The following is a 54,189-nucleotide window of genomic DNA, read 5'->3' on the forward strand; positions in this document are numbered from 1 at the left end:
CGTGGCCATCCCGCGGCCGCCGGCTTCGCCGCGGTTCGTCTTGGTCAGCGCGATGTGGCCCATGATCAGCCCGGCGATCGCCGTGATGCCCGAGCAGAAGCCGAGGATCGAGCACACCAGCGCGCCGATCGCCAGCGCGTTGTCCTGCCGCGGCGGCGGACCCGGCACGTACGGCGGCTGGACGTACGGCGCCGGGCCGCCGTACGGCTGCCCGTAGGCCGGCGGGTACGGCTGGTAGGCCGGTTGTCCCGGCGCCGCGTACGGCGTGCCGGGGATGTGCGCGGCCGGCGTCTCGAACGCCCCGGGCGGCAGCTCGGGGGCCACCGGCTCGGGCGCCGGCGGTTCGGGGACCGTGCTGTCGGCCGCCGGCGGGTCGTAGTTCTCCGGCGCGTACGGCGCCGGCTCCGCGGTGGGTGGCGGGTCGTAGGACACGGCCGGACGGTCGTTGTCCCCGGACGGGTCGGTCATGTCGGGTCCCCTCGATGCGTGCTGGGCCCCAACTTACCGATCCGGCCAAAAGCAGGCGGTCGGCGCAGTGCCGGTCAGCGGAAGAGCTCGTGCGCGAAGCCGAACCCGAAGAGGAGGATCACCGCGAGGACGTTCAGCCCGATCCCGACGTACCCCACGATGACCGCCGCCAGCGCGACGCCCTGGCCTTCCGCCTCGCCGCGCTTGGCCTTGGCGAGGGCGATGTGGCCCATCACGACGCCCGCGATCGTGACGAGGACGCAGAGGAAGATGCCGAGGATCGAGCAGATCAGCGCGCCGATCGCGAGGCCCGGCCCTTCCGGCGGCGGCCCTTGCATGCCGCCCGGGTGCTGCGGCGGGTACTGCGGGAAACCGCCGCTCGGGTACTGCTGGCCGTAACCGGGCTGCTGGTAGCCGCCCGACTGCGGCTGCTGGCCGTACGGGTTGTTCGGATCCTGCGGATACGTCATGTGCCCTCCCCTGTCGCCCAGCACTGTACGACGCGAAGCGTGAGCGCCCTCATAGCAGGGTTGGGGGATTCGGGTCATACTCACCGGTAACCCAGCGCCGGGAGCCGGCGTCGCTACCGGAAAGGGAGCCGTGATGGCCCGTCTCGCCCAGACCGCCGGCCTGACCGACGTGCAGTCGGAGATCCTCGCGACCGTCCGCTCGTTCGTGGACAAGGAGGTCATCCCGCACGCGCAGGAGCTCGAACACTCCGACACCTACCCGGCGGACATCGTCGAGGGCATGAAGGAGATGGGCCTGTTCGGGATCACGATCCCGGAGGAGTACGGCGGGCTCGGCGAGTCGCTGCTGACCTACGCGCTGGTCGTCGAGGAGATCGCGCGCGGCTGGATGAGCGTGTCCGGCGTGATCAACACCCACTTCATCGTGGCGCACATGATCACCCGCCACGGCACCGAAGCGCAGAAGCAGCACTTCCTGCCGCGGATGGCCACCGGCGAGGTCCGCGGCTCGTTCTCGATGTCGGAGCCGGACCTGGGTTCGGACGTCGCGGCGATCAAGACGAAGGCCCGTCGCGACGGCGACGGCTACGTCATCGACGGCTCGAAGATGTGGCTGACCAACGGCGGCTCGTCCAACCTGATCGCGCTGCTGGTGCGCACGGACGAAGGGGCCGAGAAGGCCCACCAGAACCTGACGACGTTCCTCGTCGAGAAGCCCGAGGGCTTCGGCGAGGTCGCGCCCGGCCTGACCATCCCGGGCAAGATCGACAAGATGGGCTACAAGGGCGTCGACACGACCGAAGCGGTCTTCGACGGCTATCGCATCGGGTCCGACATGGTCCTCGGCGAGGCGCCGGGCAAGGGCTTCGCGTACATGATGGACGGTGTCGAGGTCGGCCGCGTCAACGTCGCGGCGCGGGCGTGCGGCATCGCGATCCGGGCGTTCGAGCTGGCGGTGGAGTACGCCCAGCAGCGCAAGACGTTCGGCAAGGCGATCGCCGAACACCAGGCGGTGGCGTTCAAGCTGGCCGAGATGGCGACCAAGGTCGAGGCGGCGCACCTGATGATGGTGAACGCGGCCCGGTTGAAGGACTCGGGCGAGCGCAACGACGTCGAGGCGGGGATGGCGAAGCTGATCGCGTCGGAGTACTGCGCGGAGGTCACGCAGGACGCGTTCCGCATCCACGGCGGCTACGGGTACTCGAAGGAGTACGAGATCGAACGGCTGATGCGCGAGGCGCCGTTCCTGCTGATCGGCGAGGGCACGAGCGAGATCCAGAAGACGATCATCTCCCGTGGGTTGCTGCGCGAGTACAAGTCCCGTTCCTGACCGGCTTCCGGGGCCGATTGTCGATACGGCGACAATCGGCTCCGGCCTTTCGGGGTAAGCGGCTCGCACGGTCCGGGCGTTCTTGACAAGATGGACGCCCAGACCCACGAGTGCGCAGGTGATGATGGTGAGTAGTCCCTTCGGCGGGAGCCGGGCGCCCGGCAACCTGCCTCGGCTGCCGACCCCGCCGACCGGCTGGCCGATCGGGTCGTACGCGACCTACGGCGAGGCGCAGCAGGCCGTCGATTTCCTCGCGGACAGCGAGTTCTCCGTCAGCGACGTCACGATCGTCGGGGTGGACCTGATGCTCGTCGAACGGGTCATCGGCAAGCTGTCCTGGGGCCGCGTGCTCGGCACCGGCGCCGTCTCGGGCGCCTGGTTCGGCTTGTTCGCCGGGCTGCTGCTCGGCCTGTTCGTCAACCAGGGCTTCGCGCTGCAGCTGCTGACCGGGCTCGTGCTCGGCGTCCTGTCCGGGCTGATGTTCGCCGCCATCGGGTACAGCATGTCGCGCGGGCGGCGGGACTTCTCCTCGGCGAGCCAGCTCGTCGCCGGCCGGTACGACGTCCTGTGCCAGCCGCGCACCGCCGAACAGGGCCGGGAGCTGCTCGCCAAGCTGGCGCTCAAACCACCTCCGGCGACGACCTGAAAAAAGCCGCCATTATCAGGGGAAAATCACAGTTCGAGCTGCAGTGGGCTGAATCGTTACCGATACTGCTTGCGGGGTGTGATCGCCCGGCATAAGTTGTCCGACACCAGTCGGGCGGCCTCGCCCAACCAGCGCGGCGGCCCGAGCACTAGCACGTCGGGGTGCTGGCGCGGTTCGCCTCATCGCGTCGCGGTGCCCACCGGGCACCGCGGTATCCGGCGTGCACGCGGGTGAGGAGGCCTTATGGGGAAGAGGATCGGCGCGGGCAAACGGGGACGCTCGCCCGGCCGTACCGCGGTCCTGCTGGGGGCAGGGGCCTTGGTGACCGGCATGCTGGCCGGTTGCGGATCGGGCGGCGGACTGAAGATCAACGTCTACTACGCGCCCGAGGACAGCTTCCAGAAAGTCGTCGACAACTGCAACGCGGCGGCCAACGGGAAGTACGAAATCGTCTACAACAAGCTGCAGCGCGGCGCGGACGACCAGCGCCTGCAGATGGCGCGGCGGCTCGCCGCGGGCGACACCGCGATGGACGTCCTCGGCCTCGACGTGACCTGGGTTTCGGAGTTCGCCGAAGCCGGCTGGGTCGAGGAGTGGAAGGACCAGAACAAGGCGGCCGCCAGCGAAGGTGTCCTGCAAGGACCGCTGGAGACCGCGACCTACAACGGGAAGCTCTACGCGGCCACGAAGAACACCAACGTCCAGCTGCTCTGGTACGACGACCGGATCACGCCCACGCCGCCCAAGACGTGGGAAGAGATGATCGCCAAGGCCAAGGAGCTGAAGGCGCAGGGCAAGCCCTACAGCATCGTGTTCACCGGCGCGCAGTACGAAGGCCTCGTCGTCTTCTACAACACGCTGGTGCAGTCGATGGGCGGGCACATCCTGTCCGACGACGGCAAGAGCGTCGTCCTGGACGACGGCGCGGTGCAGGCGCTCGCGCTGCTGAAGCAGATCGCGTCGTCGGGCATCACCGACCCGTCGCTGACCAACTCGAAGGAGGACGACGTCCGCCAGACGTTCCAGCGCGGTGACGCCGCGTTCGAGCTCAACTGGCCGTTCGTCTACGCCTCCTACGCCAAGGAAAAGCCGCAGGACGTCTCGCACTTCAAGTGGGCCGTCTACCCGGAGGCGAAGGCGGGCACGCCCGCCAAGACCACGATCGGCGGGTACGACCTCGGCGTCAGCTCGCTGTCGCAGCACAAGCCGGAGGCGTTCGAAGCGGCCCTGTGCCTGCGCAACGCGGAGAACCAGAAGTTCTCGGCGATCAACGACGGCGTCCCGCCGACCATCGAATCGGTGTACCACAACGACACACCGCTCGACCCGTCGAAGCCGGCGAGCGCCGACAACCCGAACATGGCGCTGAAGTACCCGATGCGCGACTCGATCATCGACGCCATCAAGGACTCCGCGGTGCGGCCGCTGACCCCGGCGTACCAGAACATGTCGACCGTGATGTCGAAAGTCCTTTCCCCGCCGGGTGACATCGACCCGCAGGCCACCGCTTCGAAGCTGCGCGAGCAGCTCAACGACGCTCTCCAGTCGAAGGGAGTGATCCCGTGACCGTCCAGGACCCGACCACGGCGGGAGCCACCGCGGCACCGGAACCCGTGTCGCACAAGAAGAAGGGCAAACCCGCCCTCTCCGAAGGGAAGAAGGCCGAGCGCCGGCTCGGGCTGTGGCTGTGCGCGCCCGCGTTCGTCGTGATGATCGCGGTCACCGGCTACCCGATCGTCTACTCGATCTGGCTGTCGCTGCAGCGGTACGACCTGCGGTTCCCCGCGCAGCAGCAGTTCGTCGGCTTCGACAACTACGGGGCCGTGCTGTCCAATTCGTACTGGTGGACGGCGTTCGGCACGACGATGTTCCTGACCGTCGTGTCGGTGGCCATCGAGTTCGTGCTCGGCATGGCGCTGGCGCTGATCATGCACCGGACGCTCGTCGGCCGCGGCCTCGTCCGCACGGTCGCCCTGATCCCGTACGGCATCGTCACGGTCGTCGCGGCGTTCTCGTGGTACTACGCGTGGACGCCGAAGACCGGCTACCTGGCCAACTGGCTGGCCGCGGACGCGGCGCCGCTGACCGACCGGTGGCCGTCGATGTTCATCATCATCGGCGCCGAGGTGTGGAAGACCACGCCGTTCATGGCGCTGCTGCTGATGGCCGGCCTCGCGCTGGTGCCGGACGACCTGCTCAAGGCCGCGGCGATGGACGGCGCGAGCGCGTGGCAGCGGTTCACGAAGGTGATGCTGCCGGTGATGAAGCCGGCGATCCTGGTGGCGCTGCTGTTCCGCACGCTCGACGCGTTCCGGATCTTCGACAACATCTACGTGCTCACCGGCGGCGCGCAGGACACCGGCTCGGTGTCCATGCAGACCTACGACAACCTGGTCAAGGGCCTCAACCTCGGGATCGGGTCGACGATGGCGGTGCTGATCTTCATCACCGTGGCGATCATCGCCTTCATCTTCATCAAGGTGTTCGGGACGGCCGCACCGGGTTCGGACGACGGGGGTAAGCGCTGATGGTGATGGGAACCGTCACGACGGGCCGCAAAGTCAGGTGGGGCCTGGTCGACATCCTCGTGCTGGTGTTCGCGCTGGTGCCGGTGCTCTGGGTCGTTTCGCTGTCGTTCAAGACCAAGGACACGCTGACGGACGGGTCGTTCATCCCGCAGTCGTGGACCTGGCAGAACTACGCGGACATCTTCCAGACGTCGGAGTTCCTGCTGGCGCTGGTGAACTCGATCGGCATCGCGATCATCTCGACCGTGATCGCGGTGGTGCTGGGCACGATGGCCGCGTACGCGATCGCGCGGCTGGAGTTCCCCGGCAAGCAGCTGCTCGTCGGGCTCTCGCTGCTGATCGCGATGTTCCCGCAGGTGTCGCTGGTGACGCCGCTGTTCAACATCGAGCGGAATCTCGGCCTGTTCGACACCTGGCCGGGCCTGATCCTGCCCTACATCACGTTCGCCCTGCCGCTGTCGATCTACACGCTGTCGGCGTTCTTCCGCGAAATCCCGTGGGAGCTGGAAAAGGCGGCGAAGATGGACGGCGCGACGCCGGCCCAGGCGTTCCGGCGGGTGATCGCGCCGCTGGCCGCGCCGGGCGTGTTCACCACTGCGATCCTGGTGTTCATCTTCTGCTGGAACGACTTCCTGTTCGCCATCTCGCTGACGTCCACCACGGCGTCACGCACGGTGCCGGCGGCGCTGTCGTTCTTCACCGGGTCTTCGCAGTTCGAAGACCCGACCGGGCAGGTGAGCGCGGCCGCGGTCGTGATCACCATCCCGATCATTGTGTTCGTGTTGTTCTTCCAGCGTCGCATCGTGGCGGGGCTGACCTCCGGTGCGGTGAAGGGGTAGTCATGGCTGAAATCGTCCTCGACAAGGTGTCGAAGAAGTACCCCGACGGCGCGCTCGCGGTGTCCGAAGTGGACATCACCATCGCCGACGGCGAGTTCATCATCCTGGTCGGCCCGTCCGGCTGCGGGAAGTCGACGACGCTGAACATGGTGGCCGGCCTGGAGGACATCTCCTCCGGCGAGCTGCGCATCGACGGCAAGCGCGTCAACGAGAAGGCCCCGAAGGACCGGGACATCGCGATGGTGTTCCAGTCCTACGCGCTCTACCCGCACATGAGCGTCCGGGAGAACATGGCCTTCCCGCTGCGGCTGGCGAAGGTCGACGACAAGACCGTCCGGGCGAAGGTCGAAGAGGCGGCGCAGATCCTCGACCTGACCCAGCACCTGGACCGCAAGCCGGCCAACCTCTCCGGTGGCCAGCGGCAGCGCGTCGCGATGGGCCGGGCGATCGTCCGCAGCCCCAAGGCGTTCCTGATGGACGAACCACTGTCCAACCTGGACGCCAAGCTGCGCGGCCAGATGCGCACGTCGGTGTCGAAGATCCAGAAGCAGCTCGGCACGACGACGCTGTACGTCACGCACGACCAGACCGAGGCCATGACGCTGGGCGACCGGGTCGTGGTGCTGCGCGGCGGGTACGTGCAGCAGATCGGCGCGCCGCAGTTCCTCTACGACAACCCGGCGAACCTGTTCGTGGCCGGGTTCATCGGCTCGCCGTCGATGAACTTCGTCCCGGCGACGCTGGAGAACAACGAGCTGCACAGTGCCCTGGGCACGACGCCGCTGACGGACCGCGTCCGGCAGCTGGTGGAGAAGGCCGGTGCGCCGCGTGAGCTGATCGTCGGCATCCGGCCGGAGCACTTCGAGGACGCGGCGCTGGTCGAGGCCGGCCAGAAGGCGCAGGGCGCCACGTTCACCGCGCACATCGACGTGCTGGAGTCGATGGGCTCGGAGAAGTTCGCCCACTTCACGCTGGAGGGCGACGTCGCGACGTCCGAGGAGCTGGCGGAGCTGGCCGCGGACAGCGGTTCGTCCGACGTCCCGGGCGCGGAGTCGCAGATCGTGGCCCGGCTGTCGGCGGAGTCGTCCGCGGCGGAGAACGCGGACCTCGAAGTCTGGTACGACGCGGACAAGATCAAGCTGTTCGACCCCGCGAACGGCAAGAACCTCACCTACGAGGACTGACCGCTGGTTCGTGAAGGCCTCCTTTCCGGGTTTTGCCCGGTGAGGAGGCCTTCACGGCGTTCAGGGGTGCCGGGTGGGGCGGTAGACGAGCTCCTGGGTACGGCCGTCGAGCGTGCGGGTGTCGAGGAGCTCGAGGTCGAAGTCCTCGACGCCCGCGAAGATCGGGCCGTCGCCGGTCCTGCCGGTGAGCACCGGGAAGATCGTCACCTGGACGCGGTCGACGAGCCCGGCGGCCAGCAGCGCCCGGTTCAGCGACAGGCTGCCGTGCGAGCGCAACGGCACGGCGGACTCCTCCTTGAGCCGCGCGACGACGTCCACCGCGTCGCCGCTCACGACGGTCGCGTCGGGCCAGTCCAGCGGGCCGCGCAGCGTGCTCGAGATGACCGTGGCCGGCAGGCTCCGCATCCGACGCACCCACGGGTCGAACGCCTCGTCGTCGCCGGCGAGCATTTCCACGTTCGACCGGAAGGTGGTGGCGCCGAAGACCATCCGCGGGTCGTCGCGGTACTGCGCGAGGCGGTGCGCGAGCAGCTCGGGGCCCTGCTTGCCCCAGTAGCCGCCCCAGTCGCCGTGGTCGCTGCCGAAGCCGTCGAGGCTGGCGAAGACGTCGAAGGTGTAGGTCGCGGTCATGGCGGGACTCCGTTTCGGTTCGGGTGCTCTCACCCTGGCTACGAACCGGCCGGGCGCGATCCGACAACCGTCGCGGAAAAAGTTCCTAAGCCGTCGGGAGCAGCGGCAGGATCGCGTTCGCCGCGGTGCGGGCCTGGGCGCACGTGCCGTCGCCCGCGGTGCCCGCCGTCTCCACGACGCTGAGCTCCGCCAGTTCGCGGCGGCCCGGCAGGCCCGGCGCCGGCTGCGTCGTGTCCACCAGGCAGAACGCGCCCGCCAGCCGGACGACGGCCGGCCGCCCGCCGAGCGTCTCGGGCGGTGCCGACGGTTCGTCCGTCCGCACCGTCAGCTTGAGGCTCACCTTGCCGCGGATGCAGCTGTGCCCGGACAGGCCCGTCGCCGGCCGGCTGCCCGCCCCCGCGACCGCGTCGAGGCCGGGTTTGTCGAGCAGCACGCACGGCGCCACCAGGCCCCACGAGCGGTCCGGGAACTTCAGCCGCCCGACCTTGTTCGAGGTGATCGCGGTCAGCGCCGAGCCGACGGCCGCGTCCGCGACGCCGCAGCGCGCGGCCCGGTCGTCGCCGGCGTCGGTGACCGACAGGTCGAGCCGGTTGCCGTCGGCGAAGGTGATCGCGCGGGTGCACGTGCTGTGGTCGTTGAACATCGACTGCTGGACCGCGACGCCGTCCGGGACCGGCCCGGGGTAGGCGTAGGGCCGGATGTTCGGGTCGGAGTCGAAGGCCAGCGGCCCCACGAGGATCGTCCGCCCGCCGGCGTCGGCCCGGCAGGTCTCGAACGTCGGGGCCGCGACGGCGCCGGGCGCCACGGTGGGCACGTCGAGCAGGCTGCAGTAGTCGACGGTCGCGTAGTCCCCGAGCGCGGCGGACGCGGTCAGCGGAGTCGGCCCGGAAGTCTTCTCCGGCGTGGCTTGGGTCTGCGCGCACCCGGCGGTGAGCAGGGCGCAGACCATCGCGACGACCAAAGTTTTCGGACGGGGGTACACGGTGAGCCAGTATCGCCGCATCGGGCGGAAAAACCAGCCCTGACGGGGACATCTCTCAGTATCTTCCCAGCATCGGACGCAGAACGCGCAGGTCACCCGAGTTCGGCCCGGTTTTCGGGGTTTCGCGCGGCCGTCCGAACGTTTTTCGCTTTTACCGTCCCCTAAGGGAGCGATCCTTCGCGCGAGCGATGCGGAAGCGGGTACTCCGGTGGTGAAGTGGAGATATCGGAACTTCGAGGAAAGGGAAAAACGATGAGCGCACCGGTCACCCGACGGCTGTCCCGTCCCCGCTACGGCCGCATGATCGGCGGGGTGTGCGCGGGTCTCGCCCAGCGGTGGGGCATGAAGACGAGCACCGTGCGGCTGCTGGCCGTGCTGTCGTGCCTGCTGCCCGGGCCGCAGTTCGTGGCGTACCTGATCCTGTGGGCGATCATCCCGTCCGAGTAAAGCCGTTGGTGCGCAACGGAAAGATCGCTACGCTGCGCCGATGGCCTGGGATGACCACTGGAGCCTGATGCTCCGCGACCTCTCCGGGGACTCGTTCAGCGAGGCCTACGAGCAGCTGTCGGACACGCTCGTGCCCGCGTCCGGCTGGAACCCGGACGCGGCCGAGGCGCTGCCCGCGCTGCTGTCCTACCTCGAGCACCCGGACTCGCCGGAGCGGGCCGACGTGGCCGAGATCGTCCACGACCTCGCCCACCGGGCCCGTGCGGTGGCGGACGACGGGTGGCGGGCGGCGTGGCCGGCCGCCGTGCCGCGGCTGCTCGCCCTGGTGGAAGACGACGACGTCGCCGTGCGGCGGGCCGCGGTGTTGGTCCTGGGCGAACACCCGGACCCGGCGGTGCTGGCCGCGCTGCTGGACCGCTGGCCCGGGGAGACGTCCGAGGCGGTCCGGCTGGGGCTCGTGATCGCGGTCGGGGAGCTGGGCGGCGAGGACGTGCTGCCGTGGCTGGCCGAGCGCGAAGAGACCGACGCGATCCACGCCGCGGCCCTGACCACGACCGCCCGGATCACCGGCGCGGCGCCGGTCGAGCGGCTCGCCGACCTGCTGTGCGGGGACGTGACGGCCTTCGCGGGCCTGCACGGCTACGAGCGGCCGGCCCCGGTCCGCTGGGCCGCCGGGCGCCTGGCTCCCGGACCGCGTGAGGAACTCCTGGTCGCCCTGGCCGGGCGTCCGAACCGGCATTCGGCGGCGATGCACGTCGTGCTGGGCGAGATCGCGGACCGGCGGTCGGCCGTCGCGGGGCTGCTCCCGCTGGTCGGAGCGATGCTGGACGCGCCGGAGCGCGGCGCGGCGGCCGCGGTGCTCGGGGGCGTGGCGCCGGCGTCGGCGGCGTACGCCGACCAGCTGTTCGCGCTCGCGGACGACCCGCAGGCCCGCGACTACGCGCTGTGGGCGTTGCTGAGGCTGAAGGACGCCCGGTGCGTCGAGCCGCTGCTCGCGCGGTTCCGCACGCGCGAGCACGTGCTGATGACGGGCGGCGTCAGCGGCCGCGGAGGGTCTTGGAGCTTGTTCAGGGCGCCGGGGGCGCACCAGATGCTGATGGACGCCCCGGAGTTCGCGCCCGCGTTCCTGCCGTGGGTGGGCGAGGTGCTGGACCCCGGCGCCCATCGGCACACGGTGTGGCCGTTGACCAGGTTGTTGCGGGAGTGGGGCCCGGCGGGCGCGCAGGCCGCCCCGCACCTGAAGCGGCTGCTCCGCGCCGACGACCCGCACACGGTGGAGTGGTGCGCGGACGCGCTCGCGGACGTCGGCGGCGTATCGGCGGTCCGGGAGCTGAAGAAGATCGCGAAGGGCCGCAGAAGGCCGTGGCGCCCGCGCGCGGCGGCGGCGACGGCCTGCGCCCGCCTCGGCGGCGACCCGGGGTTGGCGGTGGAGCTGCTGGAGAGCGCGCTCGAGGCGGGCGAAAGGTCGGCGGTCGCGTGGGCGGCGGCCCTGGGGGAGAAGGGGGCGCCCCTGGCGGACGTGCTGCGCGCGTGCCACGCGGACGACCGGCGGACGGAGGTGGCCATCGCGGCGGCGCTGGGCCGCGTCACGGGTGTGGTGGAGGAAGCGCTGCCGGTGCTACTGCGGGCGCTGGAGGGTGTGGAGCCGGACCTGATCGAGTCGCACACGATCGACGCGGCGCGCTCGCTGGCCAAGCTGGGACCGTTGCCGGCATCGGCTGCCCCGGTGCTACGGGACTTGCTGGCGACCGACGGGCGGTTTTCCCGCTCGGACGGCTGCGACCTGTTCCGCGAGGACGACGCGTTCCGCCGGGACGTCGCCCGGGCGTTGGAGAACTGCGCTAGCTGATGGAGTGGAGGAAGCCGCGCCAGGAAGAGGGGTTGACGGTGAGGTGCGGGCCGGAGGGGTCTTTGGAGTCCCGCACCGCCACGGCAGGTGAGTGGAAAGCGACCTCGACGCAAGCGGTGTTTTCGCCCTGGCTGTAGCTGCTCTTGAACCAGTTCGCCTCGCTCAGGCCCACAGCCTCACCTCAACCGCTCATTTCGTTGGCCAGCGCGAAAACCAGATCCCTCGACTCGCTTTCGCCGAGGGCCATCCTACCCAGCTTGCGGAATTGGCGGATGAGTTCGGCGACCTGGGTCTGCTTGACCAGCTGCAGGTGGCCGCCCGCGTGGTCCACGTAGCCGAGATCACTGATGGTGTCGTCCGGGAACCTCAGCACCGAAAACGCACCTCTTAGCCCCGGGTGCACCCCGATCGCGGCCGAAAGCACCTGCACCTGCACATTGTCGAGCTCGGAGAGCTCGACAATGTGCAGCATCTGCGCCACGAGGGCGCTGGGTTTCGCGATGCGGCGGCGGAGGGCCACCTCATCGATGATCGTGTGGAGCCGGAGCGGCTCTTCGCTGTGAAGCCGCTTCGCGCGGTGCATGCGCACGTTGAGGTTCCGGTTGCGCTCGCGAGTGCCGCTCTCGGCGAAGAAGGCGGCGGCGTAGTCCTCGGTCTGCAACAGGCCCGGCACCGTCGCGACCTCGAAGTTGCGGACCGAAACCGCCTCCGCCTCGAGCGCCGGGTAGCTGTTGACCGACACCCCCTCGATCCGGTTCTGGTTGGGCCGTTTCGCCTCCCTCGCGATATCGACCACCCGCACGAGATCGTCCTCAGGCAGCCGGTACAGCTCCGCCATCGCCCGGGCGTGCAGCGGGTGGATCGCGCCCTGCCCCTTCTCCATCCGCGAGAGCGTGCTCTTGGAGATGTCCAAGTCGCCGCCGGCCTGTTCCAGCGTCAGTCCGGCCTTCTCCCGCCAGGCCTTCAGCTCGCGTCCGAGCTGCAACCGCCTGATCGCCGGAACGCTGTAGTACGCCACCGCACCTCCCCGTCGCCATGATCGCGCGGGGTGCAGTGTCCGGGCGGGAGGGCGGCGCCGGGATCCCGCGCCGATCACCCCATCAGGGGCGCCAGCAGGACATCGCGCGGTCGATCTCCTGCTCGTCGAGCGGCGGGCGGGTCAGCTGCGAGGGCTTGCCGGGCTCGGCGCGGAGCCCGTCGAGCAGCATGCCGAGGCTGCGGCGCCACAGGTCCGGGTCGACCGCGCACGTGAACTCGACCACCGAGCCGACCATCATGTGCACGAGCGCCATGTCCGACGGAGCGAAGTCCGCCCGGAGCCCACCGGCGTCCTGCGCCCGCTCGACGAGCTGTGTGATCAACGGCACCATGCGGGCTTTTTCTTCGGCGACGTGCTCGTGACCGAACTTGTTGGACAGCATGATCTCGCGCAGTCCGCGGTCGGCGGAGTGCATCTCGGCCGCTTTCCAGGTGAAGTCGACGAACGCCTGCCACGGGTCGTCCGCCTTCAGTGCTTCCGACGCGAGATCGCCGATCTCTTCCATCCGCTCGGCGAACATGGCCTCGACCAGGTGTTCCTTGCTGGGGAACCGGCGGTAGACCGTGCCGACGCCGAGTCCGGCGTGGTGGGCGATGTCGTCCAGCGTGGCCTCGAGCCCACGTTGGCCGAACACTTCGCGGGCCGACGCGAGGATGCGACGGCGGTTGAGTTCAGCGTCACGCCGCAGCGGCCGCGCCGGTGCGGCGGGACCAGCGTCCCGTGCCATGCCGTCCAGTCTAGCCCCTGAAGTAGAGGCGCCATCTCCGGTTCTTGTGTACCTTGGGTCGCGTAAGGGGAGATACCTACTCCACATAGCTTCCTGATCACTCCCAGTGAGGGGACACCCATGTCCGAATCCACTCTCGCCGTCGCGCCGCCGGGGGACGCGCGCGCCGCCGAGAACCCCCACCACAGCCGCAGATGGCTGATCCTGGTGATGATCGGCATCGCCCAGCTGATGGTCGTGCTGGACGCGACCGTCGTGAACATCGCGCTCCCGTCCGCGCAGGTCGACCTCGGCTTCTCGAACGACGCGCGCCAGTGGGTCGTCACGGCGTACGCGCTCGCGTTCGGCAGCCTGCTGCTGCTCGGCGGCCGGCTGGCCGACCTCTTCGGCCGCAAGAACACGCTGCTCGTCGGCCTGGCCGGCTTCGCCGCGGTGTCCGCTCTCGGCGGCTTCGCGACCAACATCGAGATGCTGCTGATCGCCCGTGCGGCCCAGGGCGTCTTCGGCGCGTTGCTCGCGCCCGCCACGCTTTCGCTGCTCACCACGACGTTCACCGACCCGAAGGAACGCGGTCGCGCGTTCGGTGTGTTCGGCGCCATCGGTGGTGGCGGCGCGGCGGTCGGGCTGCTGCTCGGCGGCGTGCTCACCGAGTACCTCGACTGGCGCTGGTGCATGTTCGTGAACATCATCTTCGCGGTCGTCGCGTTCGTCGGCAGCTCGGTCCTGCTGCGCAACCAGCGGGACGCCGGCCCGCGCCCGAAGCTCGACCTGCCGGGCACGATCACCGCGTCCGCCGGTCTGTTCGCGCTGGTCTACGGCTTCGCGAACGCGGAGTCGGACTCGTGGTCGTCGGTGTCGGTGTGGGGCTTCCTGGCCGGCGGTGTGGTGCTGCTGGGCGTCTTCGTGTGGCTGCAGCAGCGCGTCTCGCACCCGCTGCTCCCGCTGCGCGTCCTGCTCGACCGCAACCGCGGCGGCTCCTACCTGGCGATGTTCCTGCTGGCCATCGGCATGTTCGCGATCTTCCTGTTCCTGACGTTCTACGTGCAGCAGAACCTGCGGTTCACGCCGATCCAGAGCGGTCTCGGGTTCCTCCCGATGGTGGCGACGCTGATGCTGGCCGCGACGACGGCGACGGCCGTGCTGCTGCCGCGTTTCGGCCCGCGTCCGCTGGTCCCGACCGGCATGGCGATCGCGGCGGTGGGCCTGTTCTGGCTGAGCGGCATCGGCCTCGACAGCACGTACGCGTCCGGCGTGCTCGGCCCGCTGCTGGTGATGGGCTTCGGCATCGGGCTGGCGATGGCGCCGGCGATGAGCGTCGCGACGTTCGGCGTCGAGGCGCACGACGCGGGGGTCGCGTCGGCCGCGGTCAACACGATGCAGCAGGTCGGCGGCTCGATCGGCACGGCGCTGCTGTCGACGCTGGCCGGCAACGCGGCGACGTCGTACCTCGCGGGCAAGGTCCCGACCCCGCAGCTGGCGGCCGAGGCGGCGATCGAGAGCTACACGACGGCGTTCACCTGGGCGGCCGTGATCTTCGCGGCCGGCGCGCTGCTCAGCGGCCTGCTGCTGCGCCCGGGCGTCCCGAAGGGCGAAGCCGCTCCCGGCGCCGTGCACATCTAGTTGAACCTTCCCGGCCCTCCGCGCACTAGTAAGACTGGGATCGTGCGAAGGAGGGCCGGGTGGGGGCGTCGAGAGACCTCGATTTCAGCGAGTACTTCGCGGCGCGGGTGCAGCGGTTCCGCCGGGTGGCGTTCGCGTTCTGCGGCGACTGGCACGAGGCCGAGGACCTGGTCCAGGCCATGTTCGTGCAGCTGTACCGGCGCTGGCGCCGCGTCCGCCCGGACACGGCGGACGCGTACGCGCGCCGCATCCTGCTGAACCTCTTCCTCGCCGGGCGGCGCAAGTCCGGCCGCGAGTACGTGACGGCTGTCGTCCCGGAGACGGAGTCGCCGCCGGGCCGGGACACGCCGCTGCGCCTCGACGTGGAGCGCGCGCTGTCCGGGTTGACGCCCCGCCGGCGCGCGATGGTCGTGCTCCGGTTCCTCGAGGACCTCCCGGTGACGGAGGTCGCGTCACTGCTCGGCATCGCCGAAGGCACGGTCAAGTCCCAGACGGCCCGCGGGGTGGAAGCCCTGCGCGCGGCGTTGCCCTTCCCGACGAGCGAGGAGCGGTGATGGAAGACGTCCGGACCGCGCTGACGGCGTACGTGACCGAGGGCGAGCCGCCCCTGGGTCTCACCGGCGAAGCTGTCCTGTCGGCGGCCCGCGTGTCCCGCCGCCGGCACCTGCTGACGGGGGCGGCGGCGCTGGCCGTGGTGGTGCTGGCGTTGGGGCTGGCGGTGCTGGTGCTGCCGGGCCGCAGCCCGGTGGCGTCGCGGCCGTGCCCGTCCGCGACCGACACGCGGTCGGCGCTGGTCGACCGGCTGAGCTGCCTGGTCGGGAATGCGGTGCGGTCGCTGTTGCCTTCGGACGTGCGGATCTCGCGGTTGACGATCCCGGGGGAGACCCCGCCGGCGGATCCGTTCCACCTGGTCGCCGACCCGATCGGAGCCGCCCCGGGGGAGGCGATCTTCCACATGGGGGTGCGGGTGACGGACGCGTCGGGGTCCGGGTCGGTGTACGTGTTGATCCTGCCCGGCCGTTCGGGCGGCCCGGCGTGCGGCGAGCCGGGGGAGATCACGTGCCGCACGGAACCGACACCCCAGGGAGTCATGTGGCTGTCGACGCTGCGCACCGGTGACGCGGTGAAGTACCGGGTGGCGCTCGCCGGGCCGGACTCGCTGGTGGAGTTCTGGTCCACCGACAGCGGGGTTTTGGAGCAGCCGGGGGTGCGGTTGCCGAAGCAGCGTCCGGAGCCGACGTTGAGTTTGGACCAGGTGCGCGAATTGGCGTTGACTCCGGGGCTGGATTTTTGAACGTGCTCGAACGCTGGGGGACGGTGCCGGACGGGGAGGTCGTCGCGTCCACTGTGGACGCTTTCGGCCGGGTCATCGCGCTGTCCGCCGACGGTGACCTGCGGGTGGACGGGACGTCGTGCGGCCGGGTGGCCGAGCCGGGCCGGTTCCCCCGGATCGACGCGTCCGGCGACGGGATCGAGGAACTGGTCACCGGGCCCACCGGCGAGATCTGGGTCAGCTACTTCGACGAGGCCTCGATCGGAGACCGCCACCACCCCGGCCTGATCCGCTGGACCGCCGCGGGCGTGCCGGCATGGTGGGCGATCGACGACCCGGTCCGCTTGTCCTGCGAGTTGACCGCTGACGTGGTCGTGCCGGAGCCGCCGGTCCCGCTCGACGTCCCGGACGGCGGCACCCTGCAGCGCTGGGTGTGCCGCGGCGACCGGATGTGGCTCCAGTTCGGCGACACCTGGTACGTCCTCGGGCTCTAACGCTCCCGGGACCGCAGCGTCTCGATGACCTCGTCGTCCCACCGATGGGTCCGGATCAACCGGTACCGCTCCGCCGCCACCCACATATAAGCCTCGGCGTCCGTCCGGTCCCCGATCAGCTCCGCCTGCCGCAGCATTCCCACCACCGGCACGAACTCCTCGTCGAACCACCGCTGCGCCACGGTCGCGCGGTCGCAGAACTTGCCCTCGTCCTGCATCAGCCGGAAGCCCCACGCCTCCACGTGCTCGCCCAGCTTCGCGTAGTCCCACGGGTCCGACACGATCACCGACGCCCGCGCGTGCCCCGTCAACGGCACTCGCTCCAGGAACAACCGCCGGTAGTCCTTGACGATCAGGTCGCCTCGGTGGCGGATGCCGCTCGGGTCGAGCTTGGTCCGGACCACCGTCACGAATGCCTCTATTGTGGACAGTCCCTGCGCGATCGCGACCGAAACCCGGTGGTGGCCGTCGATGATGAAGTGCAGCTCGCCGACCCGGTACACCTCGATCGGCGGGATCTCCTCGCCGCGGCGGGCCGCCAGCGCCAGGCGCTCCCAGCGCTCGCGGACCCGGGCCGACGTCGGGCGGAAGTGGCGGTCGAAGTCGCGGCTGCGGTCGACCGTGCCGACGATCGAGTCCAGCTTGATCACCCGCAACCCGATGCGGTGCTCGCCCGCGTACCCGAGCGCCTCCACCACCTCGTGGAACGGCAGCATGATGTTGACGTCGTCGGGCTCGCGCCGCAGCCACGTCGACAGCCGCGAGAGCACTTGGCTCCGGCGCGCGCGGAGGAAGTCGTTCTCCGCGTCCGCGCGGGGAAACCCCGTCTCTTTCATGAGAACTCCATGATCCGGTGGCCCACCACGTTGCGGATCCGGGTTTCGCCGACGACCCGGTCCGGCACCGGCTCGCCGTGGGGGTGGATGTGCCCGTGCAGCAGCCACTTCGGCCGCAGCACGTCGATCGTCCGGTGCAGGCACGCGAACCCGCGGTGCGGCGGGTCCGCCCGGTCGCCGAGGTCCAGCGGCGGCGAGTGCGTCAGCAGGATGTCGACGTCACGGCCGTCGCGACGACGCCGCCACTTGGCGCGCCGCACCAGGCGGCGGGCCCGGCGCGCCTGCTGGCGCTGCGTCCACTGGTTCGGGCCGTCGTTGTAGCGGATCGAGCCGCCGAGGCCGGCGAACCGCAGGCCGGCGACGTCGACGACGCGGCCGTCGGCGTTGATGCCGCCCGCCGGACCCGGCCAGGCCGTCGGGAAACCGTCCTTCATGGACAGCCCGCCGTAGCGCGTGTAGCCGCTCAGGTCCGGGTCGTGGTTGCCGGGCACGAACACGCACGGCACGTCGAGCGCGCCGGCCAGGAACGCGAGGTAGTCGTACGGGAGGTCGCCCGCGCCGATGACGAGGTCGACGGAGACGGTGCGGACCGCGTCGGTCCACAACCGCTCGTCGACCTCGTCGGAGACCACCAGCGCTTTGGGCACGCACCCAGGGTACGACGCCGCGGCTTACTTCATGCCGTGCGCGAACCCCGGGTCGGCCACGATGACGGACGTGACGACGATGATCCACAGCACGCTGAGCGCGAGCGCCCAGAACTTCAGGTTGGACAGCATCCTGGACATGACGACTTCTCTCCGAAGCATCCGGTGGGGAAGGGAAGGGGACTAGAGCCAGCCGTTCTTCCGGAATATTCGGTACAGCAACAGGCAGATCGCCAGGATCACCGTGATCACCAGCGGATACCCGAACTTCCAGTGCAGCTCGGGAATGTAGTCGAAGTTCATCCCGTAGATGCCCGCGATCATCGTCGGAATGGTGATGATCGCCGCCCACGCAGTGATCTTGCGCATGTCGGTGTTCTGCTGCAAGGAGATCTTCGCGACCGTCGCGTCGACCAGGGTGGACAGCAGCTCGTCGAACGCCGCCACCCGCTCGGACACGGTCGTGAGGTGGTCGGCGACGTCGCGGAAGTAGGAGCGGACCTCGTCCGGCACCAGCCGCGTGTAGCCCTCGGCCAGCCGCTGGATCGGCGTGGCCAGGGGCATCACCGCCCGGCGCAGCTCGAGGACCTCCCGCTTCATCAGGTAGATCTGCTCGGCGCTGACCAGCGACCGGGGCGCGAAGACCTGCGCCTCCATGACGTCGATGTCGTTCTCGATCCGGCCCGTGACGTCGAGGTAGTGGTCGACGACGTGGTCGGCGATCGCGTGCACCACCGCGGACGGGCCGAGCTGCAGCCGCTCCGGGTCCTCGTCGAGCTCGCGGCGCAGGCGCGCCAGGCCCGAGTGGTTCCCGTGCCGGACGGTGATCACGAAGTCCCGGCCGAGGAACACCATGAGCTCGCCGGTCTCGACGATCTCGTTCGCCGTGGTGGGTGATTCGTGTTCGACGTACCGGACGGTCTTCACCACGAGGAACAGCGTGTCGTCGTAGCGCTCCAGCTTCGGCCGCTGGTGCGCTTCGAGCGCGTCCTCGACGGCCAGCTCGTGCAGCCCGAACGTCTCCGCGATGCCCTGGATCTGCTCGGAGTCCGGTTCGTGCAGCCCGATCCAGACGAACCCCTCGTGGCGCTTGCGGACCTCTTTGATCGCCTCGATGTGCGTCCAGCGGCCGGGCAGGCGCTCGCCCGCGACGTACACCGCGCAGTCCACGACGTACGCGGACAGCGGCACCGGGACCGGGCGGACGGGAACGGCGCCCTTGTTGCCGCGGCCGCGCAGGCCGCCGAGCGAGGGAATGGCGGGCATGGGATCTCCTGGGCGTCGTGCGTTGGTCGTGCGAGACGACTGACCAGGGGCGGAACGCGTCCGCCCGGCGACACCAGCGTTCCCGGGAAGAGAAGAAAGGCCTACCTGGAGACGACCCGTGAGGTGGGAACGCTGGGACTACTAGGGAGCGGACTATCGCCACTACTCATCGGGGTTCCTCACCTCCTTCGGGCCGGGTGCACCGCAGTTGAGAGTGCAGAGTGGTGGGGCTCGCGTTGACGCGCGAGAACCAATGGTTGAGGGTACTCCTCACTACGGATGCGTGTCGTACCAGCCTCACGCGGTGTTACGCGGACAGGAGAGAACGAGTGCAGTTCGGTCGGTACTACGAGGAGTTCGAGGTCGGTGCGGTCTACAAGCACTGGCCGGGCAAAACGGTCACCGAATACGACGACCACCTGTTCTGCCTGCTCACCATGAACCACCACCCGCTGCACCTCGACGCGCACTACGCGGAGGAGACCACCGACTTCGGCAAGAACGTCGTGGTCGGGAACTACATCTACTCGCTGCTGCTCGGGATGTCCGTGCCCGACGTCTCCGGCAAGGCCATCGCGAACCTCGAGGTCGAGTCCCTCAAGCACGTCAAGCCGACGTTCCACGGCGACACGATCTACGGCGAGACCGAGGTGCTGGACAAGACGCCGTCGAAGTCCAAGGACGACCGCGGTGTCGTGTACGTCGAGACGCGCGGTTACAAGCAGGACGGCCTGATCGTGTGCACCTTCCGCCGGAAGGTGATGGTGCCCAAGCGCTCGTACGGCGAGACCCGGGGCGGGGAGCAGCCGGGCCGGCCGGTTCCGCACGAATGAGGCTCTGATGGACTTGGACGGGATCAAAGGCGTACTGCGCACGTTCGCGGAAGTCGAAGCGAGCGGGGTGTCGCCGCTGTACGAGCACCTGGCGCTGCAGGCGGCGTCCGACGACGACGTGGCGGGCCTGCTGACGTCGGCACGGGACGGCGAGGTGCGGGCGACGCTGCTGATGGCGACCGCACACCGGCTGGTCCAGGCCGACCCGATCCACCCGCTGTCGCGGTACTACCCGTCCCTGGGCGGGTTCGACGGCGTCGACTCGGAGACCTGGCCGCTGTTCCGGTCGTTCCTGCTGGAGCGGGCCGAGAAGGCGCGCGCGCTGATTTCGTCGCGGTACACGCAGACGAACGAGGTCCGCCGGGCGGCGCTGCTGTACCCGGGCGTGGCGCGCGCGGCTCGCGAAGCGGGCGGGAAGGTGTCCTTGCTGGAGGTCGGCTGCAGCGCGGGGCTCCTGCTGGGGCTGGACCGCTTCGGCTACCGCTACCAGTGCGACGGCGGCGAGCAGCTGACGGCGGGCCCGGCGAAGGCCGCGGTCGGGCTGCACTGCGCGCTGGACCTCGCGCCAGGGGCGGTGGCGCCGAAGCTGCCGAAGAAGCTGGCGATCCTCGACCGGGCGGGCCTGGACCGCGCGCCGGTGGACCTGACGGACGAGGACGAGCTGGCGTGGCTGGAGGCGTGCGTCTGGGCCGACCAGCCGGACCGCATCCGGCTCCTGCGCACGGCGGCGGCCGAGCAGGCGAAGCACCGGCCTCGGCTCATCGAGGGCGATGGGGTGGACGACCTCGCTTCGGCGGCGGCCACGCTGGAGGGGCCGCTGGTCGTGGTGACGAGCCACGCGCTGGCGTACTTCCCGGCCCCGCGGCGCGCGTCGTTCATCGAGGGGCTGGCTTCACTGGCGGCTTCGCGGCCGGTGTGGTGGGTGTCGGAGGAGTTCTACGGCGCCGGGCTCGAGACGGTGCTGCCGGGCCGTTCGGACCTCTCCGGGGCCGACGGGCTCGCGACGTTGGGTGTCGTGCGGTGGGAAGACGGCAAGGCGGAGGCGCACGCCCTGGCCCGGACGGCCCCGCACGGGCAGCGGATGACCTGGTTGCCGCTGTAGTCAGGCCGGCTCGCGGCCGTTGGGTTCGGCCGGCGATCCTCGGCGAAGACGGGGTGGCAGCGGGCGCGGGGCCGCTGGGTTCGGCTGCCGGCCGGCGCCCCCATCGGTGGCGCGGTACGGCTCGGCTTGCTTGTCCACACCCCGGTCGTGATGTGGACTACAGGCCCCGGCTGGGTCCGCGCGCGGCTTTTCGTCGGCCCGCGTCGATACGCTGGAAGCGGGGCGGCCCCCAGGGGGCGGGGGTCTGGTCGTCGGGGCGGCGGCGGTGCACTTGGCCCTTCACGGCCGTTCAGGCGCGGGGGAGCGCTTTCCAGTCGCGGAGCGTCACGTACAGGAGATCCACCAGCTCCCCGGCGGCCTCGAGCGCCTTCAGGTCTGCCGCATCGGACCAACGTGCGTCCGATGCGTCGTCACCCGCCGTGAGCGCGCCGCCGGTCACTTCGCACCCGTAGTCGAAGATCTCGTAGGGGCCCCTGGTCACCGACCCCACCAGTGTGCCGGGAATCACGTCGAGCCCGGTCTCTTCGCGCACCTCCCGAATCACCGCCTCTTTGTCTGTTTCGCCCGGTTCGACTCGGCCACCCGGCAGCGACCACTGCCCCGAACCGGGGTCGTTCCGGCGGCGGATGAGCAGCAAACGGCCGCGTGCGTCGTACGCGAGGCCGCCTACGCAGCGGATTGTGGTGCCGGTGGGGCCGTCCATGTCCCGAAGGGTAGACGTGACCGAACTGAAAACCGATGTCCTGTACACGGAGAGTAGCCGTACGGTACACTTCGGACGGCGTGCTGACCCAAGCGCGGGACTTACCTCCCATACGCCTGTTCAGTGCGGTACAACGTAAAAAGTCAGGATTTCTGCTGTTGTCCGGTGTCACCGTAAGAGACGGGATTTGATCGCGGTGAACGTGAAGAAGATTGCGGGCCTCGCCGGTATCGCGTTGGTGCTGTTCTTCGTCATTGCCCAGCCGGGTCAGGCCGCGGGCCTTGTCGGCCACATTGTCGACTTCCTGCGCAGCTCGGCCGAATCGGTGATCACCTTCGTCAGCAGCGTGTTCAAGGGCTGATCGGGGGCTACCCTCGAACCATGTTCGCGCCACGCGACCCCGACGAGTACCTCCTCGACACCGAGCGGCGGGTCATCCGAATCCGCCGCCACTGGGCGGTGCTGCTGTGGGACACCTTCGAGGCGGCCGCGCTGCTGGCCGTCTGCGTCCTGGTGTCCTACCTGCTGCCACCGGCGCTGTACATCGGCCAGAACATCCTCTGGTACGTCGCGCTGCTCGTCGTGCTGCGGTTCGCCTACGTGGTGATGGAGTGGTGGGTCGAGCGGCTGGTGGTCACGGACAAGCGGTTCGTGATGACCACCGGGGTGTTCACGACCAAGGTGCTGATGATGCCGATCAGCAAGGTCACCGACCTCAGCTACGTGCGCACCGCCACCGGCCGCATGATGGGCTACGGCACGATGGTCGTCGAGTCGGCCGGTCAGATCCAGGCGTTGAACCGGATCGACTACCTGCCGCGGCCCGAAGAGTTCTACGACACGATCTCGGAGCTGGTCTTCGGCGACAAGCAGAAGCAGGCCGAACGCTTCTCCATGATCAAGGCCCAGCGGGCGGCCCGCGGAAAGAAGCCGGTCGGCTGACAGTCCCGCCGAGCGTGTGACGTAGCGCATCGTCGACAATGGACGAGATGCGCATCGACCTGCACGCCCACTCCACCGCTTCCGACGGCACCGACACGCCGGCCGGTCTCGTCGCCGCGGCGGCGAGAGCCGGGCTCGACGTCGTCGCCATCACCGACCACGACACCACCGCGGGCTGGTCGCCCGCCACCGAGGCCATCCCTCCCGGGCTGACCCTCGTGCCCGGCGCCGAGCTCTCCACGGTGTCGATCGACCCCGAAACCGGTCGCCAGATCAGCGTCCACCTGCTCGCCTACCTCTTCGACCCGACGTCGGAGCCGGTCGTCACCGAGCAGACCCGGCTGCGCGTCGAGCGCCGCACGCGGCTGCGCCGGATGGCCGAGCGGATGGCCGCCGACGGCCTGCCGATCGACGCCGACGAGATCTTCGGCCTGCTGCCCGAGGACTCCCCGCCCGGGCGCCCGCACCTGGCCCAGGCGCTGGTCCGCGCGGGGCTGGTCAAGTCCGTCGACGAGGCCTTCGCCGACTACCTCAGCCCGCGCCGCGGCTACTACGTCGCCCGCCGCGACACCCCGGTCGAGGAAGCCATCGACATGATCAGCGCGGCCGGCGGCGTCACGGTCATCGCGCACCCCTTCGCCTTCAGCCGCGGCGCCACGATCAGCGAGGACACCCTCGCCGGGCTGGCCGCGCACGGGCTCACCGGCGTCGAAGCCGACCACCCGAACCACGACGCGCCGACGCGGGCCCGCACCCGCGCGCTGGCCGGCGACCTCGGCCTGCTCGTCACCGGGTCGAGCGACTACCACGGCACGAACAAGACGATCGCGCTCGGCGAGTGCACCACCGACCCCGGGCAGCTCGAAGAACTCGTTTCGCGGGCGACGGGGTTCCAGGTCGTGAAGGGCTGACATGGCCATCGCCGACTTCTTCGACGCGAAGCTCTTCATGAGCGCGACGATCACCCTCGTCGTCATCATGGACCCGCCCGGCACCGTGCCGGTGTTCCTCAGCCTGGTCGGCCGCAAGCCGGTGGCGACGCGGGCGCGCGCCGCGCGGCAGGCCGTCCTGGTGTCGCTGCTGGTCATCAGCCTGTTCGCGGTCGCCGGCCAGGCGATCCTCGCCTACCTCGGCATCGGCATCCCGGCGCTGCAGGGCGCCGGCGGCCTGCTGCTCCTGCTCATCGCGCTGCAGCTGCTCACCGGCAGCGGCCACGAGCCCGAGGCGGCCGCGGAGGACGTCAACGTCGCGCTCGTCCCGCTCGGCACGCCGCTGCTGGCCGGGCCCGGCGCGATCGCCGCGACCATCGTGTTCGTCCGCCAGGCTGACGGCCACGTCGGCGCGTACATCGCGCTGGCGCTGGCGATCATCATGACGCACTTCGTGATCTACATCTGCATGCGCTACTCCGGCGTCGTCATCCGGCTGATCAAGGAAAGCGGCATTACGCTGCTGGCCAAGGTGGCCGGCCTGCTGCTCGCGGCGATCGCCGTCGAGCTCGTCGCGAACTCCGTGCGCGGCTTCATCGCCGGCGGCAACTGACCCCGCCTTTCGGGTTGTCCTGCCGGACAGGAACCGGCGGGTTCGTTGACATCGTTGGCACGGCTCGCGCAGCCTGAACCTCAGCTCAGCGGTTGAAACGATTCAAACGCCTTGCGGAGGCCTCGATGAAGTGGCTCAGAGCAGTCCTGCCGGTCACGGTCCTGGTGGCGAGCGGCGTGGTGGCCGCGCCCGCCGGCGCCGCGCCGAGCTGGCAGAAGTACGTCGTCGCGCCGTCGACCCGGGACGTCCGGCCGGTGCAGGTGCTGTCCACGACCGGTGACGTCACGAACCCGGACGGCCTGCTCGGGAAGGGCGTCGCGACGTTCAAGCGGCAGGCGCCGCCGCCGAAGCCGGCCTGGCCCGCGGGGACCACCGCGGCCGCGTCGTCGTTCCACGCGCCGAACAACGGCGGGAACGGCCAGCCGCGGACCTACGACCCCGGCAACGCCGTCGACGGCAACACCGAGACGTTCTGGAACGACGACACGATCGGCGCCTACCCCGACGTCCTGACCATCACCTCGGCCGCGCCGGTCACGCTGCCCGGCGTCACGCTGCTGTCCAGTGTGGACGGTGTGCCGCAGGACTACACCGTCGAGGTGCTGGACGCGGGCGCGTGGCGCGTCGCGGCTTCGGTCAGCGGCAACACGGCCGTGCAGCGCGCGGTCGCGTTCGACCGGCCGGTGACGACCACGCAGGTCCGGATCACCGTCACGAAGGACCAGAGCACGCCGTCCGGCGAGTTCAGCCGCGTCACCGAGGTCTGGCCCGGCCTGGTCGCCGACCCGCCGGTGCCGGTCGCGGTGGTGGACTTCGGCAAGGTCGTCTCCGGCTACCCGAAGATCTCCTTCGCGGGCGCGTCGGCGAACCACCCCGGCGTCCGGTTGTCGTTCTCGGAAACCCAGCAGTACCTGGGCGAACGCTCCGACTTCACGCGCTCGGACTTCTCCGGCGGCCCGGGCAGCGACCAGTACGCCGTGCCGGCGACGCCGACGGTCTGGCGGGACACGAAGGGGTGCCAGAGCGGGACGCAGGTGTGCGCGGACGGTCTGCACGGCTTCCGCTACCTGCGCATCAGCCTCGACGCGCTGGCGTCAGACGCGCCGCTCGCCCAGCCCTCCGGCGAGGTGCGGATCAACGGCGTCTCGCTCGACTTCACGCCGTTCCTCGGCACGCCGGACACCTACCGCGGCTGGTTCGAGTCGTCGGACGCCGATCTGAACCGCTACTGGTACGCGGCCTCGTACACCAACGAGCTGGGCATGGACACGTTCCGCGAGTCCGATGTGGACCCACGCGGCGCGTTCTCGCCGTCGCTGGCCGGGAAACTGGTGCTGCACGACGGCGCGAAGCGCGACCGGGACCCGTACGTCGGCGACGTCGCCGTCTCCGGGCTGACCGAGTACCTGACGCACCAGGACGGCACGGCGGCGAAGAACGTCCTCGCCGACCTCGCCGACCACCAGCGGGCGGACGGCTGGATCCCACCCGCGTCGATCAACAACTACACGCTGCCGCTGTTCGACTATCCGCTCTGGTGGGTGACGTCGAGCTGGGACTACGTGCTCTACACGGGCGACACCGCGTACGCGGCTTCGTACTACTCGAACCTCGTGAAGACGCTCGACTCGTGGTACCCGTCGGTCACCGATTCGCGCGGGTTGCTCGCGAAGGGCCTTAACGGCACTGGCGGCTACGGCGACTACGCGTTCCTGCCGCGTACGGGCGAAGTGACGTACTACAACGCGTTGTACGTCCGGGCGCTCCAGAGCGCGGCGGGTCTCGCGCGGGCGACCGGGCATTCCGCGGACGCCGACCGGTGGCTCGCGCGCGCGTCCGGCGTGGCGTCGGCGGTGAACACCTACCTGTGGGACCCCGCGGCGGGGGCGTACCTCGACTCCGGGACGGGCGCGGTGCGCCACGGCCAGGACGGCAACAGTCAGGCCATTCTGGCTGGTATCGCGTCGCCGTCGCAGGCCACTTCGGCGCTGGCGCGGCTCGCGGCGGGCGCGTTGCCGTACGGGAACCCGTTCATGGACAACGACACTCTGGTTTCCGACGGCACGAAGCGCGTGTACGCGTTCACGTCGTTCCCCGAGCTGCAGGCGCGGTTCCGGAGCGGGCAGCCGGACTCGGCGATCGACCAGATCAAGCGGATGTACGGCTGGATGGCTTCGCACGATCCCGGGATCACGGCGTGGGAAGGCATCGGCGAGGGCGGATCGCACTACGAGCAGGGGTACACGTCGGCCGCGCACGGCTGGTCGACGGGGGTGGTGCCGGCGTTGACCAACGAGCTTCTGGGCGTCTCGCCGGCTTCGCCGGGCTTCGCGACGTGGACCGTTGCGCCGCACCCGGGTTCGGTCGCCTGGGCGCGCGGAGCGGTGCCGACGCCGAAGGGTGCGTTGTCGGCTTCGTGGTCTCAGCAGGGTTCGGTGTTCTCTCTGACAGTTTCGGCACCGCGGGGGACTTCGGGTTCGCTGGTGGTCCCGGGTGGTCGGCTGGTCCTGCTGGACGGGCGGCCGTTGCGCGCGGCGGGGCCGTTGACCGTTTCCGGTGGTACGCACACCGTGTTGGTCGTGCGGTAGTTGCCTTCCGGGTGCCGCGCGGAAACTGGCTGTGACATCTGGGGCTTCGCCCCAGGTCGGGGGCTCCGCCACCCGAACCCCCGGAAAAACTGTCGGTGGTAGTGCGTAGCGTGGCACCCGTGAAGGAGCAGATGGGGTTCGACTTCGGCGTCGCGCAACCGGTGCGGCTCACGAAGGTGTCGCCGGCGCGGCTGGCCACCTTCGACGACTGCCCGCGCCGGTACCGGCTCGCGTACCTCGAACGGCCTACCCCGCAGCGCACCGGGCCGTGGGCGCACAGCACGCTGGGCGCGGTGGTGCACAACGCGTTGCGCGCGCTGTTCGACCTGCCGGTGTTCAAGCGGGTGCCGCAGCGGGCGGTGGCGCTGGTGGCGGAGTTCTGGAAGGACGCGGGCTTCGAGACCGAGGAGCAGGCAGCCCGCTACCGGGCGCGCGCGAAGGGGTGGGTGGCGGAGTACGTCGAGGACAACGACGTCACGCACGACCCGGTGGGGCTCGAGCGGTGGGTGTCGGCGCCGGTGAGCCCGTCGCCGGGGGAGAAGCCGTCGATGATCATCGAGGGCCGCGCGGACCGCATCGACGCGCGGGACGGGTCTTTGGTGATCGTCGACTACAAAACGGGCAAGCGGCCGCCGGACGAGTACGAAGCCCGGGCGTCCCAGGCATTGGCGCTGTACGCGGTGGCGGCGGCGCGGACGCTGCGGATGCCGTGCACGACGGTGGAGCTGCACCACCTCCCGACGGGCACGATCGCGGCGGCCGAGCACACGCCGGAGAGCCTGCAGCGGCACCTGCAACGCGCGGGTGAGACCGCCGCGGACCTGAGGCTGGCCACGGATACCCTGGACGCGGGCGGCGACGCGGACGTGCTGTTCCCGGCCCGCCCGGACCGCCGTTGCGCCTGGTGCGACTTCAGGCCGAGCTGCGCGGTGGGGCAGGAGGCCGCCCCGCAGGCGCAGCCGTGGGAGCTGCTCGCGCCTTGACAGGGGAGAGGAAGAGGTTGGCTTCACCGGACACCGACGAGCTGCAGACCGGGCCGGCCGGCACGCCGGGCCGGGGGCAAGGCGCGGCTGGGGGGCAGCAGACCGAGCCACTGACCGCCGGGGGTGAGTCCGCCGCCGCCGGGGCGCGGGGGCAGGGGAATTCTGAGGCTGCCGGGCTCGAAGCGGCTGCGCCTCAGCAGACCGAGCCACTGGCTACCGGCGCCGAAGCGCTGGGGCGAGCGCAGTCGGCTACTGCTGGGCGAGGTGCTTCCGAGGCGCAGCTGGCCGAGCCGCTGACCGCCGATGCCGATGCCGATGCCGCCGAAGAGCCCTCTCGGCCCGCCAAGGAGTCCGGCCGCTGGTGGCGGGGGTTCACCGGCTCACTCGCCGCCGGTCTCACCGTTCTCGCCGTCGGTGTCCTCGTCGTTGCCGGCATCGATCTCTACACCGGTGCTCCCGGTCCCGGGGCCGTTCTCCTGATCGGGCACCCCCTTGCCGCCGCGCTTGCCCTGGTGGCCCAGCGGGTCGCCGATCGGCGCAATGGCGTTACCGCCGCCGGGGCGGGGCTGGCCGTTGTCCTCTTCGTCGTCTCGGCCCTGACCCTGTTCTGGCTTACTTGAGCGCCGTGAGGGTTCCGCCGCGCTCTTCCAGCAGCACCGGCCCCGCCGCGGCCAAGCGCACCACACCCGCGTAACCGCGGCGGTCCACCCCGACCGTCCGGATCGTCGACCCGTCGTTCTCGTTCAGCACCGCCAGCCCACCCTTGATGGGCACCACCAGCTGCGAAGCGAACAGGATCCCCGGCCCCGAAGCGCTGCTCAACGTCCACCGCGGCGACAAGTCGTCACGCGACAGCGCCACCACCTTCGACCCGCTGAACCAATACATGTTCTGCGTGGTCTGGGTCGTGGCCTCGACACCCGCCGGCGGGTCCTGCGCCAGGTCTGAAGCCGGCACGTCCAGGGGGTACGCCGCGCGCTGAGAGCCGTCGCCGTTGTAGACCACCATGAGCTTCTGGTCCGGCAACACCACCGCCGTCAGGTCGCCCGACATCGCGATCACCCGCGCGCGCTTGCCCGCCAGGACCGAACTGAACGCCACCTGGGGCTCGTCGTCCTTCTCCGGCGCCGCCTTGTAGACCGTCAGGCGGTCGGCCGGGTCGCCCGGGCAGCGCTCGATCACGCCCACCTTGCCCGACGCCGCCGCGACCGTGCCGTACGTGCAGCCCGTGCGCGGCTGCTTGCCCGCGTTGACCAGCGCCGGGACCTGGCCGTACTCGGCGCTCTGCACCAGGTCGTCGCGCCACGTCGTGAGGAGCTTCTTGCCCGTCGCCGTCACGTGCGAGCCGTCGCCGACCAGCTGCGTGCCCAGCTCCGCGTTGCCGTTGCGCTGCGCCGTGATCCGGCCCGTGCCCGGGTCCAGCTGCGTGACTTCGCTGCACCCCTCGGACTTCGCGAAGACGGCGTTCAGCCGCCCCCACGTCTCGTTCACCGTGCACAGCGGCAGGTCACGCGTGTAGTGCCAGCGGATCTGGCCGGTCAGCGGGTCGCGCGCGGCGACCTCGCCGCCGTCCGCCGTCGCCACGGTGTCGCCCGCCACCACCGGGACCGGCGTCGCGCCGCTGCGGGCGCTCCAGATCTCGGTCAGCGAGCCGGGGACCTTGTCCGGCGCCGCCGGCAACGGCGGGGGCGGCGTCGCCTCGGTCCGGTCGGTGGCCGCGCTGTCGCTCGACACGCCGATGACCAGCGCGACGGCGACCACGGCGACCGCGATCAGCGCGGCGAGCACCCGGTCCCGCCCGCGGTTCCACGGCGATCGCCGCGCCTTGACCCGCGGGGCGGGAGGAGGGGTCGGAGCGACGTCTTCCAGGACGTCCTCGGAGCCGTACTCGGGGGCCGGTTCCTCCGCGGGCGTGACTTCTTCAGGCGCGCTTTCGGGCGCCTTCTCGTCTTCCCTCACTTACCCGACCCCCGTGCGTAGGCCTCAGTCTGCCGACGCAGGTGTATCAGACGTCGCGGCGGGACGGCGACGGCGGCGCCGCCGAGCGGGCCGCTCGGCGTTCTCGCCGGCTTCCTTCTCGACCGCGGGACCGGTCGTCTCCGGCGCGGTGCCGCGGGTGCGGCGACGCGCTCGGGTACGTCCCTCCGAAGCGGGCGCGTCCTCCGAAGAAGGCGCGGCGGCGGCGTTGTCCGCGGCCTCGATCGCCTCGGCCGCGTGCGAACCACCGCGGGTCCGCTTGCGCGGGGTGCGGTTGCGCTTGCGCGGCGCGTCTTCCGACGCCGTGTCCTCGGTCTTGCCCCGGCCACGCGGGCCGCGGCGCTTGCCGCCCAGGTCCTCTTCCACCTCGGCGCCCAGGCCGGCGCGGGTGCGCTTGCCCAGCGGCAGCCGGCCGGTCGTGCCCTCGGGGATGCCCAGGTCGGCGTACAGGTGCGGGGACGACGAGTACGTCTCGACCGGTTCCGGCTTGTCGAGGCCCAGGGTGTCCGAAATCAGCTTCCAGCGCGGCTCTTCGTCCCAGTCGACGAGGGTGACGGCGACGCCGGTCCGGCCCGCGCGGCCGGTGCGGCCGATGCGGTGGACGTAGGTCTTCTCGTCGTCCGGGCACTGGTAGTTGATGACGTGCGTGACGTCGTCGATGTCGATGCCGCGGGCGGCGACGTCGGTCGCGACCAGCACGTCGACCTTGCCGGAGCGGAACGCGCGCAGCGCCTGCTCGCGGGCGCCCTGGCCCAGGTCACCGTGCACGGCGGCGGCCGCGAAGCCGCGCTCGACCAGGTCGTCGGCCACCTTCTGCGCGGTGCGCTTGGTGCGGCTGAAGATCATCGTCAGGCCGCGGTCCTTCGCCTGCAGGACGCGGGCGATGACCTCGGGCTTGTCCATCGAGTGCGCCCGGTAGACGAACTGGGTGGTGCGCTCGTGGATCGCGCTCGCGTCGTTCTCTTCGGCGCGGATGTGCGTCGGCTGGCGCAGGAACGTGCGGGCCAGCGTGATGATCGGGCCGGGCATGGTCGCCGAGAACAGCATGGTCTGCCGCTCGTCCGGCACCATCCGCAGGATGCGCTCGATGTCGGGGAGGAAGCCCAGGTCGAGCATCTCGTCGGCCTCGTCCAGCACGAGGCCGCGGACCTTGCCCAGCACGAGGTGCTGCTGCTCGGCCAGGTCGAGCAGGCGGCCCGGGGTGCCGATCACGACGTCGATGCCCTTGCGCAGGGCTTCGATCTGCGGCTCGTACGGGCGGCCGCCGTAGATGGCCAGGGTGCGGATGCCGAGGTGCTTGCCGGCGCCCTTGAGGTCGTTGGCGACCTGGATGCACAGCTCGCGGGTCGGGACCACGACGAGCACCTGCGGGGTGCCGTCGCCGGGGACCTGCACGCGGTGCAGCAGCGGGACGCCGAAGCCCAGCGTCTTGCCCATGCCGGTGCGGGCCTGGCCGATGAGGTCGTCGCCGGCCATCGCGAGCGGCAGCGTGAGCGCCTGGATCGCGAAGGTCCGTTCGATGCCGGCCTCGACGAGGGCCTTGACGATCTCCGGCTTGACGCCGAAGGACGCGAAGGTCGGGGCCTCGGGCTCGACCTCGACGCCCGCCTGCAGCGGGTGCGAGGTGTCGAGCGCGGCCGGGCCGGTCTCGCTGTGTTCCAGCGCGACGGCGGGGGTCTGTTCGGTTGTGGGAATTTCTGCGGTCAGGGTGATCGCCTCTCTCGTGACCAGCGCGCACAGCCGTGGGTCCGCTCGACACTCGACCGGGAGTAAACCCTGGTCCCTGGCGCTGAACTGGAGCGCGGAACCGGTCCGTCCCGGGAATGCCGGAAGAGGCGTGCACGCACATTGCAGTACGTCGGCAAGCCGCGTGACCTGCCTGTTCCCGACGCCGGTATGGCGTACGGAAGCTTCTATACCATTCGCAGTGTACCTGGTCAGCAGTTTTTCGACACTACCCGGCGCGCCGGAACCAGTGGGATCGGTCTCGTCGCGGCACGCCCGGGTGCTTCGGCGATACCCTGCCCCCGTGACCGAGCCGAAAGAGATCTCAGAGGGCGTAGTCGACCTTCTGGGTGTGATCGCCTACCTCGAACTGTCCGCGTTCGACCGGATGGCCGAAGACGCGCGCAGCGCCCCGACCCTGGCCGGGCGGGCGGCGCTGGCGCGGATGGCGGCCGCGGAGATCGGTCACTACGGCCTGCTGGCCGACCACCTGGCCGCGCACGACGTCAAGATCGAAGACGCGATGACGCCGTTCGTGGCCCAGGTCGACGCCTGGCACGCGTCGACGCCGCCGAAGTCGTGGCTCGAGTCGCTGGTCAAGGCCTACGTCGGCGACGGGCTGGCCGCCGACCTCTACCGCGAGATCGCCAGCTGGCTCGACCCCGAGACCAAGGACCTCGTGCTCACCGTGCTCGCCGACACCGGCCACTCCGCGTTCGCCGAACGCGAAGTCGCCGCCGGCATCGAAGCCGACCCCAAGACCCGTGACAAGCTCGCACTGTGGGGGCGCCGCCTGCTCGGCGAGGCGCTCACCCAGGCCCAGTACGTCGTCGCCGAGCGCGACGGGCTGGCCGAGCTGATCATCGGCGGTTCGGGTGACCTCTCCGGAATTGCGGCGCTGTTCCGGCGGTTGCAGCAGGGGCACACGAAGCGCATGCAGGCGCTCGGCCTGGGCTGATCGGCGATGGAGTACCCGGAAGTGACGACGCGGTCAGGCGCGGACATGCGCCACCGGAACGAGCCGGTTCGGTTAGCCTTGGCCGGCACATCCCTTACGAATTTCCAGCGGAGGTCCCACGTGGAGGTCAAGATCGGCATCAAGGACACGCCGCGCGAGCTGGTGGTGTCCAGTGGCCAGTCTCCCGAAGAGGTGGAGAAGCTGGTCGCCGAGGCCCTGACGGCCGGTGACGGGCTCTTCCGCATCAACGACGAGAAGGGGCGCAAGTACATCGTCCCGTCCGACCGCATCGCGTACGTCGAGATCGCCCCGTCCGACGTCCGCAAGGTCGGGTTCGGCGTCGGCGACTGACCCACAGCCAAAAGCCGTGAAGGCCGCCCCGGGACGTCCCGGGGCGGCCTTCACGGACTTTCAGGCGTTGAGTTCTTCCAGCGTCGTCGGCACGTGGAACGGCGGCGTGCTCGTGCCCATGATCCGGTACCGGCCCCACGGGTCCGGGTCGGAAAGTTCCCCGGTGGCCGAATGCGAGCCGGCCTGGATCGTGACCGGCTTCTTCTTGCCGCCGGTCAGACGCGTCAGCTCCTCGTTCACCGCCACCCGGCCGTACCAGCGGTAGAACCCGTCGATCGGCTGGAAGTAGCCGCGCAGCTCGACCGTCACCGGCAGCGAAACGCCGTCGACCACCAGGGTGGCCTCGCCGCTGTAGCCGTCTTCGTCGTGCTCGCTCATGACGTCTCCTTCGCCGAATCCGGCTCCGAGCGGCCCAGCTGGACCACCTTGTTGGCTTCCAGGGGCAGGTTCGGGTCGATGACCACGCCGTTCTGGCGGGTCAGCCCGTCGATCGCCGCCCAGATGATCTGCGTCAGGTACTCGACCACCGCGTCGCGGCCCATCGAACGGCGGTCCAGCCACCACTCGCCGGTGTTCTGGACCATGCCGACGATGCCGTGCGCCCACGGCTCGGCCGCGCCGGAGTCCATGTTGAACATCCGCATGTAGTCGCCGAGCAGCGCCGTCAGCGCCGTCGCGATCAGTTCCTTGTCCTCGGCCACGACGTCCGAGGACACCGGCTTCTCCGGCCGCCCGTGCGCCAGCAGCCGGTACAGGTTCGGATGCTCCTCGATCACCGTGAAGAACGCGTCGAGCGCCATCCGGATCCGGGGCACCGGCGCCAGTTCCGCGTTGATCGCCGGGATCAGCCGTTCGAAGAGGATCTCCGTGCCGCGCTGGCCGAGGGCCACATACAGGTCGGCCTTGTCGTCGAAGTGCCGGTACAGCACCGGTTTCGTGACGCCGGCCTCCGCGGCGACGTCCTCCATGCCGAGGTCCGGGCCGTGCGCGTCGAGCGCCCGCAGCGCGGCCTCGACGAACTCCTTGCGCCGCGCGATCCGGTGCTTGCGCCAGCGGTCGCGGCGGGCGTCGCCGGTCGCCCCCTCGTCACGCGACGAGGACCTGGGCTGCTTTCCGGAGCGCTTGACACGTTCGATCACGGGGCTCATGCTACGCACAGGTAACTGTTACCTCAAGTTACACATTGCGGAAGGGGTGTCGGCAATGACGCGGACGCTGAAGGAACCGGATCGCGAAAAGACCGCGGACCGCCTGCTGAAGTCGTCGGCGAACAAGTTCTACGACCCCGACGTCGACATCGACTGGACGGCGCCGCTGGTCGAGGGCAAGCGCTTCATCCTGGACGAGCGCTCCTCGCTGTACGGCACCGAACTCTGGGACAAGCTGACCCCCGAGCAGCGCATCGAGCTGGGCAAGCACGAGGTCGCGAGCGTCGCGACGACCGGGCTGTGGTTTGAGATCCTCCTGATGCAGATGCTGCTCAAGGAGGTCTACGAAGAGGACCCGACGTCCGCGCACGCCCAGTTCGCGCTCACCGAGATCGCCGACGAATGCCGGCACTCGACGATGTTCGCGCGGATGGCGTCGCGGATCGGCTGCCCGGCGTACGGCCCGGTGCCGTGGCTGCGCAAGCTGGCGAAGCTGATGCCGTCGATCTCCTACGGCCCGGCGCGCTACGGCGCGATCCTGGTCGCCGAGGAGGTCCTCGACCGGCTGCAGCGCGAGCAGATGAACGACGAAGGCGTCCAGCCGCTGGTGCGGATGGTCAACCGGATCCACGTCCTCGAAGAGGCCCGGCACGTCACCTTCGCCCGCGAAGAGGTCACGCGCGGGATGGCGAAGCTGTCGAAGGCCGAGATCGCCTACCAGCAGTTCATCATCGCGCTCATCTCGTACTTCGTGACGCGGGCGTTCATCAACCCGAACGTCTACAAGGCGGTCGGCATCCGGCCGCGCGACGGCGTCGAAGCCGCCCTGAACAACCCGCACTGGCAGGGGACGATCGCGTGGGCCGGGGAGAAGATCATGCCGTTCCTCGAGGAGTCCGGCCTGGTCGGGCTGCCCGGGAAGTACTTCTGGCGCAAGTCGTTCCTGCTCCCGGCGGGCCGATGACGACCGCGTCGCGGCTGCGCGACCCGTCGATCGAGCACCGGTTCGTCGCGAGCGACGGCGCCGCGCTGCACGTCTCGCAGTCCGGGCCGGCCGACTCGGCCGTGACGCTGGTCCTGGTGCACGGCTGGACGCAGGACCACCGGACGTGGGACTTCGTGCTGCCGCACCTCGACCCCGGCGTGCGCGTACTGCGCTACGACCTGCGCGGGCACGGCGGCTCGGCGCACGCCCGTCCAGGCGGCGCCACGATCGCCCGCCTGGCCGACGATCTCGCCGAGCTGATCGCTTCGCGGGTGCCGGCGGGGCCGGTGGTGCTGGCCGGGCACTCGATGGGCGGCATGACGCTGATGGTGCTGGCCGAACGGCACCCGGCGCTGGTCCGGGACCGGTTGGCGGGGGCGGCGTTCGTGGCGACGTCGTCCGGGGACATGGACAAGCTGACGCTCGGCTTCCCGAGCCTGGTCGGCCGGGGCGTGACGCGCTTCGAGCCGCGGGTGGCGAAACTGCTGGCCGGGCTGAAGTCGGACACGCTGCGGCTGCGGCCGGGGATGGTCCGCTCGGGCGCGCGGCGGCTGGTGTTCGGGCTCCGCCCCGGGCGCGAGCAGGTGGACAGCGTCGTCGAGCAGCTGCTGGCGGCGCACCCGGCGAGCGCGGGGATGTTCCTGGACGCGATCGCGTCCCACCGCGGCGTCGGCGGGCTCGGCGCGCTGTGCGACGTCCCGTCGGTGGTGCTGGCGGGGGAGAAGGACCGGCTGTGCCCGCTGGCCCACGCGAAGGTGATCGCGGACGAGCTGCCGCACGCGGAGTTCGTCCGGTTCCCGGGCGCGGGTCACATGCTCCCGCAGGAACGCCCGTACGAAGTGGCCCGCCGCATCTCCGCGCTGGTCCGGACAGCGGCCCGCTGACCGGTCAGGCGTCCTTGAGCGGGAAGCCACCGCCGATGCCGCGCCAGGCCAGGTTGGCCGTCAGCGCCACCGCTTCCTCCTGGCTCATCGACTGGTGGTGCTGCAGCCAGAACCGGGCGCTGACCTGGCTCATGCCGACCAGCCCCACCGCCAGCAGCCGTGCCTTGTCCTCGTCGAGACCCGCGTCCGCCGTGATCGTCTCGGTGATCGCGTCCACGCTCGCCGACGTCGCTCGGTCAACCGCTTCCTGGACCGCCGGCTCGCCGCGCAGGTCGGACTCGAACACCATGCGGAACGCGCCCGCGTCCTCGCTGACGAAGTCGAAGAACGCGCCGACCGTCGCCGGGACGCGCTGGCGGTTCTCCGTCGTCGAGTCCAGCGCCGTCTGCACGCGCTTCACCAGCTCGTCGACGTGGCTCTCCAGCAGCGCGATGTACAGGTCGAGCTTGCCGGGGAAGTGCTGGTAGAGCACCGGCTTGCTGACACCGGCCACTTCGGCGATCTCGTCCATCGCGGCGGCGTGGTAGCCGTTCTCGGCGAAGACCCGCTGCGCCGCGGCGAGGAGCTGGGCCCGCCGTTCCGTCCGGGGCAGGCGCACCCCACGTTGCTGCAGCCGCGTCATCTCCGTCATGCCCGTCCTCCCGTCATCGCTTCTTCGACGGGCGGGGTCGCCACCGCGTGAAGTCGACCTGAAGATTACTCGCCGGTATGTATGCCTTGCCACGGGTCGGGCATCCTGAATCCGTGAACACCGCCGCGACCACGCGGGCGCCGCTGACGCACGTGCCCCTTTCGACCAGGGAATTGCCGTCCCTCGAGCCGTTGAAACCGCCGTGGCCCGCGGCTTTCGAAGACGTCGGGACCGCCCGCCTCCACGTCCGCCGCACGCCGGGCCCGGACGGCGTGCCCGCGGTCTACGTGCACGGCCTCGGCGGCTCGTCGACGAACTGGACCGACCTGGCCGCGCTGCTCGCGCCGGTCGCCGGCGGCACCGCGCCCGACCTGCCCGGCTTCGGCTACTCCGAGCCCGAAAAGGGCTTCGACTTCAGTCTCCAGGCGCACGCCGAAGTCGTCGCGCGGCACATCGAAGACGTCGGCGCGCCGGTCCACCTGCTCGGCAACTCGATGGGCGGCGCCATCGCGCTGCTCATCGCCGAGCGCCGGCCGGAGCTGGTCAAGACGCTGACGCTCATCTCGCCCGCCATGCCGGACCGCCGCCCCGACCCGCGGCGGCTGTCCGATCCGCGGATGGCGCTCGCGTACCTGCCGCTGGTCGGCGCGCGGGTGCGGGCCCAGCTGGCCGCCCTCGGGCCGCGCGAACGCGCCGCGCAGGTGATCAAGCTGTGCTTCGCCGACCCGTCGCGGTTCCCGGAGGAACGGCTCGACGAGCTGGCCGAGGAGCACGGCGCCCGCGCCCGGCTCACCTGGGCCGCCCCGGCGATGGCCCGCAGCACGTTCGCGATCTTCCGGGCGTGGTCGACGCTCGGGAAGGCGTCGCTGTGGTCGGCCGCCCCGCGCGTCCAGGCGCCGACGCTGGTGGTCTGGGGACGCGAGGACCGGGTGATCTCCGTGCGGCGCGCCCTGCGCACGGCCCGCGTGATCCCGACGGCCCGGCTGCTCGTCCTCCCGCGGACCGGGCACGTGGCCCAGATGGAGCGCCCGGTCGTCGTGGCGAAGGCCGTCCTCGGCATGTGGGAGCACGTCGAAGCCGGTACTTGGTAGTCCGATCGGGTGACAACAATTCCCCGGGCGGACCGCCAGTCGCCGATAACGGTTCGGTGGCGCTGTGGCACCCTGGTGCGGTGGATCGGGTGAAGCAGGACGCGCGAGGCGACGATCGGCGGGCTCCCCACCGCGCGTCGACCCGCCGCGCGACCGGCAGCCCGGAGCGCGAGGAAGCCCCGCGGACCGGGCAGTACCGCCCGGCCAAGCAGGTCGCCCAGCGCGTCGGCGAGGACCGCTACCGCCCCGGTGGGCGCCGGACGAGCGCCGAGCCGCTGAGCGCGTCGTGGAAGCCACGCGTCGAGGCCTCGCGCGAGAAGGCCACGCCGCCGCAGAAGACGGGGATCGCGAACCTCACCAAGACCTACGGCTGGCGCGTCTACGCGCTGCCGATCCTCGTCGTGCTGACCGTGCTCGTCGTGGTCAACACGGCGAACAGCCCGGCCCAGCCGATCGCCGAACAGGGCGCCACGCCCGGTGTCGAGTCGGCGGGCGGCGACGCGGCGGGCGGCGCCATCGACGGCAACGGCGAGCAGGCGATCCCGGAGAACCCGGCAACCCCGGTCAAGCTCGACGTCCCGACCGCCGAGCTGCCCAACGGCAGCCCGTTCACGCAGGCGGGCACGGGCCAGTGGCACGTCGTGCCGGGCACCGGCCCGAAGCTCGGCACCGGCAAGCTCTACACCTACACCGTCGAGGTCGAGGACGGGATCGACCCGGCGAGCTACGCGGGCGACGACGCGTTCGCCGCCGCGGTCCAGGGCACGCTGTCCGATCCCAAGAGCTGGACGTGGGACGGCAAGATCGCGCTGCAGCGCGTCGACGGCAGCTTCCCGAACCCGTCGTTCAAGGTGAGCCTCACCACGCCCGAGACCACGCACCGCGCCGACGCCTGCGGGTTCCAGATCACCTTCGAGGCGTCCTGCTACCGCAAGAGCCTCGGGCGCGTGCTGATCAACCTGGCCCGCTGGGTGCGCGGCGCGAAGGCGTTCGGCGCCGACATGACCGGGTACCGGCAGTACGCCATCAACCACGAGGTCGGGCACGCCCTCGGCAACCAGCACGTCGGCTGCGGCGGCAACGGCCAGCCCGCGCCGGTGATGATGCAGCAGTCGTTCGGTGTCTCCGACGACTACGTGTCGATGCTCAACGACATCCCCGGCGGCGACAAGGGCAAGGTGGCCAAGGACGGCCGCGTCTGCGTCCCCAACGCCTGGCCGAACCCGACGCCCAAGCAGTAGCGCATCCCACCATCCGGACGCGGGAAGGCATATTTGCCCGCGCGCGTTGTGCATAGTGGGATGGACGCGATCCGCGCGAGATGGAGGACCCGATGTCAGCACTGCCGCCGCTCGTCGAGCCGGCTGCCGAGCTCACCAAGGAAGAGGTGGCCCGGTACAGCCGTCACCTGATCATCCCCGACGTCGGGGTGACCGGGCAGAAGCGGCTGAAGAACGCGAAGGTCCTGGTCATCGGCGCCGGCGGCCTCGGCAGCCCCGCGCTGCTGTACCTGGCCGCGGCCGGGGTCGGCACGCTCGGCATCGTCGACTTCGACGTCGTGGACGAGTCGAACCTGCAGCGCCAGGTCATCCACGGCCAGTCCGACGTCGGCAAGCTCAAGGCCGCGTCCGCGCAGGAATCGATCGCCGAGATCAACCCGCTGGTCAAGGTGCACCTGCACACCGACCGGCTGGACTCGTCGAACGCGCTCGAGATCTTCGAGCAGTACGACCTGATCGTCGACGGCACCGACAACTTCGCGACGCGCTACCTGGTCAACGACGCCGCGGTGCTGCTGGGCAAGCCCTACGTCTGGGGCTCGATCTTCCGGTTCGAGGGCCAGGTCAGCGTCTTCTGGGAAGACGCGCCGAACGGCAAGGGCCTCAACTACCGCGACCTCTACCCGGAGCCGCCGCCCCCGGGCATGGTCCCCTCCTGCGCCGAGGGTGGCGTGCTGGGCGTGCTCTGCGCGTCCATCGGCTCGATCATGGTGACCGAGGCGATCAAGCTCATCACCGGCATCGGCGAGCCGCTGCTCGGCCGCCTGATCAGCTACGACGCGCTGGAGATGAAGTACCGCGAGGTCAAGATCCGCAAGGACCCCGAGACCCCGAAGATCACCGAGCTGATCGACTACGAGGCGTTCTGCGGCGTGGTTTCCGATGAGGCCGCCTCGGCCGCGTCGGGCAGCACCATCACGCCCGCCGAGCTCAAGGCCAAGTTCGACAGCGGCGAGAACTTCGCCCTGATCGACGTCCGCGAGCCGCACGAGTACGAGATCGTCAACATCAAGGGCGCGACGCTGATCCCGAAGGACCGCATCCTCTCGGGCGAGGCGCTGGCGGAGCTGCCGCAGGACAAGCCGATCGTCCTGCACTGCAAGTCCGGCGCGCGCTCGGCGGAGGCCCTCGCGGCCCTGCACGCGGCCGGCTTCAAGGACGCGACGCACCTCGGCGGCGGCGTGCTGGCCTGGGCCAAGCAGATCGACCCGAGCCTGCCGACCTACTGACAGTGGTTCCCCGTGAAGGCCGCCTCCGGCTTCGGAGGCGGCCTTCACGGCGTTTCGTCCGAGTGGTAAAACACTCCGTGACCAGCGCGTCTTCTCGTTCGTGGACCGCATGGCCGGGTACCGTCGGCAGTTGTGCGGACAACCCTCGAACGTCCTCCGGCGCACGTCTGCGCGGCCTTCGGCGGCCTCGCCGACGGTAGCGAGCCGATGCCGGGCTCGACGGCGTGGCGCTGCGGCGACCTCGTGTTCAAGCCGGTCACCGACAAGGCCAAGACGCTGTGGACGGCCCGCGCGCTCGACTACATCCACGAGCCGGGCCTGCGGGTCGCGAAGCCGGTCCGCTCCAGCGACGGCCGCTGGATCGTCGGCGGCTGGACGGCGTCCCGGTTCGTGACGGGCGCGCCCGAGCACCAGGGTGACGCGTCGGTGCTGGCGGCGGTGAAGCTGCACCGCGCGACCCTCGGCCTGCCCCGGCCGGACTTCATCGCGGGCCGTCGCGACATCGACGCGATCGCGGACCGGGTGGCGTGGGAGGAGCTCGAGGTCCCGCTGGAGGAGACGAAGGGCGGCCGCTGGTTCGAGGTCCTCGCCGGTGCCCGCCGCCCGATCAAGCTGCCGCTGCAGGTGGCCCACGGAGAGCTCCTGGCGGGGTTGCTGTTCGACGGCGACGCGGCCCCGGGGGTCGTGGACTTCGTCCCGTACTACCGGCCGGGCGAGTACGGCGCGGCGATCGTGGCGGTGGACGCGCTGGCATGGGGCGGAGCTTCGCGGGAGCTGCTCGAGCGGTGGTCGCACCTGCCGGAGTGGCCGCAGCTGCTGCTGCGGGCGGTGCTGTTCCGGTTGGCGTCGAACGCGCTCAACCCGCGGTCGACGCAGGCGTCGCTGGACGGGCTGCGAGTCGCGGCCCGGGAAGTCAGCGGGGTTCTGTAACCCGCGTCACCCACCTCACCGCTGTGGCCGCGTGAGTTCCGCAGCAATGTCAACTGCCTGAAACATTCGGTCGATTTCGAGTAACACGGCCTCCTTAGCGTCAGGGCAATCCCCGAACCGCCGAGGAGGTGCCCGTGCCGCAGGTCGACACCCACTGCCCGTACTGCGCTCTGCAGTGCGGCATGACCCTCGACGGCTCCCGCGTCACGCCGCGGGACTTCCCCGTCAACGCCGGCGGCCTGTGCCAGAAGGGCTGGACCTCCGGCAGTCTCCTCACGAGCCCGAGGCGCCTGACCACCCCGATGATCCGCGTCGACGGCGCCCTCGAGCCCGTCAGCTGGGACTTCGCCCTCGACTTCGTCGCCCGCAAGCTGCGGGAAACGCAAGAGAAGCACGGCCCCGACGGAGTCGCGATCTTCGGCGGCGGGGGCCTAACCAACGAAAAGGCCTACCTGCTCGGCAAGTTCGCCCGCGTCGCGCTCGGCACCTCGCAGATCGACTACAACGGCCGCTTCTGCATGTCCTCGGCCGCCGCGGCCGGGACCAAGGCCTTCGGCGCCGACCGCGGGATGCCGTTCCCCGTCACCGACCTGAAGAACGCCGACGTCGTGCTGCTCGCCGGGGCGAACCCGGCCGAGACCATGCCGCCGTTCATCCAGCACCTGCGCGGGGCCGACCTGATCGTCGTCGACCCGCGGCGCACCCCCACCGCCGAGCTGGCGAGCCTGCACCTCGCCCCCGCGCCCGGCACGGATCTCGCGCTGGCACTGGGCATCCTGCACGCCGTCGTCGAAGGCGGTCACCTCGACCGGTCCTATGTGGACGCCCGGACGAACGGGCTCGAGGACGCCTGGCGGATCGTCGCGAGCTGGTGGCCGGAACGCGCCGAGCGCGTCACCGGGGTCTCGGCCGCCGACATGCGCCTCGCCGCCGCGAAGCTCGCCAACGCCCGCAACGGCTACATCCTGACCGCGCGCGGCACCGAGCAGCACGCCACCGGCACCGCGACCGTCGGCGGCTGGATCAACCTCGCCCTCTCGCTGGGCCTGCCCGGCCGCGAGGGCTCCGGCTACGGCTGCCTCACCGGCCAGGGCAACGGCCAGGGTGGCCGCGAGCACGGCCAGAAGGCCGACCAGCTGCCCGGCTACCGCAAGCTCGACGACCCCGCCGCCCGCGAGTACGTCGCCGGCGTCTGGGGCGTCGACCCGGACAGCCTGCCCGGCCCTGGCCGCTCGGCCAGCGAGCTGCTCGAAGCGCTCGGCCAGGAAGACGGTCCGAAGGCGCTGATGGTGTTCGGCAGCAACGTCGTCGTCTCGGCACCGCGGTCGCAGCGCGTCCAAGATCGACTGTCCGAACTGGACTTCCTGGTCGTCGCCGACTTCGTGCTGTCGGAGACCGCGGCGCTGGCCGACGTCGTCCTCCCGGTCACCCAGTGGGCCGAGGAAGACGGCACGCTCACCAACCTCGAAGGCCGGGTCCTGCTGCGGCGCAAGGCGATCGACGCGCCGCCGGGTGTCCGGTCCGATCTGGACGTCCTCAACGGACTCGCACACCGGCTGGGACAGCCGGAGGACCGGTTCCCGGCCGACGCCGAGACGGTGTTCGAGGAGCTGCGGATCGCGTCCAAGGGCGGGATCGCCGACTACTCCGGCGTCAGCTACGACCGGCTGCGCGCGGGTGAGGCCCTGCAATGGCCGGTGCCCGAGGACGACCACCCCGGTACTCCGCGCATGTTCCTCGAGTCGTTCGCGCATCCGGACGGCCGTGCGCGGTTCGTGCCGGTGGAGCACACCGGCCCGGCCGAGCTGCCGGACGACGAGTTCCCGTTGCAGGCCACGACCGGCCGCGTGCTGCAGCACTACCAGTCCGGCGCGCAGACGCGGCTGATCGGTGAACTCAATGACGTCGTGCCGGAAGCCTTCGTCGAGGTGCACCCGGACACTGCCAAGCGCGCCGGTCTCGAAGAAGGTGAACAGGCGAGGATCCGTTCTCGGCGCGGCGAAACGCTCGCGCGCGTCCGGTTTGTCCAGTCGCTCCGGCCAGACCTCGTCTTCCTGCCGTTCCACTTCCCGGGTGAGCAGCGGGCCAACCTGTTCACCAACCCGGCGCTCGACCCCGTGAGCCGGATGCCGGAGTTCAAGGTGTGTGCCGTTTCCCTGTCTACTGTGGATGGTGCCGCGTGAGCCCTCGTGAAGTCGTCATCGTCGGCTACGGCATGGCCGGCGCCCGGCTGGCCGACGAGATCCGCCGCCGCGACCCGATCGCCGAACGCGTCCGCCTGACCGTCGTCGGCGCCGAAAAGCACGCCGCCTACAACCGCGTCCTCCTCTCGGCCGTCGTCGCCGGGGGGATGAGCGCCGAGAGCGTCCGCCTGCACGACGACGAATGGGCCGCGCGCCACAACATCGACCTGCGGCTCGGGGTCGACGTCACCCGCATCGACCGCGAGAAGCGCTGCGTCGAACTCGGCGACGGCGCATGCGTGGACTACGACGCCCTGGTCCTCGCGACCGGCGCCAACCCGTGGATCCCGCCGGTCGAAGGCCTCGAGGCCGGGCCGGGCGTGGTCGCGTTCCGCAGCCTCGACGACTGCGCCAAGATCCTCGACGCCGCCCGCTTCGGAGCCCCCGTCGCCGTCCTCGGCGGCGGCCTGCTCGGCCTCGAAGCCGCCCGCGGGCTGGCCGGGCGCGGCAACCAGGTGACCGTCGTGCACCCGCTCGGGCACGTCATGGAACGCCAGCTCGACGCGGCCGCCGGGCACGTGCTGGCCCGGCAGCTCACCGACATGGGCGTGACGTTCAAGTTCGGCGCCACCGCCGCCCGCTACCTGCCCGGTGACGGCCTGAAGCTCGACGACGGCACCCTCGTCCCGGCCGACCTCGTCGTGGTCGCCGCCGGCGTCCGCGCCGAGACGGCCCTGGCCGTCGACGCCGGGCTCGACGTCGACATGGGGATCCTCGTCGACGACGTCCTCCGCACCAGCGACGGCCGGATCCACGCCCTCGGCGACTGCGCCCGCCACCCGGGCGCGCCGGCCGGGCTGATCCAGCCCGCGTGGGAGCAGGCCGCGGTCCTCGCCGATGTCCTGACCGGCACCAACGCGGCCGCCCGCTACCGCGGCACCACAGCCGTCACCCGGCTGAAGGCCCGCGGCATCGACCTCGCCGCACTCGGCGAGACGCAGCTCGACCCCGGTACCCCGGACGTCGAGGTGCTCACCTTCAACGACCCCACCGGTGGCCGGTACGGCAAGCTCGTCGTCCGCGAAAACCGCGTCACCGGGGCGATCCTGCTCGGCCTGCCCGACGCTGCCGCGTCGATCACCCAGTTCCACGACCGCGGCACGCAGCTGCCCGACGACCGCCTCGCGGTCCTGCTGGGCCGCGCGCTGCCCGGCGGCAGCGCCCCGGCGGCCAGCCCGGCCGACCTGCCCGCGGCGGCGGTGATCTGCCGCTGCAACAACGTCACCAAGGGCCGGCTGGTCGAGGCCTGGAAGGCCGGGGCCACCGACACCCCCGCACTGGCGCGGGCCACGCGAGCCACGACGGGCTGCGGCGGGTGCGCCGACGCCGTCGGCGGCATCGCCACCTGGCTCGCGGCTCAATGACCGACCCGACCCGCACTGAGGAGAACACCGTGGCACACCAAGGAAAGCACTGGATCGAGCACTGGGAGCCGGAGAACGAGGAGTTCTGGGAGGCGACCGGCAAGAAGATCGCGCGCCGGAACCTCTGGTTCTCCGTGCTGGCCGAGCACATCGGCTTCTCCGTCTGGACACTGTGGTCGGTCATCGTCCTGTTCATGGGCAAGGACTACGGCTTCTCCGCCGCCGACAAGTTCCTGCTCGTCTCGACGCCGACGCTGATCGGCGGCCTGATGCGGCTGCCCTACACCTTCGCCGTGGCGAAGTTCGGCGGTCGCAACTGGACGGTCGTGTCGGCCGTCCTGCTGCTGATCCCGACGGTCCTGGCCGCGGTCGTGCTGCACCCCGGCACGTCGCTCGGCACGTTCCTGCTGGTCGCCGCGCTCGGCGGCGTCGGCGGCGGCAACTTCGCGTCGTCGATGACGAACATCAACACCTTCTACCCCGAGAAGCACAAGGGCTGGGCGCTCGGCCTCAACGCCGGCGGCGGCAACCTCGGCGTCGCGGCCATCCAGCTGGTCGGGCTGCTGGTGATCGGCACGGCGGGCGCGACCGCGCCGCGGATCGTGCTCTACGTCTACATCCCGCTGATCGTCGTCGCCGCGGTGTGCGCGTACGTCTACATGGACAACCTCGCCACCGTGAAGGGTGACACCAAGGCGATGCGCGAGGTCGTCAAGGACCCGCACACGTGGGTGATGTCGTTCCTCTACGTCGGCACGTTCGGCTCGTTCATCGGTTACAGCTTCGCCTTCGGCCTGGTGCTGCAGAACCAGTTCGGCCGCACCCCGCTGCAGGCGGCCGCGGTGACGTTCCTCGGCCCGCTGCTCGGCTCGCTCTCGCGGCCGGCGGGTGGCTGGCTGGCCGACCGGATCGGCGGCGGCAAGATCACCTTCTTCACCTTCGTCGGGATGGCCCTGGCCACGGTGGTGCTGATCCTCGCGTCGACGTCGAAGTCCCTCGCGCTCTTCACGATCGCCTTCATCGTGCTGTTCGTGCTCACCGGCGTCGGCAACGGCTCGACGTACAAGATGATCCCGGCGATCTTCCGCGCCAAGGCGAAGGTGGCGATCTCGAACGGCGCCGAGGAAGCGGCCGAGCTGCTCAAGGCGCGGCGGCTGTCCGGCGCGCTGATCGGCCTGGCCGGGGCGATCGGCGCCGAAGGCGGCCTGTTCATCAACCTCGCGTTCCGGCAGTCGTTCGCCGACACCAAGAGCGGGGTCCCCGCCTTCATCGGGTTCCTCGTCTTCTACGGGCTCTGCTTCGCCGTCACCTGGGCGGTCTACCTGCGCAAGCCCGCCGAACAGCCCACCACCGAGCGCGGTCTGGCGCTCGCGGGAGCGGAGGTCTGAGATGCCCAACCTGGTCGTCGCCGGACACGGCATGGTCGCCCACCGGCTCGTGGAGGCGGTGCGCGCGGAAGACCCTTCCGGGAACTGGCACATCGTCGTCCTGTCCGAGGAGCCGCGTCCGGCGTACGACCGGGTGGCGCTCACGTCCTACGTGGACACCTGGGACCCGGCTTCGCTGGCCCTGCCCGGTTCGGACTACGCGGGCGATTCCCTTGTGGATCTCCGGCTGGGCGAACTGGCGGTTTCGGTCGACCGGAACGCGAAGACGGTCACCACGGCGTCCGGCGCCGTCGTCTCCTACGACGCGCTGGTGCTGGCCACCGGCTCGCGGCCGTTCGTGCCGCCGGTGCCGGGCCACGACCTGCCCGGCTGCTTCGTCTACCGGACCATCGAAGACCTTGACGCGATCCGCGCGGCGGCCGTCGAGAAGCCGGGCCGCGGCCGGCGTTCGGCCGTCGTCATCGGCGGTGGACTGCTCGGCCTGGAGGCCGCGAAGGCGTTGCGGGACATGGGACTCTCCCCGCACGTCGTCGAGATGGCGCCGCGGCTGATGCCGCTGCAGGTCGACGAGGGCGGCGGGTCGCTGCTGCGGCGGCTCATCACTTCCCTGGACGTGACCGTCCACACGGGAACGTCGACGGACGCCATCGAAGCCGACGGCTCGCGGCTGCTGGCCAAGCTGGGCAACGGCACCGAGCTGGACGTCGACCTCGTCGTGTTCTCCGCCGGGGTCCGGCCGCGTGACGACCTCGCTCGTCAGTCCGGTTTGGACGTCGGCCCGCGTGGCGGTGTCCTCACGGACTCTTCCTGCCGTACCAGCGATCCGGCGGTGTACGCGATCGGCGAGTGCGCGGCGGTCGACGGCCGCGTGTACGGCATCGTGGCACCCGGGTACGCGATGGCCGAGATCGTCGCGGCGCAGCTGACCGGCGGGTCCGGTGAGTTCCCGGAGCCGGACACGTCCACGAAGCTGAAGCTGATGGGCGTCGACGTGGCGTCCTTCGGGGACGCGCACGCGCGGTCGGAAGGCGCGCTCGAGGTCGCCGTCAACGACGCGGTCGCCGGGACGTACAAGAAGCTCGTCGTCACCGACGACGGCAAGACGCTGCTCGGCGGGGTGCTCGTCGGCGACGCGACCGAGTACAACACGCTGCGTGCGCTCGTCGGCCGTCCGCTGCCGGCCGAGCCGGGCGCGATCCTCGCCCCGGCGGGCGGTGGCGCCGCGGTCGGCGTCGACGCGCTGCCCGATGCGGCGCAGATCTGTTCGTGCAACTCGGTTTCCAAGGGCACGATCACCCGCGCGATCCACGAGGACGGCTGTGACTCCGTCCCCAAGCTCAAGGCGTGCACCCGCGCCGGCACCGCGTGCGGCTCGTGCGTCCCGCTGCTCGGCAAGCTGCTGAGCGCGGCCGGCGTCGAGCAGTCGAAGGCCGTGTGCGAGCACTTCCCGCAGTCGCGCGCGGAGCTGTTCGAGATCGTCCAGGCCACCCGGATCACGACGTTCAGCGAGCTGATCGGCCGGTACGGCTCGGGCAGCGGCTGCGCGATCTGCAAGCCGGCGGTGGCGTCCATCCTGGCCACCCTGGGCAACGGACACGTCCTCGGCGGCGAGCAGATGACGTTGCAGGACACCAACGACCGCTACCTGGCGAACCTGCAGCGCAACGGCACGTACTCCGTCGTGCCGCGGATCCCGGGCGGCGAGATCACGCCGGACAAGCTGATCGTCATCGGCGAGGTGGCGCGCGACTTCGGGCTGTACACCAAGATCACCGGCGGCCAGCGCATCGACCTGTTCGGCGCCACGGTGGACCAGCTGCCGCTGATCTGGCGCCGGCTGGTGGACGCCGGGTTCGAGTCCGGGCACGCGTACGGCAAAGCGCTGCGGACGGTCAAGTCGTGCGTCGGGTCGACGTGGTGCCGCTACGGCGTCCAGGACAGCGTCGGGCTGGCGATCGAGCTGGAGCTGCGCTACCGCGGCCTGCGGTCGCCGCACAAGCTCAAGTCGGCGGTCTCCGGCTGCGCGCGGGAGTGCGCGGAGGCGCGGAGCAAGGACTTCGGCATCATCGCGACGGAGAACGGCTGGAACCTCTACGTCGGCGGCAACGGCGGGACGACCCCGCGTCACGCCGAACTGCTGGTGTCCGATGTGGACACCGAGACGCTGATCCGCACGATCGACCGGTTCCTGATGTTCTACGTGCGCACGGCCGACCGGTTGCAGCGGACGGCGCCGTGGATCGAGGAGCTGGAAGGCGGCCTCGACCACCTGCGCGCGGTGATCGTCGACGACTCGCTCGGCATCTGCGAGGACCTCGACGCGGCGATGGCCAAGCACGTCGACAACTACGCCGACGAGTGGAAGGGCGTTCTGGAGGACCCGGAGAAGCTGGCCCGGTTCACCTCCTTCGTCAACGCGCCGGGCACGCCCGACCCGGCGATCTCGTTCCGCTCGGAGCGGGAGCAGAAGGTCCCCCTCATGCTCGGTGTCCCGGAGGTGCGGCGATGACGACGTCGGTTCGAACCTGGACGGCGGTCTGCTCCGCCGGTGCGGTGCCCGAGTGCGCGGGGGTCGCCGCGCTGCTCGACGGCGTGCAGGTGGCGATCTTCCACCTGCCCGGCGACCGGTGGTACGCACTGTCCAACTGGGACCCGTGCAGCGGCGCCGCGGTGCTCTCACGCGGCATCGTCGGCGACGCGGGCGGTGTCCCGGTCGTCGCGTCGCCGGTCTACAAGGAACGGTTCGCGCTCGAGAGCGGACAGTGCCTGGACGCCGAGGGCGTTTCGGTGCCGGTGTTCGAGGTGCGCGTGCGAGAGGGCGTCGTCGAAGTGGAGAGCCCGTGATCCTGCCGCTGACCGGGTTCGTGGTCGGCATCACCGCGGCGCGCCGGGCGGACGAGCTCGGCGCGCTGCTGGTGCGCAAGGGGGCGAGCGTCCGCTACGGGCCGGCGATCCGGATCGTGCCGCTGACGGACGACACCGAGCTGCACAAGGCGACGTCGAGGCTGCTGGAGTCGCAAGTGGACGCGGTGGTGGCGACGACCGGCATCGGCTTCCGCGGCTGGCTCGAGGCGGCCGAGGGCTGGGGGCTGGGCGACGCGCTGGTGGAGCGCCTGTCGTCGGCTTCGCTGCTCGCGCGCGGGCCGAAGGTGACCGGGGCGATCCGCGCGGCGGGGCTTTCGGAGGCGTACTCGCCGGCGTCGGAGAGCAACGCGGAGTTGTTGCAGCACCTGCTTTCTTCGGACGTGGCGGGCAAGCGGATCGCGGTGCAGCTGCACGGCGAGCCGCTGCCGTACTTCGTGGACGCCCTGCGCGCGGCCGGGGCGGAGGTCGTCGAGGTGTCGGTGTACCGCTGGGTCGGTCCGGTGGACCCGGGTCCGGTGGACCGGCTGCTGGACGGGGTGCTGGACGGGACGATCCACGCGTTGCCGTTCACGAGCGCCCCGGCGGTGGCTTCGCTGGTGGCGCTGGCCCGCCGCACGGGCCGCCTGCCGGGGCTGATCTCGGCGCTGTCGGGCCCGTGTGTCGCGGCGTGCGTCGGCCCGATCACGGCGGGCCCGCTGGCGGCGCTGGGCGTACCGACGGTCCAGCCGCACCGCGCGCGGATCGGAGCGCTGGCCCGCACGGTGTCGGAGACGCTGCTGGCGCGTTCGCCCCGGTTTTGCGCGGGTGGGCTGTCGATCGAGCTGCGCGGCCAGGCCGCGGTGGTCGACGGAGAGTGGCGCGAGGTGGCCCCCGCACCGATGGCACTGCTGCGCGCACTGGCGGCGTCCCCGGGGCGGGTGGTTTCGCGGCGCGAGTTGATTTCAGCGTTGCCTGGGGGTGGCGAGGAGCACGCGGTGGAGACGGCGATCGGCCGGCTGCGGACTTCCCTGGGGGGCGGGAAGGTCGTGCAGACGGTGGTCAAGCGGGGGTACCGGCTGGCCGTCGACGCCTGAGCGCTCAGCGGCTTGAGCAAGTCCACGTCGAATGTCGGATATGCGGGCATGAACGCTCTCGGAGCGGGGTGTTCGATATTTGCTGCCGGGTCGATCGCGGGCTCGTCATCGTCGATTTTCTCGGTCGGCCCGTGGTGACTTCGAGTCATGACCTCATTCGATCACGACTCTGCCCAGGAGACGGCGTACTTTTCGAACCCCCGCGCCGCCGCCGCCCGCTCGGCCTCGGCTTCCGCTTCCTCGCGGACCGCCGGGCGGAGCGGGTCGAACGCCGTCACCGTGAACGTCAGCTTCGCGCCGCTGCCCTTGGTGCGCCACGTGCCCGCGATGTCGCCGTCCGCGATCAGCACTCCCGGGTTGCCCAGCATCTTCCAGACTTCCTTGCGGCGCGCCGGGTCCGGGACCAGCAGCGCCTTGTCGCGGGCCTGGATGAACGGGTCCAGCGGCGGCAGCAGCCGCACCAGCTCCGGCTCCGGCGGGTTCTCCAGCGCCGCCAGGCGATCCTCCGGCAGGTAACGCGTCTTGCCTTCGACCTTCACCGACGCCAGGTCCGACGGCCACGTCTTGTCGACCACCGCGCGGGCCGTCCCGGCGAATTCGGCGGCTTCGCCCGGCGACGCGGGACCGTTCAGGCGCAGGTACGACTCGACCACCGCCGTCGCCGCGGCGGCATCGGGTGTCTTGCGCATCCGGCCCCGGCCCTCCAGCGGAGCCAACGTCGCCGGCGTCGCGCCGGCCACCAGCCGGACCCCGGCGTGCGGGGTCGCGATGCGCATCAGCTGCTCGTGGATGTGCGTCGCGTTGCAACCGCGGCACCAGCGGGCGAACCCGGGTGGCAGCTTCTTGGTCACCGCCGTCGACACCTCGCCCTTGGTCATCGGCTCCTTGACCACCGCGCGGAGGGCCGCCGCCGCCGTGAAGACCACTTCGGACGCCGCGAGGCCGGTCGCCGCCAGTTCCTTGCGCTGCCACAGCATCCGGGCCAGCGCGTCCGCGTCGTCCAGCGGGACCAGCGCCCGGATCACCTCGGGCAGGTCCGTCCGGAGGTGGTAGTGCGGCGCGCCGCGCAGCGTCCACGCGAGCACCAGCCGCTCGTCGTCCACAAGGGACACGTCGCCGTCCAGCCGGGCGGCCAGGGCCAGCAGCGCGGTGTCGCGCATGCTGTCCTGCAGCCCGGCCCGGACGACCGCGAGGTCGGCGACGTCCCGCGCGGTGCGGTGCAGCCCGTGCTCGGCGATGCGGTAGGCGAGTACCTGACGACGGTCCACTTGCGACTCCTAGAACGCGTACTCGAACGTGTAGCCCAGCCGGTCCTCGCCCATCGCGCCGCCGGACGTGCCGCCGCCGGTCAGCCCGGTCAGCTCGCCGGTGCCCGAGCCGGGCACGACGGTGAACGTCGAGGCGATGCCCTTGGCGTCGAACGTGTACTCGTGGCGCACGATGAACGTCCCTTCGCGACCGTCGACCTTGCCCTCGAAGCGCTCGAAGCTCGGCGACGTCGTCTCACCGCTGTTGTAGCCCTCGCCCGCGTAGTACAGCAGAAGGTCGCAGGTCGACTCACCTTCGATGACCCCCTGGTACGCCATCGTGGCGCGGGCGTGGGCCACCCGGGGGCCGCCCTCGACGCCGCTGACGATCTTTTCTTCCCAGTTCTTCGTCGTGAATCCGTTCATGGGGACCACCCTGCCGGGCATACCTGTCAGCTTGTGTCAGGTTTTTCTGTCAAACTTGGGTCCATGCGCGCCAGCCGGCTCCTGTCCGTCCTCCTGCTGCTGCAGAACCGCGGCCGGATGACGGCCGAAGAGCTGGCCGAGGAGCTCGAGGTCTCGGTGCGCACGGTCTACCGCGACATCGACGCGCTGTCGGCGTCCGGTGTCCCGGTGTACGCCGACCGCGGCCGGACCGGCGGGTACCGCCTGGTCGACGGCTACCGCACCCGGCTCACCGGGATGACCGAGGAGGAGGCGCAGTCGCTGTCGCTGGCGGGACTGCCCGTCGCGGCGGCCGAGCTGGGGCTCGGCACCGTGCTGGCGGCGGCCCAGCTCAAGCTCTACGCCGCGCTGCCGCAGGAGCTGCGCGACCGCGCCGGCCGCGTCGCCGAGCGGTTCTACCTGGACGTCCCCGGCTGGCACCGGGGCATCGAAAGCCTGCCGGCGCTGTCCGCGATCGCCGACGCCGTCTGGTCGTCGCACCGGATCCGGATCCGCTACGAGCGGTGGGGGCAGCGCGTCGTCGAGCGGGACGTCGAGCCGCTGGGCCTGATCCTCAAGGCGGGCAACTGGTACCTCGCCGGCCGCTGCGAGGGCACCGACCGGACCTACCGGATCTCGCGGGTGCTGGAGCTGACCGACCTGGGCGAGGAGTTCGAGCGGCCCGCCGGGTTCGACCTCGCCCGGTACTGGCAGGAGTGGTCCGACCAGTTCGAACGCCGGATGTTCCCGCGGGTGGCCGTGGTGCGGTTGTCGCCGCGGGCGCAGGCTCTCGTACCGTTCTACGCGGGCTCGGTCGGCGCCCGCGCGCTGCGTGCGGCGACCGGGGAACCCGACGCGGACGGCTGGCTCACCGTGGAGCTGCCGGTGGAGCCGGGCGAACCGGCGATCGGCGAGCTGCTCCGGTTCGGGCCGCACCTCGAGGTCCTCGAACCGGCGGACCTGCGTGCGGAGCTGGCGCAAGCGATCGAAGAGATGGGCGCGTTCTATGGGTGAGCTGAGCGGCATCGCGATCGGGGTCACGGCCGAACGCCGGGCGGAGGACTTCATCACGGCCCTCGAACGCCACGGCGCCGACGTCCGCCACGCGCCGACGATCACGATCGTGCCGCTGGACAGCGACCCGGAACTGCGCGCGGCGACGTCGAAGCTCCTCGCCTCGCCGATCGACTTCACGGTGGTGACGACGGGAGCGGGCTTCCGCGGCTGGGTCGCCGCGGCTTCGGACTGGGGGCTTGCGGATTCCCTGCTGGAGCGGTTGGGGGAGTCGCGGATCTACGCGCGCGGGCCGAAGGCGGTCGGCGCGGTTCGTGGCGCGGGGTTGCGTGAGTCCTTTTCGGCCTCTTCGGAGAGCAATTCGGAACTGTTCGGTTCGCTGGTGTCCGCGGGTGTTTCGGGGGCGCGGGTCGCGGTCCAGCTGCACGGGACGCCGCTGCCGGAGCACACCGCGCCGCTGGTCGAGGCCGGGGCTTCGGTGGTCGAGCTGCAGCCGTACCGGTGGTACTCCCCGCCGGACGTGACGCCGGTGCACGAGCTGATCGACGCGGCGGTGGCCGGTTCACTGGGGGCGCTGGCCTTCACGAGCGCTCCGGCGGCGGCGAACTTTTTGGCTCTCGCTCGGGAGTACGGACGGTACGAGTCGTTGCTGGCCGCTTTGCGCGGGCCGCTGGTGGTGGCGTGCGTGGGCCCGGTGACGGCGGCGCCGTTGGAAGAGGTGGGCGTGGAGACGGTGCAGCCGGAGCGCCAGCGGCTGGGTGCGTTGGTGAAACTGCTGGTCACGACGCTCAGTGGCACCGATGGGGCGTCGGAGATCCGGTCGTAGCGCCGAGGTCGTCCGAACGGCCGGCTGCCAGCCGCTCCCACTGGGCGATCGGCCGGCCACCCGGCCACGCCGTCAGCGGCGGCCACTCGGGCGCGCCCGCTTCGGTTCGGACGTTCGTGCGCTCCTGGGGCCAGCCCTCCGGTGAGTCCTCCCAGGACTCCTGGCGGCCGTACAGCGTCAAATCCATCAGCGCGTAGCTGTAGTCCATCGCCTCCACGCCACGGCGTTTCGTCCAGTACGTCTCGAACACGCGGTCGCCGTCGCGGACGTAACAGACCAGGTGGAACAACCCGATCTCGCGCCCGGACAGCAGCTCCCCGAGCGATGGCTGCGCCGAATACCACGGCATCCGCCAGTCCATGAACGCCCGGTAGCGCAGGCTTTCCTCGTACGACGTCCGCGCGTCGGCCCGCTCGGTGCTGACGTTGCGGCCCTGGGAAAACACCGCGTACGTGATGTCCCGCGAGTGCAACGGCGACAACTCCGCGACCTGGTTCGCGTAGAACGTGCAGCCCTCGCACTGTTCGGCCGCCGGGCGGCCCGGGTTCCACATTAAGTAGTACGCGAT

56 protein-coding genes (2 of these 56 only partly in view) are annotated in these 54,189 nt (G+C 70.7%); 37 read left to right on the forward strand and 19 right to left on the reverse strand.

Features of this window, described 5'->3' with window-relative positions:
• Positions 1–468, reverse strand: partial view of a DUF4190 domain-containing protein gene (locus ACZ7OH_RS41200; RefSeq protein ID WP_470285857.1) — the 5' portion only. It extends 93 nt beyond the left edge of the window; the window shows 468 of its 561 coding nt (coding positions 1–468); its start codon is at positions 466–468; its stop codon lies beyond the left edge, outside the window.
• A gap of 74 nt (positions 469–542) precedes the next feature.
• Positions 543–938: a DUF4190 domain-containing protein gene (locus tag ACZ7OH_RS41205; protein ID WP_470285858.1), complete on the reverse strand. Its 396-nt coding sequence runs from the start codon at positions 936–938 to the stop codon at positions 543–545.
• 133 nt (positions 939–1,071) lie between these two features.
• Between ACZ7OH_RS41205 and ACZ7OH_RS41210 the strand changes: the two genes are divergently transcribed.
• The 6 genes from ACZ7OH_RS41210 (at position 1,072) to ACZ7OH_RS41235 (ending at position 7,465) form a co-directional block, all read left to right on the forward strand.
• On the forward strand, positions 1,072–2,268 hold the full coding sequence (locus tag ACZ7OH_RS41210; RefSeq protein ID WP_470285859.1) for an acyl-CoA dehydrogenase family protein: 1,197 nt from the start codon (positions 1,072–1,074) through the stop codon (positions 2,266–2,268).
• 121 nt (positions 2,269–2,389) lie between these two features.
• Complete coding sequence (locus ACZ7OH_RS41215) at positions 2,390–2,914, forward strand: YflT domain-containing protein (RefSeq protein ID WP_364459897.1); 525 nt, start codon at positions 2,390–2,392, stop codon at positions 2,912–2,914.
• 243 nt (positions 2,915–3,157) lie between these two features.
• Positions 3,158–4,480 (forward strand): ABC transporter substrate-binding protein, encoded by a 1,323-nt coding sequence (locus ACZ7OH_RS41220; protein WP_470285860.1) that lies wholly within the window; start codon positions 3,158–3,160, stop codon positions 4,478–4,480.
• The gene (locus tag ACZ7OH_RS41225) at positions 4,477–5,442 is read left to right on the forward strand and encodes a carbohydrate ABC transporter permease (protein ID WP_470285861.1); all 966 of its coding nucleotides are present in this window, start codon (positions 4,477–4,479) and stop codon (positions 5,440–5,442) included. Before ACZ7OH_RS41220 ends, ACZ7OH_RS41225 begins: the two co-directional genes overlap by 4 nt.
• A complete protein-coding gene (locus tag ACZ7OH_RS41230) occupies positions 5,442–6,281 on the forward strand; it encodes a carbohydrate ABC transporter permease (RefSeq protein WP_086676210.1) in 840 nt (279 codons plus the stop codon). Before ACZ7OH_RS41225 ends, ACZ7OH_RS41230 begins: the two co-directional genes overlap by 1 nt.
• 2 nt (positions 6,282–6,283) lie before the next feature.
• Positions 6,284–7,465, forward strand: a complete 1,182-nt coding sequence (locus tag ACZ7OH_RS41235) for an ABC transporter ATP-binding protein (protein ID WP_470285862.1) — start codon at positions 6,284–6,286, stop codon at positions 7,463–7,465.
• 60 nt (positions 7,466–7,525) lie between these two features.
• On the opposite strand, the gene ACZ7OH_RS41240 is transcribed toward ACZ7OH_RS41235, so the two are convergent.
• Together ACZ7OH_RS41240 and ACZ7OH_RS41245 are read right to left on the reverse strand one after the other, a co-directional pair.
• A complete protein-coding gene (locus ACZ7OH_RS41240) occupies positions 7,526–8,095 on the reverse strand; it encodes a dihydrofolate reductase family protein (RefSeq protein ID WP_470285863.1) in 570 nt (189 codons plus the stop codon).
• 85 nt (positions 8,096–8,180) lie between these two features.
• Positions 8,181–9,044: a hypothetical protein gene (locus ACZ7OH_RS41245; RefSeq protein ID WP_470285930.1), complete on the reverse strand. Its 864-nt coding sequence runs from the start codon at positions 9,042–9,044 to the stop codon at positions 8,181–8,183.
• A gap of 285 nt (positions 9,045–9,329) precedes the next feature.
• Between ACZ7OH_RS41245 and ACZ7OH_RS41250 the strand changes: the two genes are divergently transcribed.
• On the forward strand, positions 9,330–9,524 hold the full coding sequence (locus ACZ7OH_RS41250; RefSeq protein ID WP_400900053.1) for a PspC domain-containing protein: 195 nt from the start codon (positions 9,330–9,332) through the stop codon (positions 9,522–9,524).
• A 40-nt stretch (positions 9,525–9,564) separates the two neighbouring features.
• Positions 9,565–11,373: a HEAT repeat domain-containing protein gene (locus ACZ7OH_RS41255; protein ID WP_470285864.1), complete on the forward strand. Its 1,809-nt coding sequence runs from the start codon at positions 9,565–9,567 to the stop codon at positions 11,371–11,373.
• On the opposite strand, the gene ACZ7OH_RS41260 is transcribed toward ACZ7OH_RS41255, so the two are convergent.
• The 3 genes from ACZ7OH_RS41260 to ACZ7OH_RS41270 form a co-directional block, all read right to left on the reverse strand.
• A complete protein-coding gene (locus ACZ7OH_RS41260; RefSeq protein ID WP_470285865.1) occupies positions 11,366–11,545 on the reverse strand; it encodes a DUF397 domain-containing protein in 180 nt (59 codons plus the stop codon). The two genes, ACZ7OH_RS41255 and ACZ7OH_RS41260, sit on opposite strands and share 8 nt — an antisense overlap.
• A 9-nt stretch (positions 11,546–11,554) precedes the next feature.
• On the reverse strand, positions 11,555–12,391 hold the full coding sequence (locus tag ACZ7OH_RS41265) for a helix-turn-helix domain-containing protein (protein ID WP_470285866.1): 837 nt from the start codon (positions 12,389–12,391) through the stop codon (positions 11,555–11,557).
• An 82-nt stretch (positions 12,392–12,473) separates the two neighbouring features.
• On the reverse strand, positions 12,474–13,139 hold the full coding sequence (locus ACZ7OH_RS41270) for a TetR/AcrR family transcriptional regulator (protein ID WP_400900047.1): 666 nt from the start codon (positions 13,137–13,139) through the stop codon (positions 12,474–12,476).
• A 120-nt stretch (positions 13,140–13,259) separates the two neighbouring features.
• Between ACZ7OH_RS41270 and ACZ7OH_RS41275 the strand changes: the two genes are divergently transcribed.
• Genes ACZ7OH_RS41275 through ACZ7OH_RS41290 form a run of 4 tightly spaced genes read left to right on the forward strand, consistent with a single transcriptional unit; the run spans position 13,260 to position 16,526 of the window.
• Complete coding sequence (locus tag ACZ7OH_RS41275) at positions 13,260–14,759, forward strand: MFS transporter (protein WP_470285867.1); 1,500 nt, start codon at positions 13,260–13,262, stop codon at positions 14,757–14,759.
• A 59-nt stretch (positions 14,760–14,818) separates the two neighbouring features.
• On the forward strand, positions 14,819–15,313 hold the full coding sequence (locus ACZ7OH_RS41280; protein ID WP_400900043.1) for a SigE family RNA polymerase sigma factor: 495 nt from the start codon (positions 14,819–14,821) through the stop codon (positions 15,311–15,313).
• The gene (locus tag ACZ7OH_RS41285; RefSeq protein WP_470285868.1) at positions 15,313–16,053 is read left to right on the forward strand and encodes a hypothetical protein; all 741 of its coding nucleotides are present in this window, start codon (positions 15,313–15,315) and stop codon (positions 16,051–16,053) included. The genes ACZ7OH_RS41280 and ACZ7OH_RS41285 overlap by 1 nt, the downstream gene beginning before the upstream one ends.
• Positions 16,054–16,055: 2 nt before the next feature.
• Positions 16,056–16,526: a hypothetical protein gene (locus ACZ7OH_RS41290; protein ID WP_470285869.1), complete on the forward strand. Its 471-nt coding sequence runs from the start codon at positions 16,056–16,058 to the stop codon at positions 16,524–16,526.
• Here ACZ7OH_RS41290 and ACZ7OH_RS41295 read toward each other — a convergent pair.
• The 3 genes from ACZ7OH_RS41295 to corA all read right to left on the reverse strand — a co-directional run bounded on the left by ACZ7OH_RS41295 (position 16,523) and on the right by corA (position 19,275).
• A complete protein-coding gene (locus ACZ7OH_RS41295) occupies positions 16,523–17,362 on the reverse strand; it encodes a chromosome partitioning protein ParB (protein ID WP_470285870.1) in 840 nt (279 codons plus the stop codon). The two genes, ACZ7OH_RS41290 and ACZ7OH_RS41295, sit on opposite strands and share 4 nt — an antisense overlap.
• Complete coding sequence (locus ACZ7OH_RS41300) at positions 17,359–18,009, reverse strand: metallophosphoesterase family protein (protein WP_470285871.1); 651 nt, start codon at positions 18,007–18,009, stop codon at positions 17,359–17,361. The genes ACZ7OH_RS41295 and ACZ7OH_RS41300 overlap by 4 nt, the downstream gene beginning before the upstream one ends.
• A gap of 183 nt (positions 18,010–18,192) precedes the next feature.
• Positions 18,193–19,275 carry a magnesium/cobalt transporter CorA gene (corA, locus tag ACZ7OH_RS41305; protein ID WP_470285872.1) on the reverse strand — a complete coding sequence of 361 codons (1,083 nt, stop codon included), beginning with the start codon at positions 19,273–19,275 and terminating at the stop codon, positions 18,193–18,195.
• Positions 19,276–19,604: 329 nt separating this feature from the next.
• Here corA and ACZ7OH_RS41310 point away from each other — a divergent pair, with 329 nt between their 5' ends.
• Together ACZ7OH_RS41310 and ACZ7OH_RS41315 are read left to right on the forward strand one after the other, a co-directional pair.
• Complete coding sequence (locus ACZ7OH_RS41310; RefSeq protein ID WP_452067587.1) at positions 19,605–20,108, forward strand: MaoC family dehydratase; 504 nt, start codon at positions 19,605–19,607, stop codon at positions 20,106–20,108.
• 7 nt (positions 20,109–20,115) lie between these two features.
• Positions 20,116–21,210, forward strand: coding sequence for a DUF2332 domain-containing protein (locus ACZ7OH_RS41315; protein ID WP_470285873.1), 1,095 nt, complete (start codon positions 20,116–20,118; stop codon positions 21,208–21,210).
• 289 nt (positions 21,211–21,499) lie between these two features.
• Here ACZ7OH_RS41315 and ACZ7OH_RS41320 read toward each other — a convergent pair whose 3' ends face one another.
• Positions 21,500–21,913 carry an NUDIX domain-containing protein gene (locus ACZ7OH_RS41320; protein ID WP_470285874.1) on the reverse strand — a complete coding sequence of 138 codons (414 nt, stop codon included), beginning with the start codon at positions 21,911–21,913 and terminating at the stop codon, positions 21,500–21,502.
• A gap of 196 nt (positions 21,914–22,109) precedes the next feature.
• Between ACZ7OH_RS41320 and ACZ7OH_RS41325 the strand changes: the two genes are divergently transcribed.
• The 7 genes from ACZ7OH_RS41325 (at position 22,110) to ACZ7OH_RS41355 (ending at position 28,588) form a co-directional block, all read left to right on the forward strand.
• Positions 22,110–22,274: a hypothetical protein gene (locus tag ACZ7OH_RS41325; RefSeq protein WP_470285934.1), complete on the forward strand. Its 165-nt coding sequence runs from the start codon at positions 22,110–22,112 to the stop codon at positions 22,272–22,274.
• A 20-nt stretch (positions 22,275–22,294) separates the two neighbouring features.
• Complete coding sequence (locus tag ACZ7OH_RS41330; protein WP_285999764.1) at positions 22,295–22,855, forward strand: PH domain-containing protein; 561 nt, start codon at positions 22,295–22,297, stop codon at positions 22,853–22,855.
• Between the two features lie 38 nt (positions 22,856–22,893).
• Positions 22,894–23,766, forward strand: coding sequence for a PHP domain-containing protein (locus ACZ7OH_RS41335; RefSeq protein ID WP_470285875.1), 873 nt, complete (start codon positions 22,894–22,896; stop codon positions 23,764–23,766).
• Position 23,767: 1 nt separating this feature from the next.
• Positions 23,768–24,397, forward strand: a complete 630-nt coding sequence (locus ACZ7OH_RS41340) for a MarC family protein (RefSeq protein WP_470285876.1) — start codon at positions 23,768–23,770, stop codon at positions 24,395–24,397.
• A 125-nt stretch (positions 24,398–24,522) separates the two neighbouring features.
• The gene (locus ACZ7OH_RS41345) at positions 24,523–26,985 is read left to right on the forward strand and encodes an alpha-L-rhamnosidase-related protein (protein ID WP_470285877.1); all 2,463 of its coding nucleotides are present in this window, start codon (positions 24,523–24,525) and stop codon (positions 26,983–26,985) included.
• A 131-nt stretch (positions 26,986–27,116) separates the two neighbouring features.
• A complete protein-coding gene (locus ACZ7OH_RS41350) occupies positions 27,117–27,968 on the forward strand; it encodes a RecB family exonuclease (protein ID WP_470285931.1) in 852 nt (283 codons plus the stop codon).
• A gap of 17 nt (positions 27,969–27,985) precedes the next feature.
• A complete protein-coding gene (locus ACZ7OH_RS41355; RefSeq protein WP_470285878.1) occupies positions 27,986–28,588 on the forward strand; it encodes a hypothetical protein in 603 nt (200 codons plus the stop codon).
• Here ACZ7OH_RS41355 and ACZ7OH_RS41360 read toward each other — a convergent pair.
• A complete protein-coding gene (locus tag ACZ7OH_RS41360; protein WP_470285879.1) occupies positions 28,581–29,927 on the reverse strand; it encodes an Rv3212 family protein in 1,347 nt (448 codons plus the stop codon). The genes ACZ7OH_RS41355 and ACZ7OH_RS41360 overlap by 8 nt on opposite strands.
• A gap of 24 nt (positions 29,928–29,951) precedes the next feature.
• The gene (locus ACZ7OH_RS41365) at positions 29,952–31,421 is read right to left on the reverse strand and encodes a DEAD/DEAH box helicase (protein ID WP_470285880.1); all 1,470 of its coding nucleotides are present in this window, start codon (positions 31,419–31,421) and stop codon (positions 29,952–29,954) included.
• 553 nt (positions 31,422–31,974) lie between these two features.
• On the opposite strand from ACZ7OH_RS41365, the gene ACZ7OH_RS41370 reads away from it, so the two are divergent.
• Positions 31,975–32,628 (forward strand): ferritin-like fold-containing protein, encoded by a 654-nt coding sequence (locus ACZ7OH_RS41370; RefSeq protein WP_372672222.1) that lies wholly within the window; start codon positions 31,975–31,977, stop codon positions 32,626–32,628.
• A 120-nt stretch (positions 32,629–32,748) separates the two neighbouring features.
• Positions 32,749–32,979, forward strand: coding sequence for a DUF3107 domain-containing protein (locus ACZ7OH_RS41375; RefSeq protein ID WP_013223016.1), 231 nt, complete (start codon positions 32,749–32,751; stop codon positions 32,977–32,979).
• A gap of 60 nt (positions 32,980–33,039) precedes the next feature.
• Here ACZ7OH_RS41375 and ACZ7OH_RS41380 read toward each other — a convergent pair whose 3' ends face one another.
• Positions 33,040–33,357 carry a DUF4873 domain-containing protein gene (locus tag ACZ7OH_RS41380; protein ID WP_470285881.1) on the reverse strand — a complete coding sequence of 106 codons (318 nt, stop codon included), beginning with the start codon at positions 33,355–33,357 and terminating at the stop codon, positions 33,040–33,042.
• Positions 33,354–34,127: a TetR/AcrR family transcriptional regulator gene (locus ACZ7OH_RS41385; RefSeq protein WP_470285882.1), complete on the reverse strand. Its 774-nt coding sequence runs from the start codon at positions 34,125–34,127 to the stop codon at positions 33,354–33,356. Before ACZ7OH_RS41385 ends, ACZ7OH_RS41380 begins: the two co-directional genes overlap by 4 nt.
• Positions 34,128–34,182: 55 nt before the next feature.
• Here ACZ7OH_RS41385 and ACZ7OH_RS41390 point away from each other — a divergent pair, with 55 nt between their 5' ends.
• Positions 34,183–35,091: an AurF N-oxygenase family protein gene (locus ACZ7OH_RS41390; RefSeq protein WP_451987081.1), complete on the forward strand. Its 909-nt coding sequence runs from the start codon at positions 34,183–34,185 to the stop codon at positions 35,089–35,091.
• A complete protein-coding gene (locus tag ACZ7OH_RS41395; protein ID WP_470285883.1) occupies positions 35,088–35,996 on the forward strand; it encodes an alpha/beta fold hydrolase in 909 nt (302 codons plus the stop codon). The genes ACZ7OH_RS41390 and ACZ7OH_RS41395 overlap by 4 nt, the downstream gene beginning before the upstream one ends.
• Positions 35,997–36,000: 4 nt before the next feature.
• Here ACZ7OH_RS41395 and ACZ7OH_RS41400 read toward each other — a convergent pair whose 3' ends face one another.
• Positions 36,001–36,627, reverse strand: a complete 627-nt coding sequence (locus tag ACZ7OH_RS41400; RefSeq protein WP_086863845.1) for a TetR/AcrR family transcriptional regulator — start codon at positions 36,625–36,627, stop codon at positions 36,001–36,003.
• A 77-nt stretch (positions 36,628–36,704) separates the two neighbouring features.
• On the opposite strand from ACZ7OH_RS41400, the gene ACZ7OH_RS41405 reads away from it, so the two are divergent.
• From ACZ7OH_RS41405 to ACZ7OH_RS41450, 10 genes are all read left to right on the forward strand, one after another.
• On the forward strand, positions 36,705–37,718 hold the full coding sequence (locus tag ACZ7OH_RS41405; protein WP_470285884.1) for an alpha/beta fold hydrolase: 1,014 nt from the start codon (positions 36,705–36,707) through the stop codon (positions 37,716–37,718).
• A gap of 80 nt (positions 37,719–37,798) precedes the next feature.
• On the forward strand, positions 37,799–38,959 hold the full coding sequence (locus ACZ7OH_RS41410) for a DUF3152 domain-containing protein (RefSeq protein WP_470285885.1): 1,161 nt from the start codon (positions 37,799–37,801) through the stop codon (positions 38,957–38,959).
• 92 nt (positions 38,960–39,051) lie between these two features.
• Positions 39,052–40,227: an adenylyltransferase/sulfurtransferase MoeZ gene (gene moeZ, locus ACZ7OH_RS41415; protein WP_400900002.1), complete on the forward strand. Its 1,176-nt coding sequence runs from the start codon at positions 39,052–39,054 to the stop codon at positions 40,225–40,227.
• Positions 40,228–40,359: 132 nt separating this feature from the next.
• Entirely contained in the window at positions 40,360–41,157 is a 798-nt protein-coding gene (locus ACZ7OH_RS41420) for a TIGR02569 family protein (protein WP_400900000.1), read from the forward strand.
• Between the two features lie 134 nt (positions 41,158–41,291).
• Positions 41,292–43,340 carry a molybdopterin oxidoreductase family protein gene (locus ACZ7OH_RS41425; protein WP_470285886.1) on the forward strand — a complete coding sequence of 683 codons (2,049 nt, stop codon included), beginning with the start codon at positions 41,292–41,294 and terminating at the stop codon, positions 43,338–43,340.
• On the forward strand, positions 43,337–44,764 hold the full coding sequence (locus ACZ7OH_RS41430; RefSeq protein WP_470285887.1) for an FAD-dependent oxidoreductase: 1,428 nt from the start codon (positions 43,337–43,339) through the stop codon (positions 44,762–44,764). The genes ACZ7OH_RS41425 and ACZ7OH_RS41430 overlap by 4 nt, the downstream gene beginning before the upstream one ends.
• Positions 44,761–46,152 carry a nitrate/nitrite transporter gene (locus tag ACZ7OH_RS41435; protein WP_470285888.1) on the forward strand — a complete coding sequence of 464 codons (1,392 nt, stop codon included), beginning with the start codon at positions 44,761–44,763 and terminating at the stop codon, positions 46,150–46,152. The genes ACZ7OH_RS41430 and ACZ7OH_RS41435 overlap by 4 nt, the downstream gene beginning before the upstream one ends.
• Before the next feature lies 1 nt (position 46,153).
• Complete coding sequence (gene nirB / locus ACZ7OH_RS41440; RefSeq protein ID WP_470285889.1) at positions 46,154–48,661, forward strand: nitrite reductase large subunit NirB; 2,508 nt, start codon at positions 46,154–46,156, stop codon at positions 48,659–48,661.
• Positions 48,658–48,996, forward strand: a complete 339-nt coding sequence (gene nirD / locus ACZ7OH_RS41445) for a nitrite reductase small subunit NirD (protein ID WP_470285890.1) — start codon at positions 48,658–48,660, stop codon at positions 48,994–48,996. Before nirB ends, nirD begins: the two co-directional genes overlap by 4 nt.
• Complete coding sequence (locus tag ACZ7OH_RS41450; RefSeq protein ID WP_470285891.1) at positions 48,993–50,090, forward strand: uroporphyrinogen-III synthase; 1,098 nt, start codon at positions 48,993–48,995, stop codon at positions 50,088–50,090. The genes nirD and ACZ7OH_RS41450 overlap by 4 nt, the downstream gene beginning before the upstream one ends.
• A 161-nt stretch (positions 50,091–50,251) precedes the next feature.
• Here ACZ7OH_RS41450 and ACZ7OH_RS41455 read toward each other — a convergent pair whose 3' ends face one another.
• Positions 50,252–51,358: a DNA glycosylase AlkZ-like family protein gene (locus ACZ7OH_RS41455; RefSeq protein ID WP_470285892.1), complete on the reverse strand. Its 1,107-nt coding sequence runs from the start codon at positions 51,356–51,358 to the stop codon at positions 50,252–50,254.
• Between the two features lie 9 nt (positions 51,359–51,367).
• The gene (locus ACZ7OH_RS41460; protein WP_470285893.1) at positions 51,368–51,763 is read right to left on the reverse strand and encodes a DUF3224 domain-containing protein; all 396 of its coding nucleotides are present in this window, start codon (positions 51,761–51,763) and stop codon (positions 51,368–51,370) included.
• Positions 51,764–51,826: 63 nt separating this feature from the next.
• Between ACZ7OH_RS41460 and ACZ7OH_RS41465 the strand changes: the two genes are divergently transcribed.
• Both ACZ7OH_RS41465 and ACZ7OH_RS41470 read left to right on the forward strand, forming a co-directional pair.
• A complete protein-coding gene (locus tag ACZ7OH_RS41465; RefSeq protein ID WP_470285894.1) occupies positions 51,827–52,795 on the forward strand; it encodes a helix-turn-helix transcriptional regulator in 969 nt (322 codons plus the stop codon).
• Positions 52,788–53,621: a uroporphyrinogen-III synthase gene (locus ACZ7OH_RS41470; protein WP_470285895.1), complete on the forward strand. Its 834-nt coding sequence runs from the start codon at positions 52,788–52,790 to the stop codon at positions 53,619–53,621. Before ACZ7OH_RS41465 ends, ACZ7OH_RS41470 begins: the two co-directional genes overlap by 8 nt.
• Here ACZ7OH_RS41470 and ACZ7OH_RS41475 read toward each other — a convergent pair.
• A protein-coding gene (locus tag ACZ7OH_RS41475) for a DUF899 family protein (protein ID WP_470285896.1) crosses the window boundary here: on the reverse strand, positions 53,584–54,189 show its 3' portion. The gene runs 201 nt beyond the window's last position; 606 of the gene's 807 nt are visible here — the last part of the coding sequence; the start codon falls outside the window, past its right edge; it ends in the stop codon at positions 53,584–53,586. The two genes, ACZ7OH_RS41470 and ACZ7OH_RS41475, sit on opposite strands and share 38 nt — an antisense overlap.

This window comes from Amycolatopsis sp. NPDC114478 (assembly GCF_055633805.1).

What these genes read in the sequence shown, in the direction of transcription:
- ACZ7OH_RS41205 (WP_470285858.1), bottom strand. Translation starts at nt 938, where the DNA reads ATGACGTATCCGCAGGATCCGAACAACCCGTACGGCCAGCAGCCGCAG.
- ACZ7OH_RS41210 (WP_470285859.1), top strand. Translation starts at nt 1,072, where the DNA reads ATGGCCCGTCTCGCCCAGACCGCCGGCCTGACCGACGTGCAGTCGGAG.
- ACZ7OH_RS41215 (WP_364459897.1), top strand. Translation starts at nt 2,390, where the DNA reads ATGATGGTGAGTAGTCCCTTCGGCGGGAGCCGGGCGCCCGGCAACCTG.
- ACZ7OH_RS41220 (WP_470285860.1), top strand. Translation starts at nt 3,158, where the DNA reads ATGGGGAAGAGGATCGGCGCGGGCAAACGGGGACGCTCGCCCGGCCGT.
- ACZ7OH_RS41230 (WP_086676210.1), top strand. Translation starts at nt 5,442, where the DNA reads ATGGTGATGGGAACCGTCACGACGGGCCGCAAAGTCAGGTGGGGCCTG.
- ACZ7OH_RS41235 (WP_470285862.1), top strand. Translation starts at nt 6,284, where the DNA reads ATGGCTGAAATCGTCCTCGACAAGGTGTCGAAGAAGTACCCCGACGGC.
- ACZ7OH_RS41240 (WP_470285863.1), bottom strand. Translation starts at nt 8,095, where the DNA reads ATGACCGCGACCTACACCTTCGACGTCTTCGCCAGCCTCGACGGCTTC.
- ACZ7OH_RS41245 (WP_470285930.1), bottom strand. Translation starts at nt 9,044, where the DNA reads ATGGTCTGCGCCCTGCTCACCGCCGGGTGCGCGCAGACCCAAGCCACG.
- ACZ7OH_RS41250 (WP_400900053.1), top strand. Translation starts at nt 9,330, where the DNA reads ATGAGCGCACCGGTCACCCGACGGCTGTCCCGTCCCCGCTACGGCCGC.
- ACZ7OH_RS41255 (WP_470285864.1), top strand. Translation starts at nt 9,565, where the DNA reads ATGGCCTGGGATGACCACTGGAGCCTGATGCTCCGCGACCTCTCCGGG.
- ACZ7OH_RS41270 (WP_400900047.1), bottom strand. Translation starts at nt 13,139, where the DNA reads ATGGCACGGGACGCTGGTCCCGCCGCACCGGCGCGGCCGCTGCGGCGT.
- ACZ7OH_RS41275 (WP_470285867.1), top strand. Translation starts at nt 13,260, where the DNA reads ATGTCCGAATCCACTCTCGCCGTCGCGCCGCCGGGGGACGCGCGCGCC.
- ACZ7OH_RS41285 (WP_470285868.1), top strand. Translation starts at nt 15,313, where the DNA reads ATGGAAGACGTCCGGACCGCGCTGACGGCGTACGTGACCGAGGGCGAG.
- ACZ7OH_RS41295 (WP_470285870.1), bottom strand. Translation starts at nt 17,362, where the DNA reads ATGAAAGAGACGGGGTTTCCCCGCGCGGACGCGGAGAACGACTTCCTC.
- corA (WP_470285872.1), bottom strand. Translation starts at nt 19,275, where the DNA reads ATGCCCGCCATTCCCTCGCTCGGCGGCCTGCGCGGCCGCGGCAACAAG.
- ACZ7OH_RS41315 (WP_470285873.1), top strand. Translation starts at nt 20,116, where the DNA reads ATGGACTTGGACGGGATCAAAGGCGTACTGCGCACGTTCGCGGAAGTC.
- ACZ7OH_RS41320 (WP_470285874.1), bottom strand. Translation starts at nt 21,913, where the DNA reads ATGGACGGCCCCACCGGCACCACAATCCGCTGCGTAGGCGGCCTCGCG.
- ACZ7OH_RS41330 (WP_285999764.1), top strand. Translation starts at nt 22,295, where the DNA reads ATGTTCGCGCCACGCGACCCCGACGAGTACCTCCTCGACACCGAGCGG.
- ACZ7OH_RS41335 (WP_470285875.1), top strand. Translation starts at nt 22,894, where the DNA reads ATGGACGAGATGCGCATCGACCTGCACGCCCACTCCACCGCTTCCGAC.
- ACZ7OH_RS41340 (WP_470285876.1), top strand. Translation starts at nt 23,768, where the DNA reads ATGGCCATCGCCGACTTCTTCGACGCGAAGCTCTTCATGAGCGCGACG.
- ACZ7OH_RS41345 (WP_470285877.1), top strand. Translation starts at nt 24,523, where the DNA reads ATGAAGTGGCTCAGAGCAGTCCTGCCGGTCACGGTCCTGGTGGCGAGC.
- ACZ7OH_RS41350 (WP_470285931.1), top strand. Translation starts at nt 27,117, where the DNA reads ATGGGGTTCGACTTCGGCGTCGCGCAACCGGTGCGGCTCACGAAGGTG.
- ACZ7OH_RS41365 (WP_470285880.1), bottom strand. Translation starts at nt 31,421, where the DNA reads ATGGCCGGCGACGACCTCATCGGCCAGGCCCGCACCGGCATGGGCAAG.
- ACZ7OH_RS41380 (WP_470285881.1), bottom strand. Translation starts at nt 33,357, where the DNA reads ATGAGCGAGCACGACGAAGACGGCTACAGCGGCGAGGCCACCCTGGTG.
- ACZ7OH_RS41385 (WP_470285882.1), bottom strand. Translation starts at nt 34,127, where the DNA reads ATGAGCCCCGTGATCGAACGTGTCAAGCGCTCCGGAAAGCAGCCCAGG.
- ACZ7OH_RS41390 (WP_451987081.1), top strand. Translation starts at nt 34,183, where the DNA reads ATGACGCGGACGCTGAAGGAACCGGATCGCGAAAAGACCGCGGACCGC.
- ACZ7OH_RS41395 (WP_470285883.1), top strand. Translation starts at nt 35,088, where the DNA reads ATGACGACCGCGTCGCGGCTGCGCGACCCGTCGATCGAGCACCGGTTC.
- ACZ7OH_RS41400 (WP_086863845.1), bottom strand. Translation starts at nt 36,627, where the DNA reads ATGACGGAGATGACGCGGCTGCAGCAACGTGGGGTGCGCCTGCCCCGG.
- ACZ7OH_RS41405 (WP_470285884.1), top strand. Translation starts at nt 36,705, where the DNA reads ATGTATGCCTTGCCACGGGTCGGGCATCCTGAATCCGTGAACACCGCC.
- moeZ (WP_400900002.1), top strand. Translation starts at nt 39,052, where the DNA reads ATGTCAGCACTGCCGCCGCTCGTCGAGCCGGCTGCCGAGCTCACCAAG.
- ACZ7OH_RS41435 (WP_470285888.1), top strand. Translation starts at nt 44,761, where the DNA reads ATGACCGACCCGACCCGCACTGAGGAGAACACCGTGGCACACCAAGGA.
- nirB (WP_470285889.1), top strand. Translation starts at nt 46,154, where the DNA reads ATGCCCAACCTGGTCGTCGCCGGACACGGCATGGTCGCCCACCGGCTC.
- nirD (WP_470285890.1), top strand. Translation starts at nt 48,658, where the DNA reads ATGACGACGTCGGTTCGAACCTGGACGGCGGTCTGCTCCGCCGGTGCG.
- ACZ7OH_RS41460 (WP_470285893.1), bottom strand. Translation starts at nt 51,763, where the DNA reads ATGAACGGATTCACGACGAAGAACTGGGAAGAAAAGATCGTCAGCGGC.
- ACZ7OH_RS41465 (WP_470285894.1), top strand. Translation starts at nt 51,827, where the DNA reads ATGCGCGCCAGCCGGCTCCTGTCCGTCCTCCTGCTGCTGCAGAACCGC.
- ACZ7OH_RS41470 (WP_470285895.1), top strand. Translation starts at nt 52,788, where the DNA reads ATGGGTGAGCTGAGCGGCATCGCGATCGGGGTCACGGCCGAACGCCGG.